57 protein-coding genes (2 of these 57 running past the window's edge) are annotated in these 57671 nt (G+C 46.6%); 38 read left to right on the top strand and 19 right to left on the bottom strand.

The features are described 5' to 3' along the window. The 13 genes from ABJ081_04165 to ABJ081_04105 form a co-directional block, all read left to right on the top strand. A protein-coding gene (locus ABJ081_04165; protein ID MEP6355857.1) for an alginate lyase family protein crosses the window boundary here: on the top strand, positions 1-393 show its 3' end. 1857 nt of this gene lie to the left of the window's left edge; only the last 393 of its 2250 coding nucleotides appear in the window; its start codon lies beyond the left edge, outside the window; the stop codon is at positions 391-393. A gap of 162 nt (positions 394-555) precedes the next feature. Continuing rightward, entirely contained in the window at positions 556-1524 is a 969-nt protein-coding gene (locus ABJ081_04160; protein ID MEP6355856.1) for a glycosyltransferase, read from the top strand. 73 nt (positions 1525-1597) lie between these two features. After that, on the top strand, positions 1598-3289 hold the full coding sequence (locus ABJ081_04155) for an ABC transporter ATP-binding protein (protein ID MEP6355855.1): 1692 nt from the start codon (positions 1598-1600) through the stop codon (positions 3287-3289). 196 nt (positions 3290-3485) lie between these two features. Further along, positions 3486-4631 (top strand): MHYT domain-containing protein, encoded by a 1146-nt coding sequence (locus tag ABJ081_04150; protein ID MEP6355854.1) that lies wholly within the window; start codon positions 3486-3488, stop codon positions 4629-4631. A gap of 145 nt (positions 4632-4776) precedes the next feature. Then, positions 4777-5790 (top strand): Fe(3+) ABC transporter substrate-binding protein, encoded by a 1014-nt coding sequence (locus ABJ081_04145; GenBank protein ID MEP6355853.1) that lies wholly within the window; start codon positions 4777-4779, stop codon positions 5788-5790. Positions 5791-5941: 151 nt separating this feature from the next. Next, positions 5942-8002: a 4Fe-4S binding protein gene (locus ABJ081_04140; GenBank protein MEP6355852.1), complete on the top strand. Its 2061-nt coding sequence runs from the start codon at positions 5942-5944 to the stop codon at positions 8000-8002. Beyond that, on the top strand, positions 7999-8892 hold the full coding sequence (locus ABJ081_04135; protein ID MEP6355851.1) for an FAD:protein FMN transferase: 894 nt from the start codon (positions 7999-8001) through the stop codon (positions 8890-8892). The genes ABJ081_04140 and ABJ081_04135 overlap by 4 nt, the downstream gene beginning before the upstream one ends. Positions 8893-9028: 136 nt before the next feature. Then, positions 9029-10795: a PQQ-dependent methanol/ethanol family dehydrogenase gene (locus ABJ081_04130; GenBank protein ID MEP6355850.1), complete on the top strand. Its 1767-nt coding sequence runs from the start codon at positions 9029-9031 to the stop codon at positions 10793-10795. A 117-nt stretch (positions 10796-10912) separates the two neighbouring features. Next, positions 10913-11827 (top strand): MoxR family ATPase, encoded by a 915-nt coding sequence (locus ABJ081_04125; protein ID MEP6355849.1) that lies wholly within the window; start codon positions 10913-10915, stop codon positions 11825-11827. A gap of 6 nt (positions 11828-11833) precedes the next feature. After that, a complete protein-coding gene (locus ABJ081_04120) occupies positions 11834-13033 on the top strand; it encodes a VWA domain-containing protein (GenBank protein ID MEP6355848.1) in 1200 nt (399 codons plus the stop codon). Between the two features lie 6 nt (positions 13034-13039). Further along, positions 13040-13369 carry an XdhC family protein gene (locus ABJ081_04115; GenBank protein ID MEP6355847.1) on the top strand — a complete coding sequence of 110 codons (330 nt, stop codon included), beginning with the start codon at positions 13040-13042 and terminating at the stop codon, positions 13367-13369. 1 nt (position 13370) lies between these two features. Beyond that, a complete protein-coding gene (locus ABJ081_04110) occupies positions 13371-14060 on the top strand; it encodes an XdhC family protein (GenBank protein MEP6355846.1) in 690 nt (229 codons plus the stop codon). Beyond that, positions 14057-15670: a molybdopterin-binding/glycosyltransferase family 2 protein gene (locus ABJ081_04105; GenBank protein ID MEP6355845.1), complete on the top strand. Its 1614-nt coding sequence runs from the start codon at positions 14057-14059 to the stop codon at positions 15668-15670. Before ABJ081_04110 ends, ABJ081_04105 begins: the two co-directional genes overlap by 4 nt. 27 nt (positions 15671-15697) lie before the next feature. On the opposite strand, the gene ABJ081_04100 is transcribed toward ABJ081_04105, so the two are convergent. From ABJ081_04100 to ABJ081_04090, 3 genes are read right to left on the bottom strand one after another with little or no spacing between them, the layout of a single operon-like run. Beyond that, entirely contained in the window at positions 15698-16300 is a 603-nt protein-coding gene (locus ABJ081_04100; protein MEP6355844.1) for a tetratricopeptide repeat protein, read from the bottom strand. A gap of 43 nt (positions 16301-16343) precedes the next feature. After that, positions 16344-17321 (bottom strand): YVTN family beta-propeller repeat protein, encoded by a 978-nt coding sequence (locus ABJ081_04095; protein MEP6355843.1) that lies wholly within the window; start codon positions 17319-17321, stop codon positions 16344-16346. A gap of 3 nt (positions 17322-17324) precedes the next feature. Beyond that, the gene (locus tag ABJ081_04090; GenBank protein ID MEP6355842.1) at positions 17325-18422 is read right to left on the bottom strand and encodes an ABC transporter substrate-binding protein; all 1098 of its coding nucleotides are present in this window, start codon (positions 18420-18422) and stop codon (positions 17325-17327) included. 241 nt (positions 18423-18663) lie between these two features. Between ABJ081_04090 and pedF the strand changes: the two genes are divergently transcribed. The 9 genes from pedF to ABJ081_04045 all read left to right on the top strand — a co-directional run bounded on the left by pedF (position 18664) and on the right by ABJ081_04045 (position 27565). Beyond that, positions 18664-19383, top strand: a complete 720-nt coding sequence (pedF, locus tag ABJ081_04085; GenBank protein MEP6355841.1) for a cytochrome c-550 PedF — start codon at positions 18664-18666, stop codon at positions 19381-19383. An 11-nt stretch (positions 19384-19394) separates the two neighbouring features. Beyond that, a complete protein-coding gene (locus tag ABJ081_04080) occupies positions 19395-20342 on the top strand; it encodes a transporter substrate-binding domain-containing protein (protein MEP6355840.1) in 948 nt (315 codons plus the stop codon). Between the two features lie 358 nt (positions 20343-20700). Continuing rightward, positions 20701-21831 carry a TRAP transporter substrate-binding protein gene (locus ABJ081_04075; protein MEP6355839.1) on the top strand — a complete coding sequence of 377 codons (1131 nt, stop codon included), beginning with the start codon at positions 20701-20703 and terminating at the stop codon, positions 21829-21831. A 96-nt stretch (positions 21832-21927) separates the two neighbouring features. Further along, positions 21928-22566, top strand: a complete 639-nt coding sequence (locus tag ABJ081_04070; GenBank protein MEP6355838.1) for a TRAP transporter small permease subunit — start codon at positions 21928-21930, stop codon at positions 22564-22566. Then, positions 22566-23909, top strand: a complete 1344-nt coding sequence (locus ABJ081_04065; protein MEP6355837.1) for a TRAP transporter large permease subunit — start codon at positions 22566-22568, stop codon at positions 23907-23909. Before ABJ081_04070 ends, ABJ081_04065 begins: the two co-directional genes overlap by 1 nt. Before the next feature lie 40 nt (positions 23910-23949). Next, entirely contained in the window at positions 23950-25260 is a 1311-nt protein-coding gene (locus tag ABJ081_04060) for an amidase (protein ID MEP6355836.1), read from the top strand. 29 nt (positions 25261-25289) lie between these two features. Beyond that, on the top strand, positions 25290-25487 hold the full coding sequence (locus ABJ081_04055) for a hypothetical protein (protein ID MEP6355835.1): 198 nt from the start codon (positions 25290-25292) through the stop codon (positions 25485-25487). 18 nt (positions 25488-25505) lie between these two features. Then, on the top strand, positions 25506-26474 hold the full coding sequence (locus ABJ081_04050) for a D-glycerate dehydrogenase (GenBank protein MEP6355834.1): 969 nt from the start codon (positions 25506-25508) through the stop codon (positions 26472-26474). 197 nt (positions 26475-26671) lie between these two features. Next, positions 26672-27565 carry an MBL fold metallo-hydrolase gene (locus tag ABJ081_04045; protein ID MEP6355833.1) on the top strand — a complete coding sequence of 298 codons (894 nt, stop codon included), beginning with the start codon at positions 26672-26674 and terminating at the stop codon, positions 27563-27565. On the opposite strand, the gene ABJ081_04040 is transcribed toward ABJ081_04045, so the two are convergent. Beyond that, on the bottom strand, positions 27560-28396 hold the full coding sequence (locus ABJ081_04040; GenBank protein ID MEP6355832.1) for a polyhydroxybutyrate depolymerase: 837 nt from the start codon (positions 28394-28396) through the stop codon (positions 27560-27562). The two genes, ABJ081_04045 and ABJ081_04040, sit on opposite strands and share 6 nt — an antisense overlap. A gap of 153 nt (positions 28397-28549) precedes the next feature. Between ABJ081_04040 and ettA the strand changes: the two genes are divergently transcribed. Together ettA and ABJ081_04030 are read left to right on the top strand one after the other, a co-directional pair. Beyond that, complete coding sequence (gene ettA, locus ABJ081_04035) at positions 28550-30205, top strand: energy-dependent translational throttle protein EttA (protein MEP6355831.1); 1656 nt, start codon at positions 28550-28552, stop codon at positions 30203-30205. Between the two features lie 12 nt (positions 30206-30217). Next, complete coding sequence (locus ABJ081_04030; protein MEP6355830.1) at positions 30218-30406, top strand: hypothetical protein; 189 nt, start codon at positions 30218-30220, stop codon at positions 30404-30406. Between the two features lie 117 nt (positions 30407-30523). Here the strand turns inward: ABJ081_04030 and ABJ081_04025 are convergent, their stop codons facing one another. Next, positions 30524-30877, bottom strand: coding sequence for a DUF2513 domain-containing protein (locus ABJ081_04025; GenBank protein ID MEP6355829.1), 354 nt, complete (start codon positions 30875-30877; stop codon positions 30524-30526). 229 nt (positions 30878-31106) lie between these two features. On the opposite strand from ABJ081_04025, the gene ABJ081_04020 reads away from it, so the two are divergent. Continuing rightward, positions 31107-31517: a hypothetical protein gene (locus tag ABJ081_04020; protein MEP6355828.1), complete on the top strand. Its 411-nt coding sequence runs from the start codon at positions 31107-31109 to the stop codon at positions 31515-31517. On the opposite strand, the gene ABJ081_04015 is transcribed toward ABJ081_04020, so the two are convergent. Beyond that, on the bottom strand, positions 31514-32170 hold the full coding sequence (locus ABJ081_04015) for a class I SAM-dependent methyltransferase (GenBank protein MEP6355827.1): 657 nt from the start codon (positions 32168-32170) through the stop codon (positions 31514-31516). The two genes, ABJ081_04020 and ABJ081_04015, sit on opposite strands and share 4 nt — an antisense overlap. A 3-nt stretch (positions 32171-32173) precedes the next feature. Then, positions 32174-33472, bottom strand: a complete 1299-nt coding sequence (locus ABJ081_04010; GenBank protein MEP6355826.1) for a DUF3419 family protein — start codon at positions 33470-33472, stop codon at positions 32174-32176. 295 nt (positions 33473-33767) lie between these two features. On the opposite strand from ABJ081_04010, the gene ABJ081_04005 reads away from it, so the two are divergent. The 3 genes from ABJ081_04005 (at position 33768) to metF (ending at position 36861) form a co-directional block, all read left to right on the top strand. Continuing rightward, a complete protein-coding gene (locus ABJ081_04005; protein ID MEP6355825.1) occupies positions 33768-34871 on the top strand; it encodes a DUF2336 domain-containing protein in 1104 nt (367 codons plus the stop codon). Positions 34872-34951: 80 nt separating this feature from the next. Continuing rightward, positions 34952-35929 carry a metalloregulator ArsR/SmtB family transcription factor gene (locus ABJ081_04000; GenBank protein ID MEP6355824.1) on the top strand — a complete coding sequence of 326 codons (978 nt, stop codon included), beginning with the start codon at positions 34952-34954 and terminating at the stop codon, positions 35927-35929. Between the two features lie 17 nt (positions 35930-35946). Further along, positions 35947-36861 carry a methylenetetrahydrofolate reductase [NAD(P)H] gene (gene metF, locus ABJ081_03995; protein MEP6355823.1) on the top strand — a complete coding sequence of 305 codons (915 nt, stop codon included), beginning with the start codon at positions 35947-35949 and terminating at the stop codon, positions 36859-36861. Between the two features lie 3 nt (positions 36862-36864). Here the strand turns inward: metF and ABJ081_03990 are convergent, their stop codons facing one another. From ABJ081_03990 to ABJ081_03975, 4 genes are all read right to left on the bottom strand, one after another. Then, positions 36865-37875, bottom strand: coding sequence for a response regulator (locus tag ABJ081_03990; protein MEP6355822.1), 1011 nt, complete (start codon positions 37873-37875; stop codon positions 36865-36867). Then, positions 37872-39278, bottom strand: a complete 1407-nt coding sequence (locus ABJ081_03985) for an ATP-binding protein (protein ID MEP6355821.1) — start codon at positions 39276-39278, stop codon at positions 37872-37874. Before ABJ081_03985 ends, ABJ081_03990 begins: the two co-directional genes overlap by 4 nt. Beyond that, a complete protein-coding gene (locus ABJ081_03980; protein ID MEP6355820.1) occupies positions 39251-39793 on the bottom strand; it encodes a heme NO-binding domain-containing protein in 543 nt (180 codons plus the stop codon). Before ABJ081_03980 ends, ABJ081_03985 begins: the two co-directional genes overlap by 28 nt. A gap of 226 nt (positions 39794-40019) precedes the next feature. Further along, positions 40020-40142 (bottom strand): hypothetical protein, encoded by a 123-nt coding sequence (locus ABJ081_03975; GenBank protein ID MEP6355819.1) that lies wholly within the window; start codon positions 40140-40142, stop codon positions 40020-40022. 361 nt (positions 40143-40503) lie between these two features. Here ABJ081_03975 and ABJ081_03970 point away from each other — a divergent pair, with 361 nt between their 5' ends. The 5 genes from ABJ081_03970 to rplS all read left to right on the top strand — a co-directional run bounded on the left by ABJ081_03970 (position 40504) and on the right by rplS (position 44277). Next, a complete protein-coding gene (locus ABJ081_03970) occupies positions 40504-41394 on the top strand; it encodes a hypothetical protein (GenBank protein MEP6355818.1) in 891 nt (296 codons plus the stop codon). Positions 41395-41519: 125 nt separating this feature from the next. Then, positions 41520-42437 (top strand): glutaminase, encoded by a 918-nt coding sequence (locus ABJ081_03965; GenBank protein MEP6355817.1) that lies wholly within the window; start codon positions 41520-41522, stop codon positions 42435-42437. Positions 42438-42491: 54 nt separating this feature from the next. Beyond that, positions 42492-42851 carry a hypothetical protein gene (locus tag ABJ081_03960; protein MEP6355816.1) on the top strand — a complete coding sequence of 120 codons (360 nt, stop codon included), beginning with the start codon at positions 42492-42494 and terminating at the stop codon, positions 42849-42851. A 106-nt stretch (positions 42852-42957) separates the two neighbouring features. Then, the gene (locus ABJ081_03955; protein ID MEP6355815.1) at positions 42958-43554 is read left to right on the top strand and encodes a copper chaperone PCu(A)C; all 597 of its coding nucleotides are present in this window, start codon (positions 42958-42960) and stop codon (positions 43552-43554) included. A 195-nt stretch (positions 43555-43749) separates the two neighbouring features. Further along, a complete protein-coding gene (gene rplS / locus ABJ081_03950) occupies positions 43750-44277 on the top strand; it encodes a 50S ribosomal protein L19 (GenBank protein ID MEP6355814.1) in 528 nt (175 codons plus the stop codon). Between the two features lie 87 nt (positions 44278-44364). Here the strand turns inward: rplS and ABJ081_03945 are convergent, their stop codons facing one another. Next, entirely contained in the window at positions 44365-45015 is a 651-nt protein-coding gene (locus ABJ081_03945; GenBank protein MEP6355813.1) for an outer membrane protein, read from the bottom strand. Positions 45016-45440: 425 nt separating this feature from the next. Between ABJ081_03945 and leuC the strand changes: the two genes are divergently transcribed. Together leuC and ABJ081_03935 are read left to right on the top strand one after the other, a co-directional pair. Further along, complete coding sequence (leuC, locus tag ABJ081_03940; protein ID MEP6355812.1) at positions 45441-46841, top strand: 3-isopropylmalate dehydratase large subunit; 1401 nt, start codon at positions 45441-45443, stop codon at positions 46839-46841. A 115-nt stretch (positions 46842-46956) separates the two neighbouring features. Beyond that, entirely contained in the window at positions 46957-47886 is a 930-nt protein-coding gene (locus ABJ081_03935; protein ID MEP6355811.1) for a glutathione S-transferase family protein, read from the top strand. On the opposite strand, the gene ABJ081_03930 is transcribed toward ABJ081_03935, so the two are convergent. The 4 genes from ABJ081_03930 to ABJ081_03915 all read right to left on the bottom strand — a co-directional run bounded on the left by ABJ081_03930 (position 47883) and on the right by ABJ081_03915 (position 51739). Further along, positions 47883-49355 carry an MATE family efflux transporter gene (locus ABJ081_03930; GenBank protein MEP6355810.1) on the bottom strand — a complete coding sequence of 491 codons (1473 nt, stop codon included), beginning with the start codon at positions 49353-49355 and terminating at the stop codon, positions 47883-47885. The genes ABJ081_03935 and ABJ081_03930 overlap by 4 nt on opposite strands. 64 nt (positions 49356-49419) lie before the next feature. After that, positions 49420-50220 (bottom strand): 3'(2'),5'-bisphosphate nucleotidase CysQ, encoded by an 801-nt coding sequence (cysQ, locus tag ABJ081_03925; protein MEP6355809.1) that lies wholly within the window; start codon positions 50218-50220, stop codon positions 49420-49422. A 29-nt stretch (positions 50221-50249) separates the two neighbouring features. Next, positions 50250-51005, bottom strand: coding sequence for an SDR family NAD(P)-dependent oxidoreductase (locus ABJ081_03920; GenBank protein MEP6355808.1), 756 nt, complete (start codon positions 51003-51005; stop codon positions 50250-50252). Then, a complete protein-coding gene (locus tag ABJ081_03915) occupies positions 51002-51739 on the bottom strand; it encodes an SDR family NAD(P)-dependent oxidoreductase (protein MEP6355807.1) in 738 nt (245 codons plus the stop codon). The genes ABJ081_03920 and ABJ081_03915 overlap by 4 nt, the downstream gene beginning before the upstream one ends. 183 nt (positions 51740-51922) lie before the next feature. On the opposite strand from ABJ081_03915, the gene ABJ081_03910 reads away from it, so the two are divergent. Both ABJ081_03910 and ABJ081_03905 read left to right on the top strand, forming a co-directional pair. Then, positions 51923-52063, top strand: a complete 141-nt coding sequence (locus ABJ081_03910; GenBank protein MEP6355806.1) for a DUF1127 domain-containing protein — start codon at positions 51923-51925, stop codon at positions 52061-52063. 62 nt (positions 52064-52125) lie between these two features. Beyond that, complete coding sequence (locus tag ABJ081_03905) at positions 52126-52266, top strand: DUF1127 domain-containing protein (GenBank protein ID MEP6355805.1); 141 nt, start codon at positions 52126-52128, stop codon at positions 52264-52266. Positions 52267-52341: 75 nt separating this feature from the next. On the opposite strand, the gene ABJ081_03900 is transcribed toward ABJ081_03905, so the two are convergent. From ABJ081_03900 to ABJ081_03890, 3 genes are all read right to left on the bottom strand, one after another. Then, complete coding sequence (locus ABJ081_03900; protein ID MEP6355804.1) at positions 52342-52764, bottom strand: hypothetical protein; 423 nt, start codon at positions 52762-52764, stop codon at positions 52342-52344. A gap of 119 nt (positions 52765-52883) precedes the next feature. Further along, on the bottom strand, positions 52884-56516 hold the full coding sequence (locus ABJ081_03895; GenBank protein ID MEP6355803.1) for a hydantoinase B/oxoprolinase family protein: 3633 nt from the start codon (positions 56514-56516) through the stop codon (positions 52884-52886). Positions 56517-56564: 48 nt separating this feature from the next. Further along, complete coding sequence (locus ABJ081_03890) at positions 56565-57437, bottom strand: DMT family transporter (protein ID MEP6355802.1); 873 nt, start codon at positions 57435-57437, stop codon at positions 56565-56567. 118 nt (positions 57438-57555) lie between these two features. On the opposite strand from ABJ081_03890, the gene ABJ081_03885 reads away from it, so the two are divergent. Then, a protein-coding gene (locus ABJ081_03885) for a TerB family tellurite resistance protein (protein ID MEP6355801.1) crosses the window boundary here: on the top strand, positions 57556-57671 show its 5' portion. 592 nt of this gene lie beyond the right edge of the window; 116 of the gene's 708 nt are visible here — the first part of the coding sequence; its start codon is at positions 57556-57558; its stop codon lies off the right edge, out of view.

The following is a 57671-nucleotide window of genomic DNA, read 5'->3' as shown; positions in this document are numbered from 1 at the left end:
CATAGGGCCCAATCTAGGATAATAGCTAGTATTGAAAAAGATGGCAGGCAACCTTTCGAATATGCCCGAACGATGAGCCAACACTATGCGACGTTCAATTTACAAGGTTGGATTAATTTATTTACAATACTTGAAAGTGCAGGCTTAAAACCATGGAGTAGCGAAGCGGGCGCTCGCCTTGCAACCGCAATTGAACGGTTATCAAGCGACAGTGAACGTGGTTGGACGTTGAAGCAAGTCGAGCCTTTTTATACGCCGCGATTGTTGCCGCTAACAAATATTACTGCCCGGCTTGCGCAACAGTCGCCAGCATTTGGTAAGAAGGAAGAAGAACCTTTAATATTTGACCAGTATTTTGGAATTGCACCGTTTTGGAAATTCAGTCAGGCCTAGACAAATGTTGCTTAGCAACTAGAGATGTATTATCCATACAAAATGTACCTAAAGACATCCTATTATTTTTAATAACAATAAATATATCCGTTATAATGGGATAAAACTTTTGATGAGTTATTTGTGAAAACTGAACATAATTTATGGATGGTCAAAAATTAAATGCAGCCATCTTCCCCCAAATTACTAAAAATCGCTGTATCGTTGATTACCACTGGTAATAGATCTAATCTATTGAAAGCGGTAGTTTCTATTCAGGCATTAGAAGTTCCGGATAATACAGAATTATTTATCTGTATAATAGACAACTCACTGGACGGCGTGGTTCAAGAAAGCAATTTTTTTGAAACGTTAGACCCTAGTCCCATTTCAATAAAGTGCTTCCACGAGCCTCAAAAAGGTATACCTTTTGCACGTAACAAAGCCATTAAAATGGCACTTGAATTAGAAGCAGATTTGTTGTGCTTCATTGATGATGATGAGTTTGTTGCAGCAGATTGGTTAAAAGAAATTGTGTCTACTTGGCAAACATACCAAGCAGACTTAGTTGGTGGTCCTCTTTTTGTTGCTGATGCCGTTGAGGGAGCAACGTCTTGGCAAAAGTTTATAAATAAGAGTCTGCAGCAGCGGGCTGTCAGGAAAATGCGGCGTACTGCCGAAGCAGCTAAACGTGGTAAAAAGTACACCATAGTTACCAACAATTGGCTTTGCGATTTACGTTGGCAAAAACAGAACCAAGTGTGGTTTGATGAGGCATTAAAATACACTGGTGGTTCTGATACTCTATTTTTCAAGGAAGCTCAAAAAGTAGGGTGCGAAATAGCGTGGAATGAGAATGCAATTGTTTATGAAGTCCAGGATGTGAACCGCTTATCCTTACGATATCAGTTTTTTCGCGCCGCATCACAATCACTCAACCATTACAATATGAAGCATTTGGAGCCTGGTTTGTTTCGTATAGCGACGACGCTTGGCATTGCTTTATTAAAATTTTTATCCGGAATCTTGCTTTTCATTTTTCCAATATACGGAATTGCATCTTTGACTATATCCATCCGCGCTATGGGCTGGTCTTACGGACGAATTCAAGGATTAATGGGTCGAATATCGAATCTTTATGATAGATCCTAAAGTAACCTTAGCAATAGAAACATCTTGAGGCTCAATAACTGTCTATTGATGTTAAAGCTCGAAAGCATTCATCTTGAAGTTATTTGATAACGAATCAAGACATTTAATTGTCCGCTTATTCCGAGAAAACTTTCGGAATCATAAGCAGACTTATTTTTTGAGCATTATATTTATGGCATTTGCTGCATTATCCACCGCAGTTACTGCGTGGTTAATGCGCGACATCATTAATAAGATATTTGTGTCTCAAGAGCTTTCTTTGATTGGTGGTTTTGCGGTCATCATAATTCTTGTTTCCGCAATCAGAGGTCTTTCGACCTATGGCTATACTGTATTGTTGGCCAAGATTGGCAACGCTATTACCAGCCAGTTTCAAAAGCGTTTAATTTCTAAAATTTTATCTATGAAAGTGAGTTACATTTCAAAGAAGAATACATCGGAATTCATTGTGCGTATTTCTCAAAATGCACGTTCTGCTCAGCAAGTTTTTATAATGATATCGACGACACTAGGGCGGGATCTGATTACGGTGGTACTTCTTATTGGGGTTATGTTGTCTCAAGATATAGTTCTAACAGCGGTCGCATTTTTGGTGTTACCTCCGGCCTTGCTAGGCGTTTCATCAATAGTAAAAAAACTTAGAAGTATTTCTTCTGATGAAATTGGAGCGATGGATGCTGTCGTGGGGGCAACTCAAGATGCATTACATGGTTTTAAGGCTGTCAAATCCTTTAGGCTTGAAGATGAAATGGAAGCCAGAGTTCAAAAGGCCGCAGGCGGCTTGGAAGACAAAGCAAATAGGGTAATGTCGGTTCAAGCATCGACAGGTCCATTAATGGAAACGCTCGGGGGAGTTTCGATAGGCCTCGTATTACTTTATGCGGGTTGGCAAACGACATCATCCGAAACCGCTCCGGGCGAATTTATGGCTTTTATTGCGGCTTTTTTATTAGCCTATGAGCCGGCAAAGCGACTGGCCCGATTGCACACGAATCTGCAAAGGCCACTTAAAGCTGTGGCAAAACTATACAAGCTTTTAGATGCTGACGAGGTAGAGGGCATCATTGCTGATGCAAAAAATTTGGACATTTCCCAAGTAGCAGGAAAAGTAGAATTTCGAAATGTAAATTTTGGTTATTCCAAAGAAAGGCAGATATTGAATGATGCCTCTTTTGTGGCGCAGGCGGGAAAAGTCACGGCACTCATAGGTGAATCTGGAATAGGGAAGACGACGGTTTTCTCTCTTTTACAACGATTTTATGAACCGTCTTCTGGGCAAATAGAGATTGATGGAAAAGACATAAAACTTGTTCCCGTAGAACAACTTCGGGATGCAATTTCATACGTAGGACAAGAGACGCATTTATTTTCAGGAACGATCGCTGATAATATTGGGCTGGGTAAAATTGGTGCGAGTAACGAAGAAATTTTAGTCGCGGCAAAGGCTGCTTATATATCTGAGTTTATCAATGAGCTTCCGGATGGATTTAATACCATAGTAGCCGAGAGTGGGAGCAATTTCTCGGGCGGGCAACGTCAACGGATAGCAATTGCTAGAGCACTTCTTAAAAACGCACCTATACTCATACTCGATGAAGCCACTTCAGCCTTGGATAATAAATCTGAATCTATTGTAAAAGAGGCCATGTCAAATCTTATGGCAGAACGTACAACTATTATAATTGCTCACCGAATGAGTTCAATTGACCATGCTGATCAAGTATTTAGTGTAGAAGATGGAAAAATAAATCCGGTAGATTTGTAATTTAATGAGCTATTATCTTCATACAAAACCACTGTTTTATTAGATAAAATGACTGTTTTTTCGTTTTTTGACTATTCAATTGGTGAGGGCTGTTGATCCTCTTTCTTGTACACATTCTGATGACTTCAATAAGATGCTATTACTCTTTATAGTTGGTAGAGATTGAGCTGTTAAGGGAGGAACTTGTTTGCTTGAGGTGTCGCATAACTATTGGCTTGTTGTTGCCTCACTCGCGATCGCTTTGATGGCGGGTTTTACTGGCTTGTCGATATTGCATGGTGCATCCACTATGAGCATTGATCGGCGAAAGCGTGCTGTATGTTATGCAGCGGTGACATTGGGCGGCGGTATTTGGTCGATGCATTTTGTGGCCATGCTTGGACTGCAACTGCCAATCATGTTTTATTATGACACGCTTACTACGTTATTTTCGGCCTTGATTGCGATCCTTGTTGTGGGCGTTGCCTTGTTAATTTTGCACTTCAGAGTGCGGACTACTGCGACGAAAATAATTTCTGGGTCAATTATTGGTCTTGGTATTCTTGCGATGCATTATACGGGCATGTCCGGTATGGAAAGGTGCCTGCCGGTTTATGATTTTTTCGGTCTTTTGATTGCTTTCGTTGCCTCAATTACCTTGAGTATTGGCGCTATTTGGGTCGCCTATAGCGAGCGCAATCGCAAGAATATTATTTATGGTACTTTGTTCTTTGGATTTGCAGTTTTTGCCGTTCATTTTGTCGCAATGGCGGGTACGCGGTTTATTGTGATTGAAGCCATTGAAACCGCAGAACGGTTCATCAGCAATGACACTCTGGCTTATATCGTGACACTTGGTTCATTCATTATTTGTGGTGCCTTTTTGTTAAATTCCGCAACTTTTTCTCCGGCAGTGACAGCTCATTCTAGTGGCCATCAACCAGCAGTCATTCTGTCACTTGAAAATGAGGGCGGCGATGAAGCTTTAGATAATGCGACACCTGTCGCAGATACCGCCGCAAAGCGCTCTGCTCAGGTTCCTTATGAAAAGAATGGGAAAACGTTCTTTATCGCATATAGTGACATCGCGGCCATTCGTGCCGAGGGGCATTACACCATTGTTTATAGCAAGGATGAGAAGCTGTTTTGTTCTTGGTCTTTATCGGAAGCGGAAAAGCGTTTGCCGGATACAAGTTTTGTAAAGACCCATCGTTCCTACCTTGTGAATCCAGACCATGTGAGTGGTTTTGAACGTAAAAAAGATAATGGAGTTTGCTTTTTTCAAACTATCGCTTCGCTGGAAAAAGTGCCTGTTAGCCGCACTCGCCTTCCTGTCATCCGCAAGGCGCTTGGTTTGATTTAATGGCATAGCTTATGGTGTGTTAGAAAATTCTAATTTTTAACTTGACTAATTTACTCATATATTAGACTGTGCGCTCCAACGTACCTCATTAAGTGCGCGAGTTATCAGTCAATCGGAGACACTATAAGTGATAAAGAATTTCAAAATAAGCATCGCCGCTTTACTTGCTGCGACATGTGCGAGTGCAGTCAACGCCGCTGAAGTTAATATTTATTCGTATCGTCAGCCGCAGTTGATTGAGCCTATATTGGCGACTTTCACAGAGAAAACAGGTATCAAAACCAATGTTGTTTTTGCGAAGAAAGGTCTTGTTGAGCGCCTTAAAGCTGAAGGTCAAAATTCGCCCGCTGATTTGATTTTGACTGTTGATATAAGCCGACTAGATGGCGCAAAAGCAGGTGGCGTAACACAGGCTGTTTCTAACGAGATATTTAATACCAATATTCCTGATCAATACCGTGATGAGGAAAACCATTGGTTCGGTCTTACAACACGTGCCCGTGTTGTTTACGCGTCTAAAGATCGTGTGGCTCAAAACGAGATTACCTATGAAGAACTTGCTGACCCAAAATGGAAAGGCAAAATCTGTACCCGTTCTGGTCAGCATGTTTATAATCTTGGTCTCTTTGCATCCATCATCAGTAATGGTGGCGAAGAGGGCGCCAAGACTTGGCTTGCAGGCTTAAAAGACAACCTCACACGTAAGCCGACAGGAAACGATAGGGCGCAAGTGAATGCGATCTATTCGGGTGAATGTGATATTTCACTTGGCAACACCTATTACATGGGTTTGATGCAAACAAACGAGAAAAAGCCGGAGCAAAAAGAATGGGCTGAATCGGTCAAAATTCTATTTCCAAACAGCAATGGCCGTGGAACACATGTGAATATTTCTGGCATGGCGCTCACGAAGCATGCACCAAACAAAGATGCGGCTATCGAGTTGATGGAATGGCTTTCTGGAGATGAGGCACAAAGTCTCTATGCGGAAGTCAATTTTGAATATCCGGTAAAACCTGGCGTTGAAGCGTCCAAGCGCGTGCAAAGCTGGGGCAGTTTCAAGGCAGATACTCTCTCACTCAATGACATCGCAGGAAACCGCGATAAGGCCAGCGAATTGGTGGATGTTGTTGATTATGATGGCGACCCAAGCTCTTAAGGCTGGACCCGAAATAAACCACATTACCCTCTCTTCCCTTCTAATTGTCATGACTCATTTTCAATGGTAGAAGGAAGTCGAGCACAGGGAGGGTTTTGTGGGGATTTTGCGATTTATTGTCCTAACTATGATAGCTTTAAGCTTCACAGTTATGGCAAATCGCGCGGTTGGCGAGCCGCTTTCTAAAGAAATTTTATCTGAATATGTATTTGCTCCCTTTTCCATTGGTGAACTGGTCAATGACAAGGGCGTATGGGAGCTTTTAAATTCAGGTGGGGCACATACGGGTTTTGTATTTGAGACTGAGCCTCTAGCGCCTTTACCTGGTTTTTCTGGCGCAGCGATCAATATTCTTGTAGTGCTTGATCTTGATGGTAACTTTCTGGATGTGAAACTTCTTTCACACAATGAACCGATTTTTGTTTCTGGTCTTGGCGAAGCACCATTTCGTAAATTTTTTGAGCAATATCGGGGGCACTCGATTTCCTCATCCATGGTGGTCGGCACGCCCTATGGTGAAGGATCCTCTGCCAGCTCTCTCGTTTATCTTGATGGTGTGACCAAGGCAACCGCAAGCGTTCGTATTGCGCACGAAAGCGTTCTAGCTGCCACTTTGTCTGTTGCTCGTGAAAAGATGCAGGGCGTTTCCACGTCGCCACCAGCCAGTCCTAATGTTGAATATACAGAAGACTTGTCATGGGACGGGCTGGTTGAGCAAGGCTTGGTGACGCGCAAAACATATCTGAATAAGCAGGTCAATAAAGCTTTTGAGGGCACCATTTGGGAGGATGACGACCAAGAGGCGCTCGATAATCCAGATGAAGTCTATCTTGATTTGTGGGTGGTTGATCTTGGCCCACCATCGATTGCGAAAGCTGTTTTGTCGGATGATGGCTTTGCTGAATTACAAGAATTCATGACCATATCTGATCACGACGAGCCGCTGCTTGTTATTGAGACGGGACGGCATGGTTTGGTGTCAGACGAATTTGTCCGCAATACTTCACCGGACTGGATTTCTGCGGAACAAAATGGGCTTCCTGTCGGCTTTCGGGATTCAGATATTGAGGCACAATTAAATGATGCTGTGCCGGATAGTTTACATGACGGCGTGTCGCTTATTTTGCGAACGGACAGGCGGCTTGGTTTTGATCCTACAAGTGAACTGATTTTAAAAATACAGGCTGTCAGAGAGCACGGTGTTTTTCGTCCAGAGATTGGTAGTGTTTTTCTTGAGGTCCAGCATGCAACGGATGAACGTTTTTTTGTGCGAGAAAAGATAGTTAAGCCGGTGCCACCTTGGGTGGATGCACTTCGCAATCGTCAATCTGATCTTGTCATTGCAGGTCTCTTTTTACTGGGGCTTTCGGGCATGCTTTTAACACGTATGCATCCGCTCGCCAGCCATCAATATTTCACGCCTATTCGGCTTGTAATTCTGGCTTTTGTTATTGGCTTTATTGGCTGGTGGGGGCAGGGACAATTGTCAATTGTGACTGTGCTTGGCACAATCAAAACGGCATTTGAGGGCAAGAGTTTTGGCTTCCTTATCTATGATCCGTTCTCTCTATTGATTTGGGGCGTTACCATTATTGGTTTTGTTTTATGGGGGCGTGGATTATTTTGCGGCTGGCTTTGTCCGTTTGGCGCGCTACAGGAGTTTGCTCATCATATCGGTCGATTGTTACACCTTCCGCAATATGAGCCTTCTGTAAAGTGGGACGCGCGTCTGAAATATTTGAAATACGTCATTTTAGCCGGGTTGGTGGCAATTGTTTTCATCGCTCCTGATCACGTTGATAAAGCGGCGGAAATAGAACCGTTTAAGACAGCGATCACAGTCTATTTTGTGCGTGAATGGTATTATGTAGCCTATGCGGTTGGGTTGTTGTTGTTCAGCGCAGTCTTATTCAAAGGGTTTTGCCGTTACATTTGCCCACTAGGGGCTTTCATGGCAATAGGCGGGCTTTTGCGTGGTCGGGACTGGATTAAACGCCGTGAGGCCTGCGGTAGTCCGTGTCAACTTTGCAAGGTCCAATGCCAATATGGTGCGATCGAAAAATCTGGAAAAATTGACTATAATGAATGCTTTCAATGCCTTGATTGTGTGACGATCTATGATGATGAAAATCGTTGTGTCCCAATTGTTCTTTTTGGAAAAAATCGAAAAAATAAATTGGTGAATACTGGCAAGGAACTTGAGGCTTTATGACACTTTCCAGACGCAGATTTTTGATGATCGCAGGTGTGGCGTCAGTTCTACCTTCTGCCGCAGTTGCTAAGACACATCGCTGGCGCGGTCGTGCGCTGGGCGCGGAGTGCGAAATTACCCTGCATGGTGATGAAGGTGTTTTCAATGAGGTTGTCAAGCAGACGCAAATTGTTTTGCGTGATGTCACAAAGCTCTTCAGTCTTTATGAGGACACTTCATCTTTGTCACGGTTGAACCGTGATGGGTTTTTGAATGAACCGGATAGTCGTTTCCACGATTTATTAGATGCGATTAATGTTGCTTTTGAGCAAACTGATGGATTGTTTGACCCGAGCATTCAACCATTATGGAAGGCGCTTTTCGAGGGGCGTTCAGGCCATGCGCTTAGCAAGTTTGTCGGCTGGAATAAGGTCACACGCGAGGGGAACCATATCACGCTTGGTGCGAGCCAAGCTTTAACCTTCAATGGAATTGCTCAAGGCTTTGCGACCGATTTAATTCAGCAAAAGATGGTGGCGGCAGGGGTTGTAAAAACACTCATCAATATGGGCGAATACAGCGCTATAGGTGGTCCTTGGAAACTCGGCATTGCTGATCCGGTATTTGGCACCATTGGTCATAGAACATTGCATAATAACGCTATCGCAACATCAAGTCCGGCAGCGATGCGTTTGACAGACAGTCAGTCACATATTCTCCATCCCCACAAGCGGAGTGCCCCTTTGTGGTCGACGGTCAGTGTTGAGGCGAAAACGGCAACCACAGCAGACGCTTTGTCAACGGCATTTTGCCATGCGCCTCTTTCCAAAATACGAGAGATCGCGACGCGTGCTGATGGGGTTAATTCTGTGACCCTTATAAATAACGTTGGTGATGTTGTTACGCTGTAATTTTATATGGTTCTCTTCAATCCATCACAATGGGTCTAATTAGTAATTTATAGAATTATATGCGTGGAAATGGGTTCACAAATGTTCCAAATGAGTTATCATTTGTATTAGTTTGATTTTAATCTGGGAGGATTTAATGAAAAAATTATTTTTAACAACAACTGCTTTTGCCATGGCGATTAGTGTTGCCAATGCTGATGTGACGGAAACTGATTTGCAAAATGATCAGGTCAATACAAAACAAATTGTAACCAACGGCATGGGCCGCCACCTACAACGTTATAGCCCTCTCAAAACACTCAACAAAAGCAATGTGAAGAACCTAACCCCTGCTTGGGCATTTTCGCTTGGCGGCGAGAAACAACGTGGTCAAGAAACACAACCCCTGATTTATGATGGCGTGATGTATATCACCGGTTCTTATTCTCGCATGTATGCGATTGATGTAAAAACAGGCAAGGAACTCTGGCAATATGATGCCCGGCTTCCAGAGGGTATTTTACCTTGTTGTGACGTTGTTAATCGTGGTGGCGCCATTTATGGAGATAAAATATTCTTTGGCACACTGGACGCACGTATTGTTGCGCTAAATCTGAAAACAGGTGATGTGGTATGGCGCAAGAAAATTGCCGACTACAAAGCAGGATATTCTTATACCGCCGCGCCTTTGATTGTTAATGGTCTGGTTGTTACGGGTAACTCAGGTGGCGAATTTGGTGTTGTCGGAGAAGTTCAGGCCCGCAATGCTGACACGGGTGATCTTGTATGGTCACGTCCTGTGATAGAAGGTCACGTAGGCACCTTAAACGGCAAGCCTTCCACCACAACCGGCACACTCAACGCTACATGGCCTGGCGATCTTTGGAAAACTGGCGGTGGTGCTACTTGGCTTGGTGGTTCCTATGACATTGATACCGATACATTGGTCTTTGGTGCTGGTAATCCTGCGCCATGGAACAGTCACTTGAGGGATGCAGGCACGCCGAAAGACGATAATTCAGGAGATAACCTTTATGCAGCATCGCGTATTGGGATTGATCCTAAAACCGGTGAAATCAAATGGCATTTCCAAACCACACCGCGCGAAGGTTGGGATTATGACGGCGTGAACGAGGTGGTGGCCTATACAGACCGTACAGGTAACAAACGTTTTGCAACAGCAGATCGTAACGGCTTCTTCTATGTGTTGAACCGCGAAGACGGTAAGTTCGTACGAGGGGCGCCTTTCGTGAAAGATATTACATGGGCAAAAGGCCTCGATGAGAATGGTCGTCCGCTCTTCAATGAAGAAAACCGCCCGGGCAATCCGGCGGATGCAGCTGACGGTAAAAAAGGGAAAACAATTTTTTCTTCTCCCTCTTTCCTTGGCGGTAAGAATTGGCAGCCAATGTCATTCAGCCAAAATACCGGCAATTTCTATGTGCCATCTAATGAATGGGGCATGGATATTTGGAATGAGCCTGTTACCTACAAAAAGGGTGCGGCTTATCTGGGGTCTGGTTTTACGATCAAGCCAAACTATGAAGACCATATTGGTAGCCTGAAAGCGATTGATCCAGATACGGGTGACGTTAAGTGGGAATACAAAAACAAAGCACCACTTTGGGCTGGCGTGATGACCACTGCTGGTGGCCTTGTGTTCACTGGTACACCAGAAGGTGAGTTCATCGCATTTGATGATGAAACAGGCGAACAGCTTTGGTCATTCCAAACAGGTTCTGGCATCGTCGGACAGCCTATTACATGGGAACAAGATGGTGAACAATTTGTCTCTGTTATCTCAGGTTGGGGCGGGGCGGTTCCGCTATGGGGCGGCGAGGTTGCCAAGATCGTCAGCTACCTTAATCAAGGCGGTACACTTTGGACCTTTAAGTTGCCAAAACAGTTGGCTCAAGCGAACTAAGAGAACGATCTTATATTAATATGAAGGCACGCTTTTTCGAAAGCGTGCTTTTTTTATTCTTAGGCCTATAATCGCTTCATGTGGAATATTGGCTTGAACACAATCAAAAGGCGTTTCATGGCAAAACAACTACCCCAATCTATTGATGACACATTGGCCCTTCTTAAAGGGGCTGATTATGTGACTGAGCGTGCGCTTGCGACCGTTTTATATCTTGCGTTGAAATTGCAACGCCCTCTGTTCCTTGAAGGCGAGGCGGGTGTTGGCAAAACCGAGGTGGCCAAGGTCTTGGCTGAGGCGTTGGCTCGCCCACTGATCCGTCTGCAGTGCTATGAAGGGCTTGATGTTTCCTCCGCCGTTTATGAGTGGAATTATGCCCGGCAGATGACGGAAATTCGCCTGTCTGAAGCTACGGGTGATACGGATAAAAAAGCCCTCGCGAAAAATCTTTACAGCGAAGAATTTTTGATCGAGCGGCCTATCTTGAGTGCCATGCGTTCCATCAATGGAAAGGCACCGATTTTGCTGATTGACGAGCTGGATCGGGCTGATGAGGCCTTTGAGGCTTATTTGCTGGAGGTCTTGGCGGAAAATCAGGTTAGTGTGCCGGAAATAGGGACCATTAAGGCGGTAGAGCCTCCGATCGTCATCATCACATCAAACCGCACCCGCGAAATTCATGATGCCTTGAAACGGCGGTGCCTCTATCACTGGGTGGATTATCCAACGGCTGAAAATGAGCTTGATATCGTCAAGCGTAAGGTATCCGGTGCGGGAGAGCGCTTGTCGGCTGAAATCGTCGCCTTTGTTCAGCGCTTGCGTTATGCGGAGCTTTTCAAAAATCCGGGCGTTGCAGAGACGCTGGATTGGGCAACCGCTTTGTCTGAATTAGATCAAGCAGCACTCGACCCTGAAATGGTATCCGATACACTGGGTGTCTTGCTAAAATATCAAGATGATATTCAGAAAATACAAGGTAGCGAAGCAGCGCGGCTGATCGAAGAAGCGCGCAATCTTGCACAGGCCGGGTAGGGCTTGATGGCTGGCGTTCTTCCTGAAAATATAGCGCATTTTGCCCGTGCGCTTCGGCGCGCAGGTTTGCCTGTTGGGCCTTCTTCCGTGGTGGAGGCGGTTAAGGCTGTTGAGGTGGGTGGGCTTGGTTCGCGAGATGATCTTTATTGGACATTACATGCAAATTTTGTCAAACGCCGCGATCATTCAGCTGTGTTCCATGAGGCTTTTCATTTGTTCTTTCGCAAACGCGATTTGATTGAAAAAATGCTGCAAATCTTGTCGCCTGTTACCAAAGGCGTAGAAAAAGACAAGGAAAAACCAAAAGCAGGTGCGACACGGGTGTCAGATGCGTTTTTCAACCAGCCGGATGAGAAGCATGATGATGATATCGTGCCGGAGATCGAGGTTGATGCACGCTTTACGATGTCGCAAAAGGATATTGTGCGCACAAAAGATTTTGCGCAAATGACGGTTGATGAACTGAGCGAGGCAAAGCGTCAGATTGCAGGTCTTCAATTGCCGGTGGATAATATCAAGACACGACGGTTTGCTCGTTCCCATCACACAATCAAGCTGGACATGAGCGCCACCTTACGTACATCTATGGGTTCAGGTGGAGATCTTCTTTTGCCGCAATTTGTTGCGCCAAAACATGTGCCGCCGCCGATCGTGGCCTTGTGTGATATCTCGGGATCAATGAGCCAATATTCGCGTATCTTTTTGCATTTTCTGCACGCTCTAGCAGAGAAAAACCGTCGTGTTCATACGTTTTTGTTTGGCACGAGACTGACCAATGTGACCCGCCAATTGAAGATGAAGGACCCTGATGAGGCACTTGATGGCGTCAGCGATGCTGTACTCGACTGGTCGGGGGGAACGCGGATTGCCTCTACTTTGCGCAGCTTTAATCGCGATTGGTCACGCCGCGTTTTGGGGCAAGGGGCGATTGTGCTTATGATAACCGATGGGTTGGAGCGTGATGGTGTGGATGAATTGTCCCATGAGATGGACCGCTTGCATCGCTCTTGCCGTCATCTTTTGTGGCTTAACCCGTTGTTACGCTATGATCGTTTTGAGGCTCGCGCGCAGGGCATTCGGGCGATGTTGAACCATGTTGATGACTTTCGGGCGATCCATAGCATTGATGCGATGGCTGATTTGTGTTCTGCCTTGTCAGAGCCACGCATGACACGCCATGATCCCAAGGCATGGCTGGCGGCATAGGAGAAGATGATGCAGAGCAAAGACAGGCTTGATGTTCTAACAATTGCTGAGCAATGGAAGCGGGATGGGCGTGCGCTGGCGCTTGCGACCGTGATCAAAACATGGGGCTCTGCACCGCGTCCGGTTGGGGCACATTTGGTGATTGACGGCGATGGCAATTTTGAAGGCTCTGTATCTGGCGGATGTGTTGAAGGGTCAGTGATCACTGAGGCGATGGATGTGATTGCCGATGGTCAAGCTCGCACTTTGTCGTTTGGTGTTGCAGATGAAACCGCTTGGGAGGTTGGGCTTTCTTGTGGTGGTGAAATTGCCGTCTATCTTGAGCGGGTGACATAAGATGGAGCTTGAACTTCTTTCTCGATTGAATGAAATGCGCTCAAAGCGCATTGCTGTGATTGTTGCGACCGATATGACGGATGGCTCGCAATCGGGTAAGGGACGACAACGGCTTTTTGTACGCGGCGAGATTTCTGATGATGAGCCATTGAATGATGAATTGAATGCTCGTTTTTTGTCTGGTAAATCGGGATCAGTGGGCGAGGTTTTTCTTGCCGTTTATCTGCCGCCACCACGGCTGGTTATTATTGGCGCAGTTCATATTTCGCAGCATATGGTAGGATTGGCGCAGGCCGCAGGGTTTGATGTGAGCGTGATTGATCCGCGCACGGCCTTTGCAAGTCCAGAGCGATTTCCCAATGTAACGCTTCATGCTGAATGGCCGGACGAAATTTTAAACGATCAGCCGCTGGATTCCTATACGGCGCTCGCGGCTCTTACTCATGATCCAAAAATCGATGATGTGCCGCTTGAAGCTGCTCTTCATGCTGGGTGCTTTTATGTGGGGGCTTTGGGCGGGCGCAAGACCAATGAAAAGAGAATTGCTCGGCTGCGATCAAGCGGCGTGAGTGATGATCAGTTGGCCCGTATCGACGCGCCGATTGGTCTTGATATCGGGGCAACCAGTCCTGCAGAAATTGCGGTTGCCGTTCTGGGCAGTGTGATTGCTAACTTACGAGGTAAGGCGTGATATTTGGTGAGATTGAAACGACGAAGGCTGAAGGTTGCATTCTTGCTCATTCTCTAAAAGGTAAAACCTTTCGTTTTAAAAAGGGCCGTCCTTTATCTCGTTCAGATATTGAAATCCTAAGGCTTGAAAATATTTTGCGCGTTGTTGTGGCGCAATTGAGTGCAGATGATGTGCATGAGGCTGAGGCAGCAAAACTGATCGGGAAGACGGTTGCGGGCACTGGCCTTCGTGTGGAACCACCCTTTACAGGCAGGGTCAATTTATTTGCGCGTAAGAGCGGAGTGATGATAGCGGATATACCGAAGGTGAATGCACTCAATCAACTCGATCCATCTATCACCTTTGCAAGCCTGCCCAATTATTCGGTTGTTGAAGAGAACCGCATGGTGGCAACGGTAAAAATCATTCCTTTTGCTGCGCCAAAACAAGCCGTGACAAAAGCGGAAGCTCTAGGCGAGATGGTGGTGCTTCACCCCTTTGTGCCAAAGCGTGTCGTGCTGGTATCCACGGTGTTGGAGATACTTAAGCCTTCCACTATGGATAAGACGGCCCGTGTTCTTGAGGAGCGGTTGAAGCTTGGCAAATCAGTGCTTACTCGTGAAATTCGTGTTGCGCATGATGCCCTCTCGGTTGAGGCTGGATTACAAAAGGCACTGGCGGAAAAGCCTGATTTGATTATTCTGTTTGGCGCCTCAGCAACAGTAGACCGTGATGATGTTGTACCGCAGGGTCTTGCGCGCGCGGGTGGCACTTTGCATCAATTTGGAATGCCGGTTGACCCGGGAAATCTCTTGTTCTTGGGTGCGTTAGACGATGTGCAAGTGTTGGGCGCGCCGGGGTGTGCTCGTTCGCCTGCGCATAATGGTTTTGACTGGATTTTGAATCGGTTGCTGGCAAATATTCCAGTGACTGGTGATGATATTATGGGGATGGGTGTTGGTGGATTGCTGATGGAAATCACCTCGCGTCCTCAACCAAGGGAGAATGTTTTGGTGGATGAGGACGATACAAGCCAAAAGGTGAGCGCTATTGTGTTGGCAGCGGGGCGATCCACACGGATGGGCGGCCCGAATAAACTGCTTGCACAATTGGATGATCAACCACTGGTGCGCCATGTTGTTTCAAATCTTACCTCAAGCCGTATCGATGAGATTGTCGTTGTGACCGGTCATATGCATGATGAAGTTGAAAAGGCATTGGATGGCTGTGCTGTTCGCTTTGTCCATAACTCTGATTTTGCAGATGGTCTTTCTACATCGCTACGTGCGGGGATTGACGCTTTGGATAGCACAGCCGATGCAGCTCTCATCGCTCTTGGTGATATGCCATTTGTGACGAGTGAGGCTTTTAATTTGATGATTGATGCTTATGATCAAAACGAGACGATTTACGCAGCTGTTGCCACATCGAACGGCAAACGCGGTAATCCCGTTTTGTGGTCTAGACGGTTTTTTGATGCGTTGAAATCAATTCAAGGAGATACAGGTGCCCGACATTTGATCGGTGAAAACGAAGCGATGATTGCCGAGGTGGAAATAGGGAAGGCGGCAGCCCTCGATCTTGATACGCCTGAAGCCTTGAGTGATGTTGGTGGGACGATTGGAAATTAATGCATTCGCATTAAACTGATCGTTGGATTAAAATACTCGTTTTTTGAACTTCCAACTGTCGGCATCCGGCGTCACGACTTCTGGATCATAATTGCCTTCGCGCAATTCTATAGCAGCCTTCACGCCGCGCTTTGCGGCACGATCAACATAAGTTTTTCCAAGCGTCTCATCTTGCTTAACGCCGTAACCGCGCAGAAGGTTGAGGCCATAATTAAATTCACCAATAGGATCACCAAGCTGAGCTGCCTTGCGGTCCCATTCAGCTGAGGCCTTGGCATCTTCATCGGCACCAAAACCATTTTGATCCATATAGGACATCCACGTCATTGTGCCGGTCCAGCCTTTTTTAGCGCAGGCCTCAAACAGCTCGCGTGCCTGTTTATGGTCGCCTTTTTTGGTCATCAAATAGCCTTGTGCGCAGATAACCATATTGACATCCCCGCGCGATGCACGGGCTAGCGACTGCTGCAATGTCATTTCTTCAGGGTTTAAGACGCCGCCCGGGTCATCCTCGATCTTATCGTTCGCCGTGACTGGCCCCAAGAGCAATGGGGACAATGACACGGCCAGCAAAAGGCCTAAAGTGGTTTTTGATCGTGTCGATTGTGATCTTCTTTGGATGATTTTCATGATCGTGTTCTTAGCAAAAAACGGATGGTTTATCCATCTATTCCTAGTTCGGTCTGAAGGCTGCACCCCAAGGGAAGCGTCCTACCTTGATGCTTTTTTCTGCTTTTAGGCTTTCAACACCGATAACCGTGACGTCGCCTGACACGCCATTTGTTGTAAATAGTTTGCTCTCATCGCCATTGAATGCCATGTGCCAAACGCGGCGACCGACGAGGATATAATCCACCACCTCATAGGTTTTTTGATCGACAACGGCCACATGGTTTGATGGGCCGAGCGCCACAAAAACATAACGACCATCTTTGGTCATTTCAAAGCCTACTGGTTGAACCCGGTCGGGGTGAACGCCTTTTACTTTAAAGCTGATTTTTCCTTTTTCGGTTTGATCGCCGGTATTAAAAATAGTGATCGTGCCGCCAATTTCTGCGCTTACCCAAAGTTCGGAGCCATCGTGGGTGAATTCTGCGTGACGTGGGCGCTGGTCGACCAATGAATTCGCGATAATCGCCTGTTTTTTGGTATCAATCCAGTGGGCCATATTAGTGGTTTCGCTGGTTGTAATTGCAATCTTGCCATCAGGTGAAACAGCCATGCCCTCCGGCTCGATACCAACATCAATTTGAGCAACGACTGTGCGTGTTTGGGTATCGACAACGGTGGTGATCGCATCATCTTCATTGGCGATATAAAGATGCCGGTTATCAGGATGTAAAATAAACTGTTCAGGGTCTTCGCCTGAGGGTAACTCGTGAAGCACCTTGCCAGTATCAGGATCAATCACTTGTACTGTGTCGCTATCCGAGGCGCAGACGTAGAGAACTGAATAGTCGTGCGAAAAAATAATCCCGCGCGGTCTCTCACCCACCTCTATGGTGCGGGTGACTTCCAAAGTGTCGGTATCGATAACGCTTATGGTATCGTCTTTTTCATTGGTCACCCAGATTTCATCTGCAAAAACGGGGCTTGTTAAGAGGGCGGTGCTTATCAAAAGGCAGGCTGTTTGTCTTAAAAATTGTGACATGAATTACTCCGTAAAAGATGTGCATGACGATTCACGTATATCTAACCCCAAAGTATCAAGTTCATTGTTTTTATGCAGAAAACCTTCCAATGGTGCGTTGGCAATCACTGCGCGTGAATGGGAGAGCGGAATGGGTTGGCGTAATTGGCCGTTCCACTTTCTAAAGGTCAATGGACGGCCTTTAAAGCCAGCTAATTGAAACTTGTCAGACAATATGTAATCGCGAATTTTTTGTAGCTCATTTGTATTTGTGCGTGTGACAGCTTCACCAATCACGCGCATTGCGGCCCAGGCAGCAAAATCTATGGCCTGCATTGGGCGGGCTTTTTGTTTTTGAAAACGTTTTTGGAGTTGAGCAGCGCCATGTTGTTCAACCGATGGGCTCCAAGCCGTGGGAACAATACCTTCAGATCCAGCCGTTGGTCTTGGTAACCATGTATTGTAAAGTACGTAGCGCCCAAAGTCTCCCGGCTCATCGGCGATGATCAGCATATCGTGGTCGGGTAGGTCTTGTGTGAAGAGGGGGACTTCTTGAGAGGCGTTGCGCCGCATATCTGAAGTATAAAGCCATTCTTTTTGGGCAACAAACTTTATGCCAAATTTCTTGGCGGATTTCTCAAGCGCGACTTTAAATGCAAGATCCCCCGGCAACACACCATAAAGCATCGCCCATTTGGTCCATCGTTTTTTGAGAGCAAATTGTGCCAAGGCATCAGACAGCATTGAACGAGAGGGTAGTGTGTGCAGAACATTCACGCGACATGAGTCATTGCGTAGGGCATTGTCTGGTGCACTCACATTCAGCAAGAGTGCGTTTTTTGCTTCTGGAAGATCGGCTACCGCAATGAGGGCCTCGCGCGGTGCATTGATTATTAGATAAGGTGTTTTTTCTAAGAGCTGTTTTGCAGCTGAAGCAATATCGCCGCCTTCATTTACAATGGTTGTTTCAAGACTATAGCGATGTTTAAGGAACTTGCCGGTTGTCTGATTGTCAGACAAGCCAACCTGTGCCCCGGCTAGGCCTTGATCATCCGGTGTGGCTTGAAGATTTGATAAAACGGGCGGCTGAGGAACGATGAGCTCAAGATAACCAACGGTCATAGTCACATCTGCTCGTGCGATGCTCAATGACCATAAAATCATGAGTAGTGTTGAAACTATTTTTCTAATCAACGGCAGTCTATCCCCCACTCAGTCGTATTTAATATGTACATAAGTTTCCATGAGCTTACAAACAACTTAGATTGAATGGCAATAGATATATGATTATGCGGGTTAGTATATTTTTGTTGCTGATTAAAACGAGATTGATTAGCGTGAGCGCATATTTAGGGAGGAATTTATGCAATTTAGATTTTTTGTACTGGCTGCCGCAAGCCTTGCAACTGCATCATTCGTTCTAGCATCATTGGGTGATGTTAAGGCTCATGGTGATGTTACCCCACAAGCCGTCGATACATCAGCATTGCCGGATATTGGAGAGGAATGGCTTGAAGAAAATCCATGGCGTGATCCTGCTACGCCTGAATGGAAAGTGGCTTTGCAAGTTGGTGCTTCTGGCTACAATCAAAATTGTGCCCGCTGTCATGGCCTTGAAGCGATCTCAGGTGGCCTAGCCCCTGATCTGCGATATTTGGAGGCCAATATAGATGGCGATGAGTGGTATTTAGAGCGCTATCAAAACGGCTATACACAAAACGGTATTACTAAGATGCCAGCCTTCGGGGATCTGCTCGGTCAAAAAGCAGCTTGGGCAATTCGTAGCTATATTGAAGCTCGGCCTGATGATGGCGCTTTGGATGAGCATAGCGACCGCTTGAAAGAGATACGCGATCAACTCAAAACCATTGCAGCTAGCGACAAGTCAGCCGCAGATACTGCAGTAGAAATTGCGCCACTGCGTGAAGAGATGGACGTGATTGCAAAATCTATCGTTACCGCTTCTCAAGCACCTGTTGCTGATTCAGCGGCGTCACGGGCAGTCGCGCTGCTTGATGGCTCACAAAATAGCTTAGTGGCCGCGGCTGAAGCTTTAACCGTTGGCCTATCGGCCGCTGAGTAGTCAAATAGTCCATGCGTTATCATCTCAGTTATTTAATTTTGATTGTCATGCTGACTGCCCTACAGGGGCAGTACGCTTCCCAATCGCTTTTTATTACGCGCGCACATGCGCAGGCGAATAATTGTGAGAATGTACGATTTGGGTTTGGGCATTATAGCAAGCCACAAAACACTGGCCGCAATATTATTGGGCAAAGCCTGGATGATATCCAAGAACGCGGATGGATGCTGTTTTCTGTCTATGAAGACTTCCCGCCGTATTCTTACAACAAGGAAGGGGAGCTTGTTGGTATTGATATTGATCTATCCCGTTTGATTGCTAAAGACCTCGGCGTGGAGGCGCGGTTTTATATCACCAGTGCTGCTGAGAATGTTGATGCGGATTTGCGCAATAACATTTGGAAAGGCAGTCTGGTTGGCGGTCAAATTTCAAATGTCATGATGCACATTCCCTATAATCGAGAGCTTGTTTGCCGCAACGAACACGTGGTTTTGGGGGGGCATTATTTTAACGAGACGATTGCTATTGCTTACGACAAAATGGGCTATTCGGATAGCCTGCCAACCCCTGCTTATTTCAGGTTTGATAGTGTTGGTGTTGAAAATGATACAATTTCAGATTTCTATCTATCAAGCATTGCTGGTGGACAGTTGTTAGCAAATATGAAGCGATATAAGAGCACCGCAGAGGCAATGAGTGCATTGGATGCTGGCGAGGTAAAAGCCGTTATGGGTCCGCTTGGACAGCTTGAACACGGTTTGACCGAACGCCTTGGTGTGCACCAGCCACCGTTGCCGGGATTGGCCCTTGGAAATTGGACGCTTTCGGTAGCAACGAATTTTCGTTGGCGACCTCTTGGATATGCCGTGGAGGATGCCATTATTTCAGCCGTGCAAGATGGCCGTATGGAGAAGATTTTTTCAGATCATGGGCTCAGTTATCATAAGCCTGAATGGTAGAAAAATGATTCGCGTTGCGCTCTTCTTTTACCATTTGATTATGTGCTTCATCAATTCTGCGTAATGTGTCAGAAAAACCGTTTTTAGTTTATGGTCCAAAAGAATTCTTAGTGTGTGGTAATTTATTGTTTTTTGATAATTAAATCAATGGGTAGCTTGTAGACTTCAATTAATTCTACGCCGTTAAATTGCAAGAATTATTATAATAATAATAAGTGTTATTCCTTCTGGTAAATAATAATTCGCTTGCATTGCTTGTTGCTTCGGGGTCTTTTATAATCACTTTGTATGCGTTTAGGATCGGGAGAATGTAGATCTGTGAGCGCAATATTAAAATGACAATCTTGGGAGGATGTCTATGTCTGAAACGACCACACAATCACGTCGTAAATTTCTAAAAGGTAGCCTACTTGCTGGTGGTGCTGCTGCAACTGCTGGCACGCTTGGCGCGCCACACATTGCGAAAGCTGCGACAAAATTGACTATGCAGGGCTCATGGGGCGCAAGCTCAATTTTCTCTGACATGGCGAAACAATATACTGACCGCGTCAACAAAATGTCCGGCGGTGCGTTGGAAATCGAATATCTGCCAGCTGGCGCTATTGTTAAAGCGTTTGCGGTTCAAGATGCTGTTAATGATGGCGTTCTTGATGCAGCTCACTCTGTACCAGCTTATTGGTATGGTAAGAACAAAGCAGCGTCTTTGTTTGGTACTGGCCCGATCTTTGGTCCAAATGCGCATCAGATGATTGCATGGATCCATTATGGTGGCGGTAAAGAGCTCTATAAAGAACTCGTTGAAGACATTCTGGGTCTCAATGTTTCTGCGTTCTTCGCAATGCCTATGCCGGCTCAGCCGCTTGGTTGGTTCAAAGAGCACATTACATCTGCTGATCAGATGCAAGGTCTTAAATACCGCACAGTTGGTCTTGCGACTGACGTTATGCAGGGCATGGGCCTTAAAGTGACACAGCTTCCAGGTGGTGAAATTGTACCAGCGCTTGAGCGTGGTGTGATTGAAGCGTTTGAGTTTAACAACCCAACTGCTGATAGCCAGTTTGGTGCACAAGATGTGTCTAAGCATTATCACCTCGGTTCATATCACCAAGCTATTGAGTATTTTGAAATCTTGTTCAACAAGCAAAAACTCGAAAGCCTTTCAAGTGAAGAGCAAGCAATCTTGGAATATGCTGCTGAAGCGGCTAACACAGCAAACTACGGTCTTGCTATGGATACATACTCCAAAGATTTGGATAAGCTCATCAATGAAGATGGTGTGAATGTTTATCGTACGGACGAGTCTATCATGAAAGCTCAGTTGGAAAGCTGGGATAGAGTTCTTGATGATTTGAATAAAGATCCTTTCTTTAAGAAAGTTGTCGACAGCCAGAAAGCATGGGCTGAGCGCGTTGCGTTTTATGACCTTACTAATGCGGCTGACTTCAAGCTTGCTTACAACCATTACTTCCCAGGCAAGCTCGGCTTCTAGGGTTTTTTTGGATTATAAAAGTTTCAGGACCGGGCTATTTGTCCGGTCTTGATTTGTCTACAAAGACAATTTGCGGACTGTATCGCGTGAGGGACCATGCTTAGTTTCATACATTTTATTGACCGGATCACAGAGTGGTTTGGTAAGGCTTTTGCTTGGTGTGTCGTTGTTATGACATTCGGCACTGGCTATGAGGTTTTTGTTCGTTATGCCTTGCGTGATCCTACATCATGGTCGTTTGATCTCAGTTATATGATGTATGGCACAATGTTTATGATGGCTGGCGCCTATACGTTATCGCGCGATGGCCATGTACGTGGTGATTTTCTTTATCGGCTTTGGAAGCCAAGAACACAGGGCGCGGTCGAATTTGTGCTCTATTTCATCTTCTTCTTTCCTGGTATTTTGGCCTTGATTTATGCGGGTTGGAAATATGCTGGCCGTGCTTTTAACAGCTACGATCCTGCGCGCTGGGAAGTCAGCGTTTATAGTCCTGCTGGCGTGCCTGTTTTCCAATTTAAAGCGGTTCTTGTGGCTGCGGCTATCTTGCTGCTCATTCAAGGAATGGCGCAGGTTTGCCGTTGCATCATCGCTATGCGCGAAAACGAATGGCCTCCTCATTTGGACGACGATGTGGAAGAGCTTGAAGATATTCTATTAAAAAGAGGGCCCGGCGCTATTTTGACCGAGGATTTCATTAAAGAAAACCCGGAAGTAGCCGAGGGGACTAAATAATGTTCGGATTAACTGACCCACAAATTGCGGTGTCGATGCTCGGCATCTTCATTCTGACGATTTTCCTTGGTTTTCCCATTGCCTTTACATTGATGGCGATGGGTATCGGCTTTGGCTGGTATGCTTATGGAAGCTTGAACACCATTTCATTTTTATTTGTTAATCAGACTTACTCGGTGATGAGTAATGACGTTTTGACCGCCATACCGTTGTTTTTGTTCATGGGGTATATCGTAGAGAGGGCCAATATAGTCACCCGGCTATTCGAGACGCTCTATGTGACGGCGTCTCGCTTACCAGGTTCTATGGCCGTGGCGGCACTTGCCACTTGCGCGATGTTCGCAACAGCCACAGGTATCATCGGTGCGGTTGTTACCCTAATGGGCATGCTGGCACTGCCTGCTATGATGAAAGCAAAATATGACACAAGCTTTGCATCAGGTGTTATTTGTGCCGGTGGGTGCCTTGGTATTTTGATCCCGCCATCCATCATGTTGATTGTTTATGCGGCAACCTCGAATGTTTCGATCGTCAAGCTTTATGCAGCGGCAATTGTTCCAGGCTTTATGCTTGCTGGACTTTACATGATTTATGTGATCGGTCGGGCGACCATTAATCCAAAGCTCGCGCCCAAACCGCCGCAAGATGAAACACTTAATCTCAGCTATGGGCGTATTGCTTGGATGTTGGCGACATCATTCTTCCCATTGGCTATTTTGATTTTATCCGTTTTGGGGGCTATTCTTTTTGGTCTTGCAACGCCTTCGGAGGCAGCATCTATTGGTGCGCTTGGGGGATTATTGCTTGCGATCCTTTATCGCTCGTTGACATGGGATAAGCTTCAAGAATCTGTTTATCTAACCGTTAAAACAACAGCTATGGTTTGCTGGATGTTTGTTGGCTCATGGGTGTTTTCTTCTGTCTTTAGTAAATTGGGCGGCGAGCATTTGATCCGTGACTTCGTGATTGGTCTCGATATGACGCCGGTTATGTTCCTGATCTTGGCGCAGTTCATCATCTTCTTGCTTGGCTGGCCTTTGGAATGGTCTGAGATTATCATCATCTTCATTCCAATCTTTCTGCCATTGCTGGCTCACTTTCAGGTCGACCCCTTGTTCTTCGGCATTTTGGTTGCGTTGAATTTGCAAACCAGTTTCCTAACCCCGCCGATGGCGATGGCCGCCTATTACCTCAAGGGGGTAGCGCCCCCGGGTGTTGAGCTGTCGCAGATTTTCAAAGGGGTAATGCCGTTTCTCGGATTGATATTCATTACCATGGTCGCGATTTATCAATTCCCAGCCATCGTTTATTGGTTGCCTGACGTTCTCTATCCTCCTCGTTAGGATCAATTAAAGGAAGATGATTGTGCAAGATTTACATCTCATGTCAGCTACAGACCTCTGTGAGGCTATTGCTGATGGTAGATTGACTTCGCTTGAGGTTGCAAAGGCATGCCTTGCGCGCATTACTGAGCGTGATGGCGAGGTCCAAGCTTTTGCTTATATCGACCATGAGTATGTTTTAGAGCAAGCAACGAGGCTTGATGAAATACGTGCGCGTGGATTGCCGCTTGGCCCGCTTCATGGTGTCCCAGTTGCGCTAAAGGATATTATTGACACTGGTGATATGCCCACAGCAAATGGTCTTGCCCATGATGAGGGCCGCAGGTCACGTGATGCAAGCATAACGCGCCGTTTGCGTGGTGCTGGTGCTTTGCTCTTGGGCAAGACAACGACGACCGAGGGCGCTTATTTTGAACCTACCAAAACACGCAACCCGCACAATCTAGATTATACACCTGGCGGCTCGTCTGCTGGATCAGCAGCTGCGGTTGCTGATTTTATGACGCCACTTGCGGTGGGGACACAGACCAATGGCTCAGTAATAAGACCGGCTTCATTTTGTGGTGTGGTGGGTTTTAAACCCGGCTTTGGGCAAATTGCCCGCACGGGTGTTTTGAAAATATGCCCTTCGCTTGATCAGGTCGGTGCTTTTGCGCGCACGGTCAATGATGCTGCCCTTTTATCTGATGTTCTGGTTGGGGATGACGGTGAAGATGATAGCGTGCTGCCTGCACCCGCGCCACGCTTTGCACAAACAGCCGCATCAGAAATTCCTTTAAAACCACTGTTTGCCTTCATCGCGCCCCCGGATTGGGTAGATGCACCGCAAGATGCGCGTGATGGTTTTGCTGAGCTTTGCAATATACTTGGTGATCAAATTGATATTGTGCCACTGCCTGCTATTTTTGACGGATGTGTTTCGATGCACCGCGTGATTATGGCGGTTGAGATGAGCCGCAATCTTTCTAAATATGCAGATGCCAAGGAGCCTATTTCAGACCATCTGTCGTCTATTATCGAAGAGGGCAAGGGTATATCTGCCCATGATTATCTTGCCGCCCGCGATTGGCAAGGTGTTCTTTCCAGCGGCATTGAAGAGATCATGGAGCGCTATGATGCGATCCTTACGCCAGCATCTTATGGTGAAGCGCCCAAAACATTAGATCAAACAGGCGACCCACGCGCTTGTACTTTGTGGAGTTTCACAGGTGTGCCTGCTGTCACCTTACCACTGCTTGTGGGAGAGAATGACATGCCAATTGGTGTTCAACTTGTGAGTGCGAAACATGAAGATGGTCGTTTGCTGCGTGTAGCAAACTGGTTGATTAAAACATTGAGTGCTGCTGAATAGACCTTAGCGGCTTTTGAAGGAGAAGACATATGATAGATCGCATTATTGCGCTGGTAGCCTTGGGATCGTTCGTTCTTTTTATCACTGTGGTTATCATTTGGGTGCCGGAAATTGATCTCATCATTATTTCTAGTATTTGTATGGCGATGGCCGCTTATGATTTTTATCGTATGCTGGTGCTCGTTCCCCGACGCAAAGCCGCTGCTGAAGCTGAGAAAAACGCTTAATTACACGGAATATACTCCATGACTGATAAACCTGTCATTCTTGTTCCACGCCGGTTGACCGACCCTGTTCAGGAGCGTTTGGCGCGCGACTATAATCCGGTTTTTAATATGGAAGACACGGTTTATGGCGAGCAGGAACTGATTGAACGCTGCCAGAATGTTGACGCGGTATTGCCCTGTCATTCTGAACAGTTCTCGGCGACGGTGATAGCCGCGCTGCCTGAGCGCATGAAGATTATCGCCAATCATTCGGTCGGCACCGACCATGTTGATTTGGCAGCTGCTGCAGCCAAAGGGGTCGTGGTAACCAATACGCCTGATGTTTTGTCGAATGCGACAGCGGAGATCGCCTTTTTGTGCATGCTTGGTGCCGCGCGGCGCGGGGCAGAAGGTGACGTTTTAGTGCGTGCCGGAAAATGGGATTTCTGGTCGCCATCCACCTTTATGATGGGTGTTGAGACAACCGGCAAGCGCTTAGGCATAATAGGCATGGGCAGGGTGGGCCAAGTGATGGCTGATCGTGGGCGCGGTTTTGATATGGAAGTGCATTATTATAACCGTCGCCGCTTACCTCCAGAACTTGAAAAGGGTGCGACATATCACGAGAGCGTAGAAGACCTTTTGCCTCATTGTGATGTGTTGTCGATGCATTGTCCGGCTACGCCTGAAACAACAGGTTTGATGAATAAAGCGATGTTTGATCTCATGCCTGATCGTTCTATTTTTGTAAATACGGCGCGTGGGTCGCTCGTCAATGAAGATGCGCTGATTGATGCGCTGAAATCGGGTAAATTGTTTGCCGCTGGTCTGGATGTTTTTCAAACAGAACCGGGTGGAAACCCTAAATTATCTGAGTTACCCAATATCTACATGCTGCCACATATTGGCTCTGCTACTTATGATACGCGCGATGCTATGGGCTTTCGGGCGCTCGATAATCTTGATGCTTATTTCGCAGGCCATGAGCCACATGATCGGGTAGCTTAGATCTTTTTTTGTTTGGCTTTTTCGAGAGCGTCCTTTGTGTTCGCGTCTCGTCTATTGGTCAAGCGCAACCTCATTCAATAATAGTTTATTATGCTAATATTTTTCCTTTCTTTGAAAAGGTGCTTCTGTATACTAGGTTATATAAGGTGTATTATTCTAATAATATTGAATTTATGAGGGATATGATTGTGTCTGCCATGAAGCCGATTATAGATGTTATCAGGCCTGATGTTGCAAGTTTCTTTGATGAGGAGACGAATGCGGTCTGTCATATTGTCAAAGACCCTGCATCAAGTGCTTGTGCGGTGATTGATTCCATTCTCGACTTTGAAATGGCGTCGGGTACGATCAGTACCGGATTTGCCGATATGATTATTGGCGAGATCAACAAGCGCGGTTTAAAAGTCGGATGGGTGATTGAGACCCATGTTCATGCGGATCATTTATCCGCTGCTCCTTATATATCGGAGAGAACGGGCGGTAAGCTTGGCATCAATGCGCGCATTGACGAGGTGCAAAAGGTGTTTGGGAAAGTGTTTAATGCTGGCACTGATTTTGAAATGGATGGTAGCCAGTTTGATGCTTTGTTTGAGGATGGTGCTACATTTAAAATTGGCACAATGGATGTGAATGTTATACATACGCCGGGCCACACGCCAGCCTGCCTCACCTATGTGATGGGGGATGTCGCTTTTGTGGGCGACACATTGTTTATGCCCGATTTTGGCACTGCGCGAGCAGATTTCCCAGGCGGAGATGCACGTGAGCTTTATCATTCAATTCAAAAGGTCTTGGCTTTGCCTGATGAGACACGGTTATTCCTGTGCCATGATTATAAAGCGCCGGGGCGGGATGTCTTTTGTTGGGAGACGACGGTCGCGGCAGAAAAAGCTGATAATGTGCACGTGGGGGCGGGTAAAACGGTTGATGAATTTGTTGCCTTTCGTACCGCGCGTGATGCGCAGCTATCCATGCCGAAGCTTATCATTCCATCCATACAGGTGAATATGCGTGCAGGTCAGTTGCCACCTGCAGAAGATGACGGAGAGCATTATTTGAAAATTCCGGTCAACCGGCTGGGGCGCCTATAATTTTGGCCCGCCATTGACGGTGCTTAAAAGCTTCAGTTTTTCCCATGCCCGCACAATATAATCGGTCCTGAAACCATGCCCACCGTCATAGAGGCATAGTTCAAGAATTTTAGCGTCTGGATTGGTTTTGCGGATGCAGGAAAGTTTGTCGGTCACATTTTTTACATCGCCAATATAGTCACCATTTTTCTCATACATCGTCAGCACATCAAATACATTGCCTTGGCGAGCTGGACCGATGCGACGACCTTTTAAGGGAACGACTTGATCCTTTGCGCCGTGATAATGGATGACGTTTGCGGGCGGTGATGGACAGCTTTGTGGGTGGGGCGCCCAAAAGGTGCCAGACATGGGCACGAAGCCCACAAATTTTTCACTGCGCTCACAGGCAAGCGTCCATGTCATCATGCCGCCAGCGGAAAACCCTGTCATCAGCAGTTTGGACGTATCTATGGAAAAACGCTTTTCCACGTCAGCAATCACATTGTCAAAATACTCTAACTCGACCCATTCTTCAGGTGGATGCTGTGATGGCGAATTGGGAATATGCCAGTCGGGGCCTGCGGATTTTACGGAGATCAAAGCAAGCCCAAGATCGCTGGCGGCTTTTCCTAATGATTTGTTGTTCATGGCGCCGCTGGCATTGCCTTTATATCCATGGGCATAAATGATGGCGCCTATAGGCGTTTTGCCGTCATGGCCTTCAGGTATGCGGATACGGTAATGCCTGTCATTCTCTATCTCGCAGTTGCTATCCGGCCCACAGGCTAGAGTGGGCGCTGCTATGAAAAGTGAGGGAATGAAAAGTAGTGTGGCTAAAAGGCTGCGCATCAATGGCTCCTATTGGTTATCCTCTTATATGCGTCACAGGCGCGTTTTTTCCACCTCAAATGCTCGTTACCGCGATAGAGTGTCATAGATACCTTGCGTGGAGGCTTTGAACCTCTTAAACAGACGCAAATCTCTTCAAGTTTAGGATATCCCATGGCGCGCGAATTTATCTATTTCATGCAAGGTCTCTCGAAAGCCTATACAGGCGGCAAAAAGGTTTTGGATAATATCCATTTGTCTTTTTATCCTGATGCGAAAATTGGTGTGCTTGGGCCAAATGGCGCAGGTAAATCGACATTGCTTAAAATCATGGCGGGTCTTGAGAAAGATTTCACCGGTGAGGCTTGGGTCGCTAAGGGTGCAACCGTTGGCTATTTGCCGCAGGAGCCGCAGCTTGATGAGAGTAAAGATGTGAAGGGCAATGTCATGGAAGGCGTTGCCAAACTGCAGGCCATTTTAGATCGCTATAATGAGCTGGCGATGAATTATTCTGAAGAAACGGCTGATGAAATGTCAGCGCTTCAAGATCAGATCGACGCGGAGAATTTGTGGGACCTTGAGAGCAAGGTGGAAATGGCGATGGATGCGCTGCGTTGTCCGCCGTCTGATAGTCCTGTTACTAATCTTTCTGGTGGTGAGAAGCGCCGCGTTGCGCTTTGTAAGCTTTTGCTGTCTGAGCCTGATTTGCTGTTGCTTGATGAGCCTACCAACCACCTTGATGCGGAAACAGTCGCATGGTTAGAGAAGCACTTGCGCGAGTTTAAGGGTGCTGTCCTCATCATCACTCACGACCGCTATTTCCTCGATAATGTGACCGGCTGGATTTTGGAACTCGATCGCGGCACGGGCATTCCGTATGAGGGCAATTATTCGGCCTATCTTGAAGCGAAAGCCAAGCGCTTGAAACAAGAGGGGCGCGAGGATGAAGCGCGGCAAAAAGCACTCGACCGCGAGCGCGAATGGATTTCATCCAGCCCGAAAGCCCGCCAAGCGAAATCAAAAGCGCGGATCAAGGCTTATGATGAGCTTCTTAAGCGTAACGAAGATCGCTCACCGACAAATGCGCAGATTGTTATCCCATCGGGACCGCGTCTTGGCGATGTGGTGATTGAAGCCGATAGCTTGAAGAAAGGTTTTGGCGATCGTCTTCTCGTGAATGACCTCTCCTTCAAACTGCCACCGGGCGGTATTGTCGGCATCATCGGGCCGAACGGTGCCGGTAAAACAACCCTGTTCAAAATGGTTACAGGGGCTGAAGAGCCTGATGGCGGTTCGGTGCGTTTGGGCGATACGGTGAAGCTTGGTTATGTGGATCAAAGCCGCGATGATATGGATCCGAAGAAATCCGTTTGGGAAGAAATTTCTGAAGGCAATGACATCATCCACCTTGGCAAACGCGAAGTGAACTCACGCGCTTATTGCTCGACGTTTAATTTCAAGGGCGGCGACCAGCAACAGCCGGTTGGCACGCTTTCGGGCGGTCAGCGCAACCGTGTGCATTTGGCAAAAATGCTGAAATCGGGCGCGAATGTCCTCTTGCTCGATGAGCCAACCAATGATCTGGATACGGAAACTTTGGCAGCGCTTGAAGATGCGCTCGAAGATTTCGCAGGCTGCGCCGTGGTCATCTCCCACGATCGTATGTTCCTCGACCGGTTGGCAACGCATATTCTGGCCTTTGAAGGCGACAGCCATGTGGAATGGTTTGAGGGCAACTTTGAAGATTATGAAGAAGACAAAAAACGTCGCCTTGGACCAGATGCGGTAGAAAATCCACGCCGGATTAAATATCAACCATTCACGCGGTGATGGGGTGATTTTATGAATATTCTTCGTGGACTGTTCGGTATCGTTTCTATTTTATTGGCCTGTGGTCTGCTTATTTTTACGCATGAAAACTACACATCATTGGAAATAGATTTGGGTCCCATAGCGCCAATTATCTTATTAGTAATAGGATTTGGCTTTGTGATGTTTGGCCTCATCACCTTTTTAAAAGCTACTCGTTAGGGGTGGAAGTTTTGGTGAATTTTGTACGGCACCTATTTGGCACTTAAAGCCGTTGAGGTTTCCAGGGTTTGGTAAGTGGTGAGGATGTTATAAGTTTTGAAATAAAGAACGAAATGCTTAACCTAAGTCAATGCCTAGTTTTGTTTTGGCGGCGTCCTTCGCGTAAGCAACAGCTAGCTCTTTCAAAATGCCTAGAGTAGCACCACCGATCAATTCAGCACCTGACTTAGTTTTCTCCCATATCGAATTATCTCGAATAACCTCAAGGTAATCGTATCCTTGATTCGTCATTCGATATAAACCCTTGTTTACTGCTTCAAAAAAACCAGCATCACATAATAGTTCAGCATGTAAATATCTCTTTTTATCATCATCAGAAGCAGACTGGGATACATGTGCTATCAAATATAAATCATTAGAAGCTTCAAATTCAAAAAGTAACTCACGTATAAATTCATCATCTCTTTTCATGGCCAGCCCCATAACACCTTTTCAAGTTTCCCATAATTTCCTATTATCAAACTTTATCAAAGTAAAACTTATCGTGCATAAAAGTGACAAGATCCAGCTGGGCTTTTGTCTTTCATTTATCCCTCTTTCCCCACCAATAAAATTGCCTTTGCCTTTCCTTGTGAGAGTGATTATCTTCGCGGGCGTTCGTCATTGCGCTTATTCGTGCATAGCCCAGAAAGCTCCCCTCATGACTCTTGCCCATCGTCTTTTATTCATGCTGACAGCCGTTGCTGTGGCGCTTTGTGTTGCGACGGTTAGTTATCCGGTGGATTGGAGCCAGCCGATTGGTGAGATCTTGGGTGTTTTGATATTTGCTGTGGCGTTGATGGTGCCATTTATCATCATTTTTGCATTCACCCGATTTGTGAAAACCACGAAGATGGTTTTTGCGTTATGCGGGCTGAATGTTTTGCTGATGGGGCTTTGGATTTATTTTTTTGGTAGCACCTTTATTTGGAACCAAAGCCCTGACGCGCAAGATGGTCTGCTCTTCGCGGTTGCGCCGATTTATGGCATTGTGCTGGCTGTGGGTTTTGGCGGATTGATCTTTTTAGCCGATGTGGCGCTGCGGGCGTTGCAACAACAAAACGCTGATTAAGCGATCGTGATGCGCCACGCATAGCCGCGATAAAGCGGGGTGAAGCGGCCTGTGCGGCCTGCTTCCTTGGCAAAGGTGGCGCTCACACCTGCAAGGCTTGTGCGAGGTTTAACGTGGAAGACAGCAAGCCATTTTTGTAAGATCCAGCGAAAGAGGCCGGGTAAATTTTCCTGCTGACCAAAATCAACGATGTGGAGCGCGCCATCGGGGGCTAGAGCTTTTAATCCCTGTTCGATGGCATTTTCCCACAGTGGAATCATGGACAGTGTGTAGGAATAAAACACGTGGTCAGCATGTGTGATGCCAAACAAGGTGCTGGCTGAAAAATCAGAGGCATCGCCTTTGGCTAAGGTGATGCGATCGCTGAAGCCTGCTTTTTCTACATTGGTGCGTGCTGTGATCAGCATTTCTTCAGAAATATCCAAACCATAGAATTTGGCCCATGGATATTTGCGCGCAGCCATAATCAAATTGCGTCCCGTGCCACAGCCGACTTCCAAAACGCTCTCGCCATATTCGGGTTTTAAATCATCGAGAAGTTGATCGCGACCAAAGAGATAATACTTGCGCGTTAGATCATAGATATGGCGCTGGGATTTATAAATCCCGTCCATTTGTCCAGCATGCTTGTTATTCATAGGTTCTGTGCTCATGGTCTAGTTCTTTACGTAAAGATGGAAGCCGCCATAAATGGCTGAGCGGTCATGTTTGTTTAGGGTGAGGGATTGTTCTTCTTGATAACTCCAGCGCCCCAAGATTTCGTCAACCACGCGACCTGGTAGCAGGGAAGGCTCATCGGCAGTGCGGAAGATAACGCGCGCGCCAGTTTTGGCGGTGCGGGTGATTTGAGACCACAACTCGTTGAGCTGCTGATCGGTCATCCAGTCTTGCGCATCAAGCAGCACATAACCATCCATGCTCTCATCTGCTTCGTCTTTCAGCTTTTCGGTGACAGACTTATTGGTAACAGAGACGCGGTTGGCGCGGCTTTTGATGTGGTCAAAGTGTTGGGCCTGCAAATAGGGCGGCAACGGACCAGAGCGCCCTGTGGAGGTTGATGTACCGTCATCATTCGCGCTGTTTGGCGCATAGCCGCGACCAAAGGCCTGCCATGCAAAATAATTATCGTTCATAGAGAAATGGCACGCGAGCTTTTCTACGCGGTGTTTCAAAATAACTGACATATCGCCGCCACCCGCCAACACATCATATTGTGCTGGTGGGATGCCAAGGCCAAACAGTGATGATTTTTTTGAGGTTACCCAGCGCACAAGACGCTTGTCAAAAATCGGGGCTAATGATCCTTCAAAGAAAGAGCGTTGTTCTTCCATGGTTTTGGCTTTGGTCAGGTCTGCTGGATCAATGCCGTATAGTTTGGCAACAAAATGAGTGACGCCTATGAAATAACCGAGGAGGCCGTGGTGATAAAGATCGCGGGAAAAAAGTGTGATGCGTCTTCGAAACAGGCGGTCGCGGCCTTCCCAATAGGCTTTGGTGGGGGCGTCGATTTCATTTTGCAAGAAACGCTCATAGGTGCGCAGATTGGCTTTTTCATCCGCCTCGCCGAAAAAACGATAGAAGGTTTCATAGTTGGGAAGGGCTTCAACGGCCTTTAGCTTTAATCGGGTGAGGGCGATGTGAGCTGTGTTAAGGTCGACAGCCAAAATCTCTTTTGGGTTTTGTGTCAAATAAGACAAAACATTACAGCCGCCTGAGGCGATGGTGATCAGGCGTGATTGTGGGCCAAGCTGGAGGGCCTGCATATCCACATCAGGGTCTTCCCAGATTTGTGGATAGACGAGACCTTTGAAAAGCCATGTGAACAGACGCTCAGAAAAGCCAGCGCGGCTTGTGGCTTTGTGTTGGTAAACGGCCTTGCGTAAATGTTCGGCTTTATCTTTTGCGACAGCTTCGGTCTGTTCGGCGTCTTGTCGCTGAGTGTTTTGAGACTGCATCCAATTACCCTGATCAATCTGGTGTCAATTTGTCGTCTGCAATGCATAAATTAGCATTCACTCTAAAGCGCGCGCTATTTTTGCGCTAGGTGTTGATAATGAAATTTTTATGAAAGGTCACAAATTTGCAGCAGTGTTGTGGTGTTTGTGGTGGACACTTTATCGTTACTAAAAGCTTTCACTGGCTGTATGCAATTGAGTGAAGTTTAAAATAAATTATCAGACGCGTTTTGGATATATTTCAATATCTCATTGTTATGATGCTTGTTGAATAATGCAAACAGGCAGGTGTAAAATGATTGAGGTAACAAACGGCAAAAGTAATATTTTGTCAGCATTGAAAAATGCGGCGGGGAGTGGCGAATCCAAAGAAGAGCTATTTGGTTTTGTGTTTGATTTATTTGGTGTTGCAAAACACAGTGCAATAGAGTCTGAGCTTGAAATGTGCGAAGATGTGCTCACTCAAATGATTGGCTATGTTGAGGATGAAGCACGCATACGTATTGCGAACAGACTTGCGTCACTAGATGACGCGCCAAGGCGGGTTATGCAACGTTTGTCTTTGGAGCCTATAAACATCGCGAAGCCTGTTTTAATGAATTCAACTGCCTTGCAGGATGATGATTTGATAAATGTGGTACGGCAATGTGGTGCGGATCATCTCGTAGCGATTGCAGACAGAAAGATTGTGACGATGCCGGTTACCACTGAGCTTATTCGTATGGGAAATACGCAAGTTTGGGAACAGTTGGCACAAAATAAGGGCGCTATATTGGCTGATAAATCATTTCAGTTTTTGACCAATCGTGCACATGAAAATGAAAAAATCCAAAAAGGATTGATTGAACGGCCTGACTTGCCGCAATCGGTGGTCGAGGAAATTATTAGTCAAGCTAGCGAATCAGTTCGTGAGCAATTGGTAAAAAGCGGCCGTGGTGATTTGATGGCCCATCTTGATAAAGCAAAGTCAGTTGTCGAAAGCCGCGTTACGGCGAAGGATAATGTGCTTGGAATTGAATTTGATTCTGCTTATGCGCAAGCATTGCGGCATCAAAAATTATGCTCAGTAAAGAATATTGATATTTTGGAAGCCGCACAAAAAGATAACTTCCCTCGCGTATGTGCGATGTTCGCAATTGTTGCAGATTTTGATTTGGAAGATGCAGTTTATTGGCTTTCCATGCCGAAGATTGAACCCGCTATTGTGGCTTTTAAGGTCTTGAATTTTAGAGAAGAACTGGTGTCCGCACTGCTTAATGTGGGGCCTTGGAGCAAAATCTTGAATGATGAAATTCGCCAAAAAGCAATGCGAGCATATGCGAATCTGACGCAAGAAAAAGCAAAACGTCTTTATTTAGAGCGTCTTGAAGGATTTAACCTGCAACAAGTTGCTGCATAATATCCAGAGATCTTGTATCAATGGTTGAAAAGCTTTCTAAAATCGTATAAACATATGTTTATATGATTTTGGAGGCTTTTTTGGATACGCCTACGCACCTCTCTTTTGATACGCTTTTGGGCCGTTTGAAGGCTGCCAGTGAAGCAACACGTTTACGTTTGTTGGCCCTCTTAGCTCAGTGTGAGCTGACGGTTAGTGATCTCACGATCATTCTGGGGCAAAGCCAGCCGAGAATTTCGCGTCATTTGAAGTTGCTTTGCGACGCCGGCGTGATCGAACGTTTTCCGGAAGGCGCGTGGGTTTATTATCGCCTGGTTGATATTGGTCCGGGCGCGGCTCTTATTAGGAATTTGCTGTCTAATCTGGATAAAACTGACCCGCAATTGTTACGAGACCATGAGCGTCTTGAGCAGGTGCGCCAATCCCATGCGGATGATGCCAATAATTACTTTGATGCCAATGCGCGCGAATGGGATGATGTTCGTACGCGCCATGTAGCCGAAGCGGCTGTGGAAGAGGCCGTGCTGGCGCAGTTTGATGATGAGACTTTTAAAAATCAGTTGGATGTGGGCACTGGTACTGGCCGTATGATTGAGCTTTTTGGCGCGCGTGTTGAGCGTTCGGTTGGTATTGATGCCAATCCGCGCATGTTGTCTGTTGCGCGAAATAAGCTTGTTGGAGCTGATAACCCTGTTCAGGTACGCCAAGCGGATGTTTATAATCTCACATTCCAAAATGGCGTTTTATCTCCAGATTTTGATTTGGTGACAATTCATCAAGTCCTTCATTACCTTGATGATCCGGCCCTCGCTCTGTCAGAGGTTGCTCGTGTAACAGCTCAAGGCGGGCGTTGGATTATTGTCGATTTTGCCCCTCATACACTTGAATTCATGCGTACTGATTACGCTCATCGACGGCTTGGGTTTGCTGATGAGCAAATGCTGGGCTGGATTGAGAATGTGGGTATGACACCATTGAAAACAATGAAGCTCGATCCGGAAAAAATTTCGGACCAAGAGCTAACGGTCACTATTTGGACCGCAATAAAAGATCAGTAAAGTTTAAGGACGTCAAAATGCCGCATACACAGAACAATAGAACAAAACTTGGTGAAAAAGGCGCTAATATTAATGTGTCTTTCGAGTTCTTTCCGCCGCATAGTGAGAAGCAAAATGAAGCCTTATGGGAGTCAGTCGAGCGTTTGGCACCCTTAGATCCAAGCTTTGTGTCGGTGACCTATGGTGCAGGCGGCTCGACACGTGAGCGCACGCATAAAACCGTAGAGCGTATCGTCAAAGAAGCCAATTTAACGGCTGCGGCGCATTTAACTTGTGTTGGGGCATCATGTGCAGAAATTGACGAGGTTCTGGATGGTTATGCTGAAGCAGGTGTGACTGAAATTGTGGCTCTTCGCGGTGATTCTCCCGAAGGGGTGGGTGGTGTTTATACGCCGCACCCGGACGGTTATAAATTGACCGCTGATCTTGTCGCTGCAGCTAAACGGCGTGGCAATTTTAAGGTTGCGGTTTCGGCCTATCCGGAAAAGCATCCAGAAAGTGCTGATATTTGGGCTGATATTGAGTATTTAAAACGAAAAGTAGATGCTGGAGCAGATAAGGCGATCACTCAGTTTTTCTTTGATAATGATGTATTTGAAACATATCTCGAACGCGTTCGTCGCTCAGGGATTACAATTCCGATTATTCCAGGTATTGCGCCGGTTCTTAATTTTAACCAGGTCGCTAATTTTGCTGAACGTTGTGGCACGCATGTGCCGGCTTGGTTGCATCGCCGCTTTGAGGGTTTAGAAAATGACCCAGGTACGCGACGGCTTGTTGCTGCAGCGGTTGCGACCGAACAGGTGCTTGATTTGGTGGATCGCGGGATTAGTGATTTTCATTTTTACACGATGAATCGGGCTAATCTGGTTTATGCTATATGCCATATGCTTGGTGTGCGCGGATCACAAGATTCGCAAAAAGCGGCTTAACGTTTAAGCCGCCTTTGTCTCTGCCGTCATGACAGCGCCCTTTATGTGCTCTGCTAAATCATCGAGCGGATCATGGGATGAAAATTCTGGCAAGTGCAGCAATGATTCAATGAGTTGCTCAGGCAAACCAAACAGACGAGCAATATAGGCGGCACGAACCGTTGCCTTGCTCATGTTTTCTTCAGTCTTGATTCCAATTGCCCCCAGCATCGCGAATAAGCCGGTTGCATAGGCAAAGTCGCATGTCAGTTCATCGCAGCCTGTTTGGTGTAATTTTTTGGATACATGTTTTCCAAGTTCGGTGGCTTTTAGGTATTGTACAAGAGCCTCGTCTTTATCGGCACGCTGTGGTCCTGCATTGCCTAATCTTTCTAGCTCTAGCAGTCTGCGCAATGAAGGAGCGCCAATGGTTTTTATTGCTCGTTTTACACTCACAGTAGAAAGTGGCCTGCCGAAATAGGCTGAATTGACTAATTGTAAAACCCGCGCGGCCAAGCTTGGATCATCTTCAATCACTTGTGTAATGTCTTCCAGCGATAGGTCGTCTTTTTTCAATACATCTTGTAATTTCACAAAAACTGAAGCCGGACTTTTAAGTTCATCAAAGATAGAAACACACTCGGTCGCGGTTTTGTATCCAAGCTGTTGGCGGAGCGATAAAATGGCGTTGATCTCATTGATCAATATTGTCGGATCACAGGGCTTTGCGATAAACCTATGGCTGCGCCCGATTGTGCGATGAGTTTGCGCTTCTTCAGCTTCGCCTGATAAAATAAGCCTGATGATGCCGGGTGCCTCATGGGAGATATGTTCAAGCAAATCAGCCCCCGTAATTTCTGGCATTCGCATATCAGAGACAATCACATCGACCGGTGTTTGAGTGACCAGCTCCATGGCTGCACGACCACTTTCGAGAAAGTGCATATCCCACGACCCGCGCTGTGATCGCGTGTAGCGCCTGATGCCTTGTAAGATGTTGGGTTCATCATCAACGAAAACTATGACGGGCTTCATGCGCTTTCTCCCTCACTGTCTGCGCTTTCAAGGGGTAGGGAAATTGTGAAGGTTGTTCCAACCCCGGGCTTGCTGTCGCATTCAATCGTTCCATCGTGTTTCTGCTTGATGATCGTATAGGCAATCGCAAGACCTTGACCTGATCCTTTTCCCACTCCTTTGGTTGTGAAAAAGGGATCAAATATCTGCTTTTTGACATCATCAGGTATGCCGCTACCATTATCATTGATGCTCATTACAACGTGGCGATCAACTAATTTGGTGGCGATAGATATCGTTCCTTTTTCTTCGTTTTCACCTTCTTCTATTGCATCAGCGGCATTAACAATCAGGTTTAATATGACCTGATTGATATCACTTGGAAGGCCTGCAATTGAGGGGAGATCTGCACTCAGATCGGTTTCTACATCAGCAACATATTTCCACTGATTTCTGGTGACGGTCAGCGCGGTTTCAATCAATTGATTAAGATCAAATTCGGTTTTGTCATCTTCGCCAGGATGCGAGAATTCCTTAATCGCATTGACGATGCTGGCCACTTGGCTGATGCCATCCAATGATTGGTCAATTGATAGGGGGGCTTCTTCGTATAGAAAATCAAGCTCGATTTCTTCTGATTTATTTTTGACTGTTTCAATCAGTTTTTTGACGTCTTCATTATCGCCAAGCTTAGCACTCTCGCTCATAAATATATCGATGAGGTCTGTTAAGTCGGTGATGGTGTCTTTCATGAAGCGCAGATTGTCGCCGATATATTGAATTGGTGTGTTGATTTCATGGGCAACACCACTTGCTAGTGTACCAAGAGACTCCATCTTTTGAGCCTGACTTAACTCATGCTCAAGAGCTATGCGTTTTGCTTCTTCGCGTTTGCGCTTAGAGATATCTCTGAATATCCAGACGGAGTGCTGCCGCCCTTCAATTTCCATGCATGTTAAGCCAAATTCGAGCGGGAAGGTTGAGCCATCAACACGGTGACCGACAGCTTCATGCAATGTATCCTCATGATTTTTTCCGACTTGCATTCGCTCATCATAAATGTCTCTAGCGGTGGTAAAGTCTTCGAACAGTTCCTGCACAGTCAACTCAGCGAAATAGTCCTCACCAAGATCAAAAAGTGTGATCGCTTTTTTGTTAGCGCGAGTTACACACAGTTCGCTATTTACCAGAACAATACCAGTTAAGGTGTGATCCAAAATGGTGTCGAGTTGAACGCGTTGGCTTTCAACTGCGTCAGCCACCTTTTGCAAGACTGTATTGGTTGTATAAAGCTCACGGCTTTTCTCTTCCAGTAATGTTTCTGCCTGCATTCGAGCCAGTTTCTCGCGGGAAAGTCTGGCTTCCAGAATTTCTGGTGTTAAGCCGCCAGTTTTACTTATGCTTTTATTTTGAAGTGCACGCATTGTTCTGGTCCTCCTTGTTCCACATCTTGACGGGTGAATGTGTGGTTGCCACCAAAGTGTTCGATTGCACCAGCGATGAGACCTTCAGCGAGATCTCCCATCATACGATCTGATTTGTAGACGAGTTCCAGTTCTTCATCGGATAATCGTCTGGTCTCAATTTTGGGAAGTTTAGCGTCGGGATAAAGTTTGAGCACTTCGCAATGAATGTAGCTGTCAACCTGCTCTAGAAAGACCAGAACATCGTCAATATCAGTGAAAAAATCAGGATATAATTCATAAAATTGCCCCAACAGGTGCTTGCCGAAGACGCGGATCAGGTCGGGCACGGCTATATCAGTTTCTTTGCTTAAGTTTGTAACCAGAGAAACGATCTCGGAATGGTCATATGTCCCAACCGTCGTATAGGCGCCGCCGGATGGCAAATCGGAGGCGGATATTATATTCTCTGTTGTCTGTGGCCCGAATGAATCTTCGACCATATCTAATAATAATGTAAATACGACGCCTTTCATGACATCTCCAATATAAATTTATTTGTCTTTAAATTTCTCCGTGTCTTGAAATATAATATCTCATATTAATTACTTTTATATTATCCCCATATGAGGACAGAACCGTTTCAATTGGTTCTTGCTTAGTTGTGAATAGCGAAATTTTTGATGAAGAATGCAAAAAGCCGAGGCTAATACCTCGGCTTTTCTAATTCTTTTTGGCCTGTACTCGCCAGATTAAGTCTTTTTACATAACGCCAAGAACAACAGCTGCCACAAATGTGAATGCTGCAAAGGTTATTAAGGTACCAATTGAACGTGTCATAAGTGCCTCCTCAATGTTATTCGAAAGACCTTTTTCGAATTTCAAAAAGACCTCTACTCCTCATAGGGGCCTTCTCACTGAAATTAGTGTTATATAAAAGTAGCACCCTGTCTAATAAAAAAGATGCTGCACTGCATTAAATCTTGGGTATTGTTAATTACACTGTAAATAAATTTGAAAATATTGTATTGTTTTAAATATAAATATTTTATACATGCAAAAATATTGAGACTCGGTGTCTCATTATTTTGACTTTAATTAGATGTGGGCGCTTTGAGATTCATCAGCCTATTATTTTTGTAAATATTTCATCGAATTCAAAAACAATCATATGGCAATTAAAGATTAATCATATGGCGGTATTGGTAGGATAACTATGAAACGCGCATAGTGGGAGAGGCATTTAATGTCCCTTGCTCAAATATTTGATGATACAATTAGCAGTATGGAGAATGATAACTTACATTCTCTCATTGTTGGTCTGTGTCAACAGCGCAGCAGTCATGGAGCCTTAGAGAATTTTGACGAGCAAAAATTCCTCAAAATAACAAGTTTTTTGTTGGGGACGGCTGCTTATAATATACGTGCATCTATTGCCGGTGAAATTCGCGAAATTGAAGGCCTTCCAAGCGAGCTTTATCTTTATTTCGCTTGCGATGATGTGCCGATTGCGAGGTTGTTCATACAGCCAGAGTTCAGTCTGACAAGCGACGATATGCTTCATATAATCAAGAATACAACGGTGGAGCATCGTTTATTGCTGGTTGAGCGAGAAGATTTACCGCCGGAGGTTGTTCAGGAAATCATGCGCATGAATGAAGCAAATGTCATTCGTGTGATGAACAAAAATGAAACCACTGCTATTTTTTATGAATATGACGATAGTCTTGGCGATGATGGTAGCATGGGCTTGATGATTGAAGAGACTGAAGAAGCTAATGTGGAGAAAGAAAATCCACTTGATGTTATGACCATGATGTTTTGTGGGAAGAGTAGATTCGTTGATATCATTGAACTGCTCGCCAAAGCTGGGGAATTGCCAAAAGAAACGGTCAAAGATCTGTTTGGCAAGAAGGAAGTGGAGCCTATCAGTATCTTGTGTAAAGGGCTTGGGATGGGTGAGGAGGCTTTTTCAAGCTTGGCACAATTCCGTTGTCGCCGCCTTGGACAGCTTGAACGTTTGGCTGAAAATGCAGCGGAAGCCTATCCCCAGATTGATGATGAATATGCCAAATCAATGCTTATTGATTTAAAAGGGCAGGCTGCTCGCTTGGTAAAGGCAAGAGCTATTATTTAGAATATATTGTATTCAGATCAGAATATTTTTGAAAAGAGACAAATGGAATAATTCCATTGGCTCGATAATTTTAGGTCGTATTTACTGGAATATGATCTGGGGGAGTTCTAATGATTGATAATGCGATGAAAGCACTTGTTGAACAAGCGGTTGTTAGTGCGCGATCCTTATGTGGCAAAGGCAAGGTCGCTAATTATATTCCGGCGCTGGCTGAGGTTAATCCCGATAAATTGGGACTTGCTGTTGCGCTGGTTGATGGCTCGTCTCACACGGCTGGTGATGCTGATGAGGCATTTTCTATTCAGTCGATTTCAAAGGTATTTACCCTTTCCATGGCACTTGAGCAAATTGGCGATGGTTTGTGGGATTGTGTTGGTCGAGAGCCTTCGGGTTCGGCTTTTAATTCCATCATCCAGCTTGAGAGTGAGTGCGGAATACCGCGTAACCCGCTTATCAATGCTGGGGCGATTGCGGTGAGTGATCGTTTGATTGGTACAGCTAGTGTTGACGGCACTGTGGCGCGTCTTTTGGCATTTATGCGCGCGCGCGCGCAAAGTGATGATTTGTTGATTGATGAGCGTGTGGCATCGTCTGAACAAGAAACGGGCGAGCGCAACCGAAGTCTTGCTTATTTCATGTCAGCATTTGGTAACTTGACGCAACCGGTTGATGTCACTCTTTCGGTTTATTTCCAGCAATGTGCTTTGGCGATGTCATGTAGACAATTGGCGCGTGCAGGGTTGTTTTTGGCGAATGGCGGGGTTGACCCAGCGAGTGGTGAACGCGTTGTTTCCGAAGAAAGATGCCGCCGGATAAATTCAGTGATGCTGACATGTGGGCATTATGATAATTCAGGTGATTTTGCTTTTCGGGTTGGTCTGCCGGGTAAAAGTGGCGTTGGCGGCGGTATATTGGTGGTTGCACCGGGCAGAGGCGCGCTTGCCGCTTGGTCACCGGGATTGAATAAAGCGGGCACCTCTTATGCAGGGTCTGCCGCGCTTGAGCATTTTGCTTCTGAAGCTGGATGGTCGGTTTTTGATTGAATTTTAGATTGCTGTAATGCGTAATTGTCGCTAAATTAGGTTATGAATTTTCGCTTGACCCTTGCTGCTAGACGTTCGGTACTCGTGCTTTTTGTGCTGGCTAAGTTATTTATTACAGCGGGCATGGCGACCGCATCTCCGTTGTCGGGTGGATTAAGTGAAGCGGAGAAGGCAGCCTATATGCTGCCAGATGGCACTATACCGGTCATTTGCCTGACATTCACGGGTGAGGATGACGGCGGGTCGCATCTTATGTGCGATGGATGCTGTAGCTCTTGCAAAGGTATGCTTGGACGTTCAGGCGGGCATGGGGATATTGCTTATCTCACAAAGCTTGCTTTTTTAGGCCATGACAATATCACGCCTCAAGAAAATGACTTGGCCTCGCATGCTCGTGGCCCGCCGATCGCTTAAACGCCTTTATTCTTAAAATCTACCCTTTGAAACCTGCATGCAATAGTTTTGTGGGCGTTGCGTAGACCATTCCACATTTTGAAAACTCTAGTACTTAAGGTTCATCATGACTTTGAAAAAAACATATATTCCGATTTTATTGACCTCTCTTGCCTTGTCAGTGTCGTTTCCTGCGATCAGTTTTGGCGAAAGCAAAATACATGTAGAGAAACCAGTGCTTGACAGTCAGCATAAGCCTAAACATGGGGGCGAGCATGGCAGCCATGGTGAGCATGGCAGTCATGTTGTGAAAGCCAAACATTTAGAGATTTCGACTGCATGGACACGCGCGACCGTGAAAACGGCCAAAGTTGGTGGCGGTTACATCACTATTAAGAATACGGGCGATGAAGCTGATCGTCTGATTACTGGATCGTCTGATTTTGCAAATCATGTTCACTTGCATGAAATGACGCTTGTGGATGATGTAATGCGTATGCGCCCACTTGACGGTGGAATCGTAATTCCCGCAGGTGGAGAAATTGTTTTGAAGCCGGGAGCGCAGCACCTAATGTTTATGGGTTTACAGCGACCATTGGTGAAAGGTGAAAAAGTGACAGTTTCATTGAATTTTGAGAAAGCTGGAGATGTTTTAGTCCCTTTTAAAGTCAATAGTCTGGCCGCTAAAAGCGCCGATGAGCACAGCAATCACAGCGGTCATTGAACCGGATATCTTTTTATTTCAATATAGGAGAGAGATGGAATGAAAAAATCTGTCGACATTTGATAGACTCTCGCGTATGTAAGCGCAAAATTTCATCACTATACGAATGACGAATTCGCCCCGAGATGCAACAGGCTCGGCCCAAAATGGGATAAGGCGCTCTGGTGGTTCATTAAATTAAAAAGGCAAAATAAGATGAATATTCTTGAGCAGCTCGAAAAAGAGCAGATGGAAGCGATCGACACAAAACGCACTCTCCCTGATTTCAAAGCTGGTGATACAGTGCGCGTGAATGTACGCGTGATTGAAGGAACTCGCGAACGTATTCAGGGTTATGAAGGCGTTTGTATTGCTCGTCAGGGTGGTAGTGGCTTTAGCGGAAGCTTCACAGTTCGCAAGATTTCTTATGGTGAAGGTGTGGAGCGTGTGTTTCCCCTTTTCTCACCAATGATCGAAAGCCTTGAGGTTATTCGTCGTGGTAAGGTTCGTCGCTCAAAGCTTTATTATCTGCGTGACCGTCGCGGTAAATCTGCACGGATTGCAGAAGCAACTGATGTGCGTACACGCCGTATTCAAGATGGTGAACGCCAAGTTGCTCTTGATGCCAAAGCAGCCAAGGAAGCTGAAAAAGTGGCTGCTAAAGCCGCAGCCGAAGAAGCTAAAGCGGCTGAAGCTGCTGCTGCAGAAGCACCTGAGGCAGATGCGCCAACCGCAGAGGAATAGGTTAAACAGCCTAATCCACTTATATGTAATTAAAAAACCGCTGTATGAAAATACAGCGGTTTTTTCGTGGGAGGGTTTTTGTAAGTTTTAGAATTTATATTTCAAGTTGAATTTCACTGCATGGCCACTGAAATCAGTTTCTGCACCAGCGGCAAAATCTTGATCGTTGAGATCGATGTAATTATATTCGAGACCTGTGAGAATACTGTCCGTTAGGGCATATTCTGCGCCAGCACCGACAACAAAGCCGCTTTGTATATTTTCATCCGAACCAAAAGGTGTTGTTGTGTCTACTTGGCCGAACGCATAGCCGCCTTCGACATATGTTAGAACACGATCAATTGGAGTGAAACCTGCACGGGCTGTAACTGTCCCTAGGAAATCCAATTCAGAACTGAATCCAACATCATTGGCATCAAGGTCCGTGTAATTCAGGTCACCTTCAATACCTAATACAAATCTGTTGATTTGGTGATTGTACCCAATAACACCACCGCCAATAAAGGCTGTGTCTGCATCAGAGTCGGCACCAAAATTGTTGTCGAAATCACTATCAAGACCAAAGCCAAGGTTGATACCCACATAGGAACCGCTCCAGTCGTATTCTGAAGCTTGAATTGGGGCTGTTTCTAGAATAGGGGCAACGGTTTCTTCTGGCAGGTCGGCTGCCAGTGTGGCTGTTGCCAATAGTGTACTTGCCGCACTTGCTAATAGGGCAGATTTTAAAATTTGTTTCATCATCAACTCCTTATTGCTGCCTAAAACGTGTAAGGAACCGGAAATTATGGGAGGTTGGTTCCAACTAAAGCAGCGTCGATGAGCTATATTTGGTATTTGATTGAGGCTGGTTCTGGTTTGAAATGCGGTTTTTTCGCGATTTATAGAGTGTTTTCAATCACATATTCGAGATATTTTGTAAAAAGGTGTGATCGCTATGGGTATGTTTTTATAAATTACAATTGGTCTTTCAGCGGAAAGGCTTAAAGCCGTGATACAGACAAACAGAATGATAAACTGGTCTATGGCGTGCTTTTTATTCTTCACTGTCTTGACCTTGGCCACTATGGTGAAGGATAAGGACATCAAATATATCCATTCATATAAATGCTGGTAAAGCGCGATATCTTTACGCGGATTGAAAGCGAAGGAACAAAGGTCACACGATGGCAGCTAGAACACTCTATGATAAAATTTGGGATGACCACTTGGTGCATCAGGCTGAAGATGGCACAGGTCTTCTTTATATTGACCGTCATCTCGTGCATGAAGTGACCAGCCCGCAGGCTTTTGAAGGCCTGCGATTGACAGGGCGCACAGTCCATGCACCGGAAAAAACTTTGGCCGTGGTCGATCATAACGTACCAACAACAGACCGCTCTTTGCCAAATCCTGACCCTCAGTCTACCATTCAGATTGAGGCATTGGCCAAGAATGCGGCTGATTTTAACGTCGAATATTATTCCGAGCATGATACTCGCCAAGGCGTGGTTCACATTATCGGGCCTGAACAAGGGTTCACCTTGCCAGGCATGACGATTGTTTGTGGTGACAGCCATACTTCGACCCACGGTGCTTTTGGGGCTCTGGCGCATGGTATAGGCACGTCAGAGGTGGAGCACGTGCTAGCCACTCAGACATTGATCCAGAAAAAAGCCAAAAACATGAAGGTCGAAGTGACGGGCACATTGCCTGAAAGCGTGACGGCCAAAGACATTATCTTGGCCATTATCGGTGAGATTGGTACTGCTGGCGGTACTGGCTATGTGATTGAATATTGCGGTGAGGCCATTGAGGCGCTTTCTATGGAAGGCCGTATGACGATTTGTAATATGTCTATTGAAGGCGGCGCGCGCGCGGGCCTGATTGCGCCAGATCAAAAAACTTTTGATTATGTAAATGGCCGCCCGAAAGCACCAACCGGAAAATCCTGGGATATGGCGCTTGAATACTGGAAAAGTTTGAAAACTGACGAGGGTGCGCATTTTGACAAGGTGGTGACCTTGGACGCCGCTAATTTGCCGCCGATCGTCTCTTGGGGGTCATCGCCTGAAGATGTTGTTTCTATCACTGGTGTTGTGCCTAATCCTGATGATATTGATGAAGAAACAAAGCGTATCTCAAAACAGCGCGCTCTTGATTATATGGGCCTTAAAGCTGGCACTAAAATGACAGACATTGAGCTTGACCGTGTGTTTATTGGTTCATGTACGAATGGCCGTATAGAAGACCTTCGGGCAGCGGCTAGCATAGTGGAAGGCAAAAAAGTTGCTGACCGTGTGGAGGCCATGGTTGTGCCAGGGTCAGGACTTGTGAAGGCGCAGGCTGAGGCTGAAGGTCTGGATAAGGTTTTTGTTGAAGCTGGTTTTGAATGGCGTGAGCCAGGGTGTTCCATGTGTTTGGCCATGAATCCTGATAAGCTGAAACCTGAAGAGCGCTGCGCTTCCACCTCAAACCGTAACTTTGAAGGCCGTCAGGGTTTCAAAGGGCGCACGCACCTTGTGTCACCAGCGATGGCGGCAGCAGCGGCGGTTGCGGGGCATTTTGTTGATATTCGCGAGAGCTAAAGCTCTTTATCAATTTTAAGATCATTAAACGGCGGTTGAATAAATCGCCGTTTTTTATTGATCAGGCCCACCCAATGTGGTTCTCATATTGGACCTGACTTGAGGTTTTGAAGTTATGCCCGATTATATCTTCCATCATTATCCACCATCTCCTGTTGCCGAAAAAATACGTAAGGCTTTTGGTATCAAAGGGCTGAAATGGCATGGGGTTGAGGAAAACCGATTGCCGCCGCGTCCTGAACTTTTTGCGATGAGCGGTGGATACCGACGTATTCCCGTTTTGCAAATCGGGGCGGATATTTATTGCGATACGCAGTGCATTATAGGTGAGCTAGAGGCGCGTGAGCCAGAGCCGACATTGTTTCCAATTGGTATTGGGGGCATGCCTTACGCGTTGTCGCGTTGGAGCGATGATGAACTATTCACACATGCATTCAAAGCGGTACTCGCGCCAGTTGCCGGTGATTTGCCAGCAGAATTTGTAGCAGATCGAGCGCGGCTTTATCTTGGCGCTAACAACGATATGGCGAAAGAGGCCGCTGACATGCCACACACATTGTCGCAACTTCGCGCCATGATGGGTTGGGTGGATGCGCGGTTTCAATCGGGTGATCGCTTTATTTTAGGTGATCAACCAGCCATGCCAGATCTTTTGGTGTGGTATATCGTCTGGTTTTTGCGAGAACGGTACGGCGATGCAGCTGCGTTTTTTGAAGAATTTGAAGCGCTTAATCAGTGGGCAGATCGTATGAGCGCAGTTGGATATGGCGAGCAAAAGTCGATGAGCTGCACTGAGGCGTTAGCCATAGCAAAATCGGCAGAGCCGCAAGCACCTTCCTTTGGCGATGCGCGCGACCCACAGGGCTTAACAGTGGGAATGAATGTGACAATTGAACCGTTGACCGAGAGTGGGGAGACGCCGATTACAGGGCGACTTCATGCGGTTGGGCGTGATGTGGTTGCACTTTACATGAAAAATGATGCCTGTGGCGCGACCGCTGTTCACTTCCCGCGTGTCGGCTATCGGGTGAGGGTTGTTGTTTAGGCGAACTTTGGCTTCATGTCTTGTACCTCACTATGCACGCAAATTCCGGCGCATTTGCCAGAGGAAAATTCTGGTATATTCGGCACGACTATTGATGGGTCGAGTTCTTTTTGTACTTGGTCCTGTGAAGCAGCTATTGCGTTGATGACGCGGTAGCAGAGAAAGACACCTGCTACGCCAAATACTACATAGCCAATGCCTTGACCCAATATTGCGCCTTTCGCACCGTAATAGTGAGCGCCTGCCCAGACAAAAGGAATAGTGCCTATGGTTGCTTTGCCCCAATTTAAGACCGTGGAATAGGTTGCATAACCAAGATTGTTGAAGGTGGCATTCGCAACAAATAATGCGCCATTAAACAAGAACGTCACGATCACTATATTTATGAAGAAGATCACCAGTTCTGTTGCTTCGGGGTCAAGGTGAAATGCTGTGATGATGTAGCCTTTGGTGATGAATAAAAACAGCCAAATGATAGCCGTATAGGCGACGGTCACCACAAGGGAATCGATCACAGTTTGACGGACACGATCATATTGGACGGCGCCATAGTTTTGACCAATGATCGGGCCAATTGCACCCGATAAGGCAAAAATCAACCCGAAGGCAAGCGGGATCAGGCGGCCGATAAAGGCCCAGCCGGAAACAGCACCGTCGCCGAATTGGGCAATTGAAGATGTGACATAGGCATTGGCAACTGGTGTCGAGATATTAGCTAAAATGGCTGGGACTGCGATGATCATACAAGGATGGACGTCTTTGATGATTATGCGCAGTGGCGGAAAGGCAAGCATATCGTGGATTTTGATCACGCTATAAAGTGCTATTCCGATGCTGCCAAGCCGTGAAAGTGCGGTAGAAATGGCCGCACCTGTGACGCCCAAATCAAAGCCAAAAATCAACAGTGGGTCGAGAAATGCTGTAAAAACACCAGTCCCTAAGGTGGCATACATGGCGCGTTTGGCGTCACCGGCAGCGCGAAGAATGCCGGCCAGAACAAGACTAATGCCAAGAATTGGAACGGATGGTACGACGATTTGCAGAAACCCTTTGGCAATTTGAAGTGTTTCGCCCTCTGCCCCTACTAGCGCGATCGCGCTTTCGATAAAGGGAAAAAACATCGCTGAAATGAGCGCCATGGATGTGAACATAATGATGACCGATGAGCCAGCCAAAAGCCGTGCTTTGGCGCGGTCTCCCCGACCGATAGCGCGTGAAACGATTGCTGTTGTCGCAATCATGATGCCGATGGCGATGGAGGTTAGGAAAAACAAGATGGTACCCGCGTAACCAACGGCGGCGGCGAGTTGTTTCATGCCAAGCATGGAGATGTAGAAGAGATTTAAAAAATCGACTAAAAAGACCGACATTAAACCGACTGACGCTGTGGATGTCATAATCAGCACATGACGCATGGTTGATCCGGTACAGAACTTTGGCGCTATATCAGCTGATTGCGATGTCTTCATGATTATATCTCTTAATTTAATCGAAAACTTGTCAGGTTATATGATGTTTTCGGCTAATGTGTAATCATATTTCTCGTTCGATAAAATTGCCACGGGCTATAAAAGATGGGTTTGCAAAATCTGCATCATGAGACTGATTGCGTTTTCCGTATACAAAAGGTGTCCCATCTTCATTGATGACGCTGCCACCAGCCGCTGATAGGATAGCATGACCTGCGGCTGTGTCCCATTCCATTGTCCGGCCAAAGCGGGGATAAATATCAGCTTCGCCTGCTGCCAAAAGGCAGAACTTTAAGGATGAACCGATTGATACAGTGTCTTTTACATTGGAGTTGGTAAGAAATGTGTCGGTTTTTTCATTGCGGTGAGAACGGCTGGCAACAGCCACGATGTTATCAGGATCAGCTTTGCGTACACCTATTGGTGTCGAGGTGCCCTCAATAAGCTCAAAGGCTTTGTCTGCCACAACACCCCCAAAAGTCCGCTTTAGAGCGGGTGCATGGACAACGCCTATAACAGGTATGCCTGCGCTGATCAGCGCTATATTGACCGTAAAGGCTCCGTTGCGGCTGGTGAACTCCCGCGTGCCATCGAGAGGGTCCACAAGCACGAAATGATCGCCAATATCAGGTATATTGCCGGCTGCAGCTTCTTCTTCGGCAACAATGGGAAGCTTAGGAAAGGCTGCGCGTAATCCTTTGAGGATAATCGCCTCAGCCTCAATGTCTGCTTTTGTAACAGGGGATTGATCACCTTTGGTCTCTATCTCGAAATCCGTTTGATAGATTTTCATAATTCGTTCGCCTGCTTTTAGAGCAAGTTCAAGAGCGGTATGGATGAATGCTTGGTGATCAATTTGTTTCATGAGTTTTGTTCTTGTTATGTGGTTTTATTTTAGTAGACCGAACCATCCAATTTTTCATAGATAATTTTTCTCATTGCGCTATTGAGTGCGCTTGGCATGAGTTTACCTGCTATGGCGAAAAGACGGTTTGTTGCGCCGGGAATCAGTTCTTTTTTACCTTTATCAACCGCTTCCCATATTAAGTCGGCAGCCTCTTTTGCATCCATACGGGTTTCGCTCTTGGCTCCTATGGGGGCGTGGCGTTCGGCCTGCGCTGTTTGCATGGGGCCGGGATAAACAACCAAAACATTAATACCTTCACGGCGTAAGGCTTTGCGTAAGCTTTGTGCGTAATTTGCGATCGTTGCTTTTGATGCGGCATAGGAGGCCGCACCGGGGTAACCCACTTGTACAGAAAGGGATGCGATAAAGATAAAGGTACTTCCCCGCTCTAACGCTCCTTGTTGCAGCAGCTGTTGGGTCATTAATAAAGGCGCAGTGACATTGATGTCGATGAGGCGTTGATGGGCTTTGGCTGGAATATCTTCAAAGCGCCCGCTCGCACTCACTGCAGCATTATGGAAGGCCGCCTTATAGGGTGCCTGTGCGCTGATCGTAGCACTTAGTCCTACCAAAGTCTTCAGGTCGCTGAGATCAGCATCGATTTGGAGAAGGTTTTCGGGGTGTGTTTTTTCTAGCGAGGTCCAATCATGGTCGATGCCTGTGACGCTGTGTCCGCGCTTGATTGCTATGTTTGTTAGCGCCGCGCCCAGACCGCTTGCTGCCCCTGTGATTAAGACACTCATGCTGATTGCCCCTCAAACTTTCTCTTTATGGCGTGAAAGAGAAGCGATGACATGGGGTAGTTACGGGTGCGTTTGCCGCTTTTTAATGAGGCATAAATGCCTTTGGCCACTTCTTGGGGTGTCATAAACAAAGAGATCATGGGCGGGTTATCAAACCCAGCTTTAGCATGGAAATGAGTGCGCGTGGGGCCAGGGTGGACTTCTTGTACGCTAACACGTCCACTCCATTCAGTGGCAAGATTGCGGGCTAGGTCAGCCATACCTGTTTTGGTTGCTGTATAGACTGCGAATTGTGGTGTTGCACGGCCTTTAACTGTTGAGCCAACAAAGCAAACACTTCCTTTTGACCGTTCAAGTAAGGGGAATAACAGCTGTGAAAGAGCAAGCGGGCTTTTCAAGTTGGCTTCAATCATGGATTCAATATTATCGGGCTTTTGTGCATCTATATCTCCCACGTAGCCCATGCCTGCATTATGTATTAGATGATCTAGGCTTTCCCAGCCAATCGCGCGTATGTGTGCGGCAATCTGAGCAGGGCTTTCTGCTTTGGAAAGATCCGCTTGATGATAGTAACAGCCTTCAGGAAAGGTAGCTGTTGCCTTTGCACGGCGACCTATAACAAGAATTTTGGCTCCAGCTTTTGCCAGTATCTTTGCCAACTCAAGGCCTATGCCATCAGTGCCGCCAGTGAGGCAAATATGTTTATTGGCGAAAGGATGTACTAAGGGAGGCAAGAGTGATTTCGTCCTTGTTTTCCAATGGTTTCTATTCTGATATATGAACATATGATTAACAGTAGCTGCGCGTTTTGCATAGCAGCTATACGCTAATAGCTCTGGTATGAAATAGGTTTTGATATTATCTCATCATCACAACCTAAGGTCAGGCTTTTCTGACCTCTTTTTGGAGTATAGACAATGGATATTTTTGGAAACATCCGTCAATGGAATAGCAAGCGTAAGACTCAAAAAGCTTTGAATAAATTACCAGACGCACTTTTGAGTGACATTGGTTATATGCGTGATGGCAAAAAACTTCAGCGCGGCACTAATAAATAATCATATTGAACTGGCGACGTTTTAATTCAAAGCTCCGCCTGTCTATTGGAAGGTAGAAACTCATGCTTTTTTTCAAAGAACTACGACGTTGGCGTGAAAACAATCGCTCAATTTCTCAGCTCAACGGTATGTCATCTCGTGAGCTACGTGATATGGGTGTTTCACGCAGTGAGATCCCTGATCGGGTTCGTGGCTCAAAGTAAGCCATAAGATATTTTGTAATAATCAAAAACCGCCGCTCCCTATGGGACGGCGGTTTTTTGTTCGTGAAGTAGAATTTAATTTTGGCGGCATTTCACTTTCACTTTTCGCCCACCACTGTAGTACCAGCAACGCTTAAGTGATGCAGCGCCACCAGCGGCACCGGCTGCCGCGCCTGCGCCTGCTCCAATGGCGGCGCCTCTGCCACCTCCGGCTATTCCACCAATAGTGGCGCCAACGGCCGCTCCCACTCCACCACCAATAAGGGCGCGTTTTTTACGACTGCCCTTTTTTACGCCATGCGGGCAGTGATCTTTATATTTGTGCCCATCAGGGTGGTAAAATTTACAGCGCTTGGAATGAATGCGCACGATAGTACTGTTATCGTGATTACCAATAGATTTGAGGTTGGCATTGCCGCCTAATGGACCTGCAAGCGCGACCTGACTGGTCATCAAAATAGCTAATGCCGCAACATTTGTTGCGATTTTTTTTAACACAACTGGCTCCTTCTTATATGTGCGTAGAAACGCTCTGAATTCTGTTCACCAAGTATTATGGTGTACCTGTGAATAGAAGCTGAATGGTTCAGAATAATTATATCACGAGTGCTGGAGAATTACGATATACCAAATGCACCGCCTGTTGGTGTACATAAAATAACCGCGTCACCTGCTTCAACTTGTGATTGATCGCAGCCCTGAAACTCTTCAATCACGCCGTCTTTTCGTCTTATCGTCGTGGAACCACATTCACCTACCCCGCCACCTTCAAGCCCGTGGGGTGGGATTTTGCGATGTGAGGATACAATCGAGCATTCCATGCTTTGAAGAAAGCGCAAGACCCGTTTTATACCGTCACCGCCATTAAAGGCGCCCTTGCCGCCTGACCCCTTGCGGATTGAAAATTCTTCCAACACAAGGGGAAAGCGATGTTCCAGTATTTCTGGATCAGTGAGGCGGGTGTTGGTCATATGAGTGTGGACGGCATCACAGCCCTTATAGCCGCGGCCATCATTATATTTTCCAGCTGGTGCGCCAGAACAGATGGTTTCATAGTTTTGATAGGTCGCATTGCCGTAGCTCAAATTATTCATGCTGCCTTGTGAGGCGGCCATGGTGCCTAGCGCGCCAAACAGGCAATTGGTCACATGTTGGCTTGTCTCGGTATTGCCCGCAACCACGGCCGCTGGATATTGCGGCTTTAACATGCTCCCTTCAGGGATGATGATATTGATTGGTTTCAAGCAACCGGCATTCATCGGGATGTCCGATTCACACATGACACGAAAGACATAAAGCACGGCAGCTCGAGTCACTGGTTCTGGCGCATTGAAATTGTTTTTCTGCATTTTTGATGTGCCGGTGAAATCAACCGTTGCTTCGCGCTTCTTGCGATCAACCGTGATTTTGACCTTGATGATAGTGCCTTGATCCGTGGGGTAATCGAAGGTGCTGTCAGCGAGCGCATCAATGAAGCGGCGCACGCTTTCTTCGGCGTTATCCTGCACATGATCCATATAGGCTTCGACCACGGGCAGGGAGAAATGATTGATCGTTTTTTGTAGCTCTGCGACGCCTTTTTTATTGGCTGCAATTTGTGCTTTCAAATCGGCGATATTTTGTTCGACATTGCGTGCTGGATAGGGGTGATTAAGCAGTGCATCACGCAGGCGCTGTTCTTGAAAAACATGGTCCTCGACCACATGCAGGTTATCAAGCAAAACACCTTCTTCATTGATGTCTGTGGCACGCGGTGTGAAGGAGCCAGGAGCTAGGCCGCCGATATCGGCATGGTGACCACGGGAAGCAACATAAAATTGAATTTCATTTTCGCCCTCATCAAAGACTGGCGTTACTACAGTGATATCTGGTAGATGCGTGCCGCCGTTATATGGGGCATTGATGGCAAAGACATCGCCGGGTTTCATGCAGGTTTTATTTAGGTCGATGATGGCTTCAACCGAGCGATCCATTGACCCCAGATGTACCGGCATATGAGGGGCATTGGCAACCAGTGCACCGTCTCGATTAAAGACAGCACAGGAGAAATCAAGTCGCTCTTTTATGTTGACGGAATAGGCTGTATTTTGAAGGGTGACGCCCATCTGTTCAGCAATCGACATGAAAAGATTATTGAACACTTCAAGCATCACTGGATCTGCCTTTGTACCAATGGCATGGGTGCGGCTTTTGGCTACAGTGCGGGTCATGATGATATGATCGCGGGCGGTTAATTTTGCCTGCCAGCCTGCTTCTATAACAATGGTTTGATGGGGCTCTATCAAGAGGGCAGGGCCAGCGAGAAGTTGGCCCGGCTTGAGATTTTCACGATGGAAAATATTCGCCTCATGCCATGCGCCGTTTGAGAAAAATTTTGTGAGCTTGCAAGGCGGTGCATCCATGCTCAGTGTTGCCTCAGGTTCATTTATTTCCCCGCCGCCGCCCAGAGCCTCAACATCAAGGGCTTCCATGACAATTGGCTTGTCTTTGATGGTAAAGCCGAACTGTTTTTGATGTGCTTTGTGAAAAGCTTCGCACATTGATTCATATGGTGATAGTGGAATAAGAAGAGTGGTGTCCGAGCCATCAAAGCGTAGATGGCATGTAGAAATTATTGTTATTTCTGAATCGCTTACCCCTTGTTCTTGAAGCTCATGTTTTGATTCAGATTCAAGTTGTTTGCGCAAGCTTGTGATTTCATGAAGTGCAGATTCAAGTGGCTTTACGACAGATTGTTGACGGCTTACACGAACATCGGCAAGGCCCATGCCATAGGCTGACAATATACCAGAAAAGGGGTGAATGAGGACGGTTTCCATGCCCAGACTATCGGCCACCAAACAGGCATGTTGCCCGCCTGCGCCACCAAAACAAGTGAGAGCATAGTCGGTTACATCATAGCCGCGTTCGACTGAAATTTTCTTAATTGCATTGGCCATATTGTCAACCGCGATGGCTAAAAAACCATCGGCTACATCGAAGGCACTGCGCCCATCTGCGACCTTATCTGTAAGGGCATTAAAAGCATTGGCGACAGCTTCTTTATCAAGCGGTTCATTTTGGTTTACTCCGAAAACGGCGGGGAAGTTTTCTGGCGCGAGTTTGCCGACCATGACATTAGCATCAGTGACAGCGAGAGGCCCACCACGGCGGTAGCATTTTGGGCCTGGATTTGCGCCAGCAGAATCAGGCCCAACAGAAAAGCGGGCGCCATCAAAATGGAGAATGGAGCCGCCGCCTGCAGCCACTGTGTGAATGCGCATCATGGGCGCACGCATACGCACACCAGCAACCTCGGTTTCAAAGGTGCGCTCCAATTCGCCGTCATAATGAGAAACATCAGTGGAGGTGCCGCCCATGTCAAAGCCGATTATTTTTTCATGTCCCATGAGGGCTGAGGTTTTGACCGCACCGACTACGCCACCAGCAGGACCGGAAAGGATTGCATCTTTTCCCTGAAACAAATCAGCGGCTGTTAGCCCGCCTGATGACATCATGAAAGAGAGCTTTGTGTGGCTAGTATTATCAATACCGAGTTCGGTTGTTACCTGTTCAACATAGCGTCTTAAAATAGGGGAGAGATAAGCATCAACCACGGTGGTGTCGCCGCGCCCGATAAGCTTCATTAAAGGTGAAATTTCATGGCTGATAGAGATTTGGCTAAAGCCGATTTTGTGTGCGATTTTGCCGATGATTTTTTCGTGCGCGGGATAGGCCCATGCGTGCATGCAGACAATGGCGATAGAGCGATATCCCGCGTCATAGACTGCTTGCAAATCACGACGCACGAGGGCCTCGTCAGGAGCGGCCTCAACGGTGCCATCGGCGAGCACGCGCTCATCGACTTCGATCACGCGATTGTAAAGTTGTTCGGGAAGAATAATTTCTTTGGCGAAAATATCAGGCCGCGCCTGATAGCCGATTTTCAGCATATCGGCAAAGCCTTTGGTGATGACGAGTGCGGTGTTGTCGCCTTTGCGTTCCAGCAGTGCGTTGGTTGCAACGGTGGTGCCCATTTTTACATGGCCGATGAGGCCTGCGGGAATTGGCGTGTTCTTTGCCACGCCTAGAATATCCCGAATACCTTGAACGGCGGCGTCTTTGTAAGCCTCGGGATTTTCTGACAGCAGCTTGTGAGGGTGAAGGCTGCCATTTGGCGCGCGGCCCACAATATCCGTAAATGTGCCACCGCGATCTATCCAGAAATCCCAAGTGGTGATTTGGTTGTTATTTTCCGCATCGAATGACATTTACGAAGTGCTCCAAATGAGAATAAGGGCGTAAAAAGTGAAATTGATTTAGCTTGATGTGCTAACTCTTGCTTTTCTCGCATACCAGATAACAACGACAATAGCTGTGGCAAAGAAAAGTGTTTCCGATGAAATTGTCTCCTCTAGTACAACAGCGGCTATGGCAAGGGTGAAAAACGTTTGTAACAATTGTAACTGCCCTACACGCGCAATGCCACCAAGAGCAAGGCCTGCGTTCCATGCAAAAAACCCGATTAGCATGGAGAAAAGCGAAACATAAGCGAAGCCGAGTTGTGTGCTTGGGCGTGCGGTGAAAATAGCATCATCCCAAAACCATAAAGTGCCAGCGATAATAAAGGGAGCGGCGATAATTAGCTGCCAGCAAATCACTTCCCAGCCAGGTTTTTGACGAGATATTTTCCCTGAAAAAACATAGCCGAAAGAGGCTGACAATGTCGCAGCGACGAGCCAAAGGTCGCCAATTTCAAAGCCGGGGGCGCCATCACGCAGTGTAAAGACGATAATGAGCAATGCGCCCAATGTTGACCATATCCAAAAGCTGATTGAGGGGCGTTCATCGGCAAATAAGACAGAAAAAATGGCAGTTGTTATCGGCAGAAGACCAAGCACAACACCTGAATGACTGGCTGGCACTGTCAATAAGGCAAGGCTGAGGAAGCCGGGAAATCCAATCACGAGGCATAGACTTGAAAGCGTGGAGAATTTCCAAAAGGCTTTCGGCAATGTGCGGCGTGTAGCAAGCAGAATCATTGCGGCGATACTGCCGGCAATTGCGGCGCGGGCAAAAGTGACAAACCATGGGTCAAGTTCGCTCACCGCCAATCGTGTCGCGGGCACAGTGCCACTGAAAATGACAACACCGATGAGGCCTAAAAACAGCCCAAGCTGTTGCTGATTCATTTGGTTTCCCTTGAGTAAGACCTAATTGTGATCGAGGTTTTGCGAAAATTACTCGTCAGATGTTCGAGAGTCGCTTAAATAGTGGCTACGGTGTTGTAAAGGGGCTGGAGGTAGTGAGATGAGTATCTGGACGAAGATTGCGGATGTTATGTCCTCAGTTGCCACCGCAGGGCCGATTGCAGGTGCCCTTGAAGGGATCGTGAATTTTATCACAAGCGTGTCTGATAGTCCGGA

Source organism: Hyphomicrobiales bacterium (assembly GCA_039989895.1).
Taxonomy (GTDB): Bacteria; Pseudomonadota; Alphaproteobacteria; order Rhizobiales; family JACESI01; genus JACESI01.
The sequence above is the reverse complement of the archived record's forward strand: the minus strand, read 5'-3'. Positions and strand labels throughout refer to the sequence as shown.

What these genes read in the sequence shown, in the direction of transcription:
- ABJ081_03945 (MEP6355813.1), bottom strand. Translation starts at nt 45,015, where the DNA reads ATGAAACAAATTTTAAAATCTGCCCTATTAGCAAGTGCGGCAAGTACA.
- ABJ081_04080 (MEP6355840.1), top strand. Translation starts at nt 19,395, where the DNA reads ATGCGTTATCATCTCAGTTATTTAATTTTGATTGTCATGCTGACTGCC.
- ABJ081_03930 (MEP6355810.1), bottom strand. Translation starts at nt 49,355, where the DNA reads ATGAAGACATCGCAATCAGCTGATATAGCGCCAAAGTTCTGTACCGGA.
- ABJ081_04110 (MEP6355846.1), top strand. Translation starts at nt 13,371, where the DNA reads ATGGAGCTTGAACTTCTTTCTCGATTGAATGAAATGCGCTCAAAGCGC.
- ABJ081_04010 (MEP6355826.1), bottom strand. Translation starts at nt 33,472, where the DNA reads ATGCAGTCTCAAAACACTCAGCGACAAGACGCCGAACAGACCGAAGCT.
- ABJ081_03985 (MEP6355821.1), bottom strand. Translation starts at nt 39,278, where the DNA reads ATGCGTGCACTTCAAAATAAAAGCATAAGTAAAACTGGCGGCTTAACA.
- ABJ081_04135 (MEP6355851.1), top strand. Translation starts at nt 7,999, where the DNA reads ATGACACTTTCCAGACGCAGATTTTTGATGATCGCAGGTGTGGCGTCA.
- ABJ081_04100 (MEP6355844.1), bottom strand. Translation starts at nt 16,300, where the DNA reads ATGAAAATCATCCAAAGAAGATCACAATCGACACGATCAAAAACCACT.
- leuC (MEP6355812.1), top strand. Translation starts at nt 45,441, where the DNA reads ATGGCAGCTAGAACACTCTATGATAAAATTTGGGATGACCACTTGGTG.
- ABJ081_04120 (MEP6355848.1), top strand. Translation starts at nt 11,834, where the DNA reads ATGGCTGGCGTTCTTCCTGAAAATATAGCGCATTTTGCCCGTGCGCTT.
- ABJ081_03990 (MEP6355822.1), bottom strand. Translation starts at nt 37,875, where the DNA reads ATGAAGCCCGTCATAGTTTTCGTTGATGATGAACCCAACATCTTACAA.
- ABJ081_04075 (MEP6355839.1), top strand. Translation starts at nt 20,701, where the DNA reads ATGTCTGAAACGACCACACAATCACGTCGTAAATTTCTAAAAGGTAGC.
- ABJ081_03895 (MEP6355803.1), bottom strand. Translation starts at nt 56,516, where the DNA reads ATGTCATTCGATGCGGAAAATAACAACCAAATCACCACTTGGGATTTC.
- ABJ081_03965 (MEP6355817.1), top strand. Translation starts at nt 41,520, where the DNA reads ATGAAAGCACTTGTTGAACAAGCGGTTGTTAGTGCGCGATCCTTATGT.
- rplS (MEP6355814.1), top strand. Translation starts at nt 43,750, where the DNA reads ATGAATATTCTTGAGCAGCTCGAAAAAGAGCAGATGGAAGCGATCGAC.
- ettA (MEP6355831.1), top strand. Translation starts at nt 28,550, where the DNA reads ATGGCGCGCGAATTTATCTATTTCATGCAAGGTCTCTCGAAAGCCTAT.
- ABJ081_04140 (MEP6355852.1), top strand. Translation starts at nt 5,942, where the DNA reads ATGGCAAATCGCGCGGTTGGCGAGCCGCTTTCTAAAGAAATTTTATCT.
- ABJ081_03955 (MEP6355815.1), top strand. Translation starts at nt 42,958, where the DNA reads ATGACTTTGAAAAAAACATATATTCCGATTTTATTGACCTCTCTTGCC.
- ABJ081_04055 (MEP6355835.1), top strand. Translation starts at nt 25,290, where the DNA reads ATGATAGATCGCATTATTGCGCTGGTAGCCTTGGGATCGTTCGTTCTT.
- ABJ081_04005 (MEP6355825.1), top strand. Translation starts at nt 33,768, where the DNA reads ATGATTGAGGTAACAAACGGCAAAAGTAATATTTTGTCAGCATTGAAA.
- ABJ081_04115 (MEP6355847.1), top strand. Translation starts at nt 13,040, where the DNA reads ATGATGCAGAGCAAAGACAGGCTTGATGTTCTAACAATTGCTGAGCAA.
- ABJ081_04125 (MEP6355849.1), top strand. Translation starts at nt 10,913, where the DNA reads ATGGCAAAACAACTACCCCAATCTATTGATGACACATTGGCCCTTCTT.
- ABJ081_04130 (MEP6355850.1), top strand. Translation starts at nt 9,029, where the DNA reads ATGAAAAAATTATTTTTAACAACAACTGCTTTTGCCATGGCGATTAGT.
- ABJ081_03905 (MEP6355805.1), top strand. Translation starts at nt 52,126, where the DNA reads ATGCTTTTTTTCAAAGAACTACGACGTTGGCGTGAAAACAATCGCTCA.
- ABJ081_03890 (MEP6355802.1), bottom strand. Translation starts at nt 57,437, where the DNA reads ATGAATCAGCAACAGCTTGGGCTGTTTTTAGGCCTCATCGGTGTTGTC.
- pedF (MEP6355841.1), top strand. Translation starts at nt 18,664, where the DNA reads ATGCAATTTAGATTTTTTGTACTGGCTGCCGCAAGCCTTGCAACTGCA.
- ABJ081_04065 (MEP6355837.1), top strand. Translation starts at nt 22,566, where the DNA reads ATGTTCGGATTAACTGACCCACAAATTGCGGTGTCGATGCTCGGCATC.
- metF (MEP6355823.1), top strand. Translation starts at nt 35,947, where the DNA reads ATGCCGCATACACAGAACAATAGAACAAAACTTGGTGAAAAAGGCGCT.
- ABJ081_04020 (MEP6355828.1), top strand. Translation starts at nt 31,107, where the DNA reads ATGACTCTTGCCCATCGTCTTTTATTCATGCTGACAGCCGTTGCTGTG.
- cysQ (MEP6355809.1), bottom strand. Translation starts at nt 50,220, where the DNA reads ATGAAACAAATTGATCACCAAGCATTCATCCATACCGCTCTTGAACTT.
- ABJ081_04045 (MEP6355833.1), top strand. Translation starts at nt 26,672, where the DNA reads ATGAAGCCGATTATAGATGTTATCAGGCCTGATGTTGCAAGTTTCTTT.
- ABJ081_04060 (MEP6355836.1), top strand. Translation starts at nt 23,950, where the DNA reads ATGTCAGCTACAGACCTCTGTGAGGCTATTGCTGATGGTAGATTGACT.
- ABJ081_04050 (MEP6355834.1), top strand. Translation starts at nt 25,506, where the DNA reads ATGACTGATAAACCTGTCATTCTTGTTCCACGCCGGTTGACCGACCCT.
- ABJ081_04095 (MEP6355843.1), bottom strand. Translation starts at nt 17,321, where the DNA reads ATGTCACAATTTTTAAGACAAACAGCCTGCCTTTTGATAAGCACCGCC.
- ABJ081_04070 (MEP6355838.1), top strand. Translation starts at nt 21,928, where the DNA reads ATGCTTAGTTTCATACATTTTATTGACCGGATCACAGAGTGGTTTGGT.
- ABJ081_03970 (MEP6355818.1), top strand. Translation starts at nt 40,504, where the DNA reads ATGTCCCTTGCTCAAATATTTGATGATACAATTAGCAGTATGGAGAAT.
- ABJ081_03920 (MEP6355808.1), bottom strand. Translation starts at nt 51,005, where the DNA reads ATGAGTGTCTTAATCACAGGGGCAGCAAGCGGTCTGGGCGCGGCGCTA.
- ABJ081_03935 (MEP6355811.1), top strand. Translation starts at nt 46,957, where the DNA reads ATGCCCGATTATATCTTCCATCATTATCCACCATCTCCTGTTGCCGAA.
- ABJ081_04025 (MEP6355829.1), bottom strand. Translation starts at nt 30,877, where the DNA reads ATGAAAAGAGATGATGAATTTATACGTGAGTTACTTTTTGAATTTGAA.
- ABJ081_04090 (MEP6355842.1), bottom strand. Translation starts at nt 18,422, where the DNA reads ATGACCGTTGGTTATCTTGAGCTCATCGTTCCTCAGCCGCCCGTTTTA.
- ABJ081_04015 (MEP6355827.1), bottom strand. Translation starts at nt 32,170, where the DNA reads ATGAGCACAGAACCTATGAATAACAAGCATGCTGGACAAATGGACGGG.
- ABJ081_03910 (MEP6355806.1), top strand. Translation starts at nt 51,923, where the DNA reads ATGGATATTTTTGGAAACATCCGTCAATGGAATAGCAAGCGTAAGACT.
- ABJ081_04040 (MEP6355832.1), bottom strand. Translation starts at nt 28,396, where the DNA reads ATGCGCAGCCTTTTAGCCACACTACTTTTCATTCCCTCACTTTTCATA.
- ABJ081_03980 (MEP6355820.1), bottom strand. Translation starts at nt 39,793, where the DNA reads ATGAAAGGCGTCGTATTTACATTATTATTAGATATGGTCGAAGATTCA.
- ABJ081_04030 (MEP6355830.1), top strand. Translation starts at nt 30,218, where the DNA reads ATGAATATTCTTCGTGGACTGTTCGGTATCGTTTCTATTTTATTGGCC.
- ABJ081_04160 (MEP6355856.1), top strand. Translation starts at nt 556, where the DNA reads ATGCAGCCATCTTCCCCCAAATTACTAAAAATCGCTGTATCGTTGATT.